At 61.5% G+C, this 49,446-nt stretch carries 46 protein-coding genes and 4 pseudogenes; 29 read left to right on the plus strand and 21 right to left on the minus strand.

From position 1 onward, the window contains the following. From E4Q08_RS19680 to E4Q08_RS19700, 5 genes are all read right to left on the minus strand, one after another. A partial coding sequence (locus E4Q08_RS19680) for an IS1634 family transposase N-terminal domain-related protein (protein WP_505438044.1) occupies positions 1–227 on the minus strand: 227 nt, incomplete at its 3' end. Between the two features lie 242 nt (positions 228–469). Beyond that, positions 470–664 (minus strand): helix-turn-helix transcriptional regulator, encoded by a 195-nt coding sequence (locus tag E4Q08_RS19685; RefSeq protein ID WP_169071616.1) that lies wholly within the window; start codon positions 662–664, stop codon positions 470–472. 136 nt (positions 665–800) lie between these two features. Beyond that, complete coding sequence (locus tag E4Q08_RS19690) at positions 801–1,520, minus strand: hypothetical protein (protein WP_169071617.1); 720 nt, start codon at positions 1,518–1,520, stop codon at positions 801–803. Beyond that, on the minus strand, positions 1,517–2,791 hold the full coding sequence (locus tag E4Q08_RS19695) for a tyrosine-type recombinase/integrase (RefSeq protein WP_169071618.1): 1,275 nt from the start codon (positions 2,789–2,791) through the stop codon (positions 1,517–1,519). Before E4Q08_RS19695 ends, E4Q08_RS19690 begins: the two co-directional genes overlap by 4 nt. Positions 2,792–3,138: 347 nt before the next feature. Then, positions 3,139–3,933 (minus strand): lipopolysaccharide kinase InaA family protein, encoded by a 795-nt coding sequence (locus tag E4Q08_RS19700; protein WP_169071619.1) that lies wholly within the window; start codon positions 3,931–3,933, stop codon positions 3,139–3,141. A 281-nt stretch (positions 3,934–4,214) separates the two neighbouring features. Between E4Q08_RS19700 and E4Q08_RS19705 the strand changes: the two genes are divergently transcribed. From E4Q08_RS19705 to E4Q08_RS19715, 3 genes are read left to right on the plus strand one after another with little or no spacing between them, the layout of a single operon-like run. Continuing rightward, positions 4,215–4,367, plus strand: coding sequence for a hypothetical protein (locus E4Q08_RS19705; RefSeq protein WP_169071620.1), 153 nt, complete (start codon positions 4,215–4,217; stop codon positions 4,365–4,367). A 2-nt stretch (positions 4,368–4,369) separates the two neighbouring features. Then, entirely contained in the window at positions 4,370–4,855 is a 486-nt protein-coding gene (locus E4Q08_RS19710) for a class I SAM-dependent methyltransferase (RefSeq protein WP_308240183.1), read from the plus strand. 60 nt (positions 4,856–4,915) lie between these two features. Continuing rightward, complete coding sequence (locus E4Q08_RS19715) at positions 4,916–5,701, plus strand: lipopolysaccharide kinase InaA family protein (protein ID WP_169071622.1); 786 nt, start codon at positions 4,916–4,918, stop codon at positions 5,699–5,701. A 167-nt stretch (positions 5,702–5,868) separates the two neighbouring features. Here the strand turns inward: E4Q08_RS19715 and E4Q08_RS19720 are convergent, their stop codons facing one another. The 3 genes from E4Q08_RS19720 to E4Q08_RS19730 all read right to left on the minus strand — a co-directional run bounded on the left by E4Q08_RS19720 (position 5,869) and on the right by E4Q08_RS19730 (position 9,343). Then, complete coding sequence (locus tag E4Q08_RS19720) at positions 5,869–6,672, minus strand: SDR family NAD(P)-dependent oxidoreductase (RefSeq protein ID WP_169071623.1); 804 nt, start codon at positions 6,670–6,672, stop codon at positions 5,869–5,871. After that, positions 6,669–8,210 (minus strand): AMP-binding protein, encoded by a 1,542-nt coding sequence (locus E4Q08_RS19725; RefSeq protein WP_169071624.1) that lies wholly within the window; start codon positions 8,208–8,210, stop codon positions 6,669–6,671. The genes E4Q08_RS19720 and E4Q08_RS19725 overlap by 4 nt, the downstream gene beginning before the upstream one ends. Positions 8,211–8,407: 197 nt before the next feature. Then, positions 8,408–9,343: an alpha/beta fold hydrolase gene (locus tag E4Q08_RS19730; RefSeq protein ID WP_211203502.1), complete on the minus strand. Its 936-nt coding sequence runs from the start codon at positions 9,341–9,343 to the stop codon at positions 8,408–8,410. Between the two features lie 629 nt (positions 9,344–9,972). Here E4Q08_RS19730 and E4Q08_RS19735 point away from each other — a divergent pair. The 10 genes and pseudogenes from E4Q08_RS19735 (at position 9,973) to E4Q08_RS19780 (ending at position 20,503) form a co-directional block, all read left to right on the plus strand. Next, entirely contained in the window at positions 9,973–11,094 is a 1,122-nt protein-coding gene (locus E4Q08_RS19735) for a c-type cytochrome (RefSeq protein WP_169071625.1), read from the plus strand. Positions 11,095–11,258: 164 nt separating this feature from the next. After that, the gene (phoU, locus tag E4Q08_RS19740) at positions 11,259–11,951 is read left to right on the plus strand and encodes a phosphate signaling complex protein PhoU (protein ID WP_169071626.1); all 693 of its coding nucleotides are present in this window, start codon (positions 11,259–11,261) and stop codon (positions 11,949–11,951) included. 112 nt (positions 11,952–12,063) lie between these two features. Then, entirely contained in the window at positions 12,064–13,080 is a 1,017-nt protein-coding gene (gene pstS, locus E4Q08_RS19745) for a phosphate ABC transporter substrate-binding protein PstS (protein WP_034911038.1), read from the plus strand. Between the two features lie 80 nt (positions 13,081–13,160). Further along, positions 13,161–14,147, plus strand: a complete 987-nt coding sequence (gene pstC, locus E4Q08_RS19750) for a phosphate ABC transporter permease subunit PstC (RefSeq protein ID WP_169071627.1) — start codon at positions 13,161–13,163, stop codon at positions 14,145–14,147. A 22-nt stretch (positions 14,148–14,169) separates the two neighbouring features. Then, positions 14,170–15,012, plus strand: coding sequence for a phosphate ABC transporter permease PstA (pstA, locus tag E4Q08_RS19755; protein ID WP_034917702.1), 843 nt, complete (start codon positions 14,170–14,172; stop codon positions 15,010–15,012). Between the two features lie 18 nt (positions 15,013–15,030). Then, positions 15,031–15,813 (plus strand): phosphate ABC transporter ATP-binding protein PstB, encoded by a 783-nt coding sequence (gene pstB, locus E4Q08_RS19760; protein ID WP_034917701.1) that lies wholly within the window; start codon positions 15,031–15,033, stop codon positions 15,811–15,813. A 91-nt stretch (positions 15,814–15,904) separates the two neighbouring features. Continuing rightward, positions 15,905–16,603, plus strand: a complete 699-nt coding sequence (gene phoU, locus E4Q08_RS19765) for a phosphate signaling complex protein PhoU (protein WP_034917698.1) — start codon at positions 15,905–15,907, stop codon at positions 16,601–16,603. Beyond that, positions 16,600–17,325 (plus strand): phosphate regulon transcriptional regulator PhoB, encoded by a 726-nt coding sequence (phoB, locus tag E4Q08_RS19770; protein ID WP_211203503.1) that lies wholly within the window; start codon positions 16,600–16,602, stop codon positions 17,323–17,325. The genes phoU (E4Q08_RS19765) and phoB overlap by 4 nt, the downstream gene beginning before the upstream one ends. Then, positions 17,322–18,632 (plus strand): phosphate regulon sensor histidine kinase PhoR, encoded by a 1,311-nt coding sequence (phoR, locus tag E4Q08_RS19775; protein WP_169071628.1) that lies wholly within the window; start codon positions 17,322–17,324, stop codon positions 18,630–18,632. Before phoB ends, phoR begins: the two co-directional genes overlap by 4 nt. 231 nt (positions 18,633–18,863) lie before the next feature. Further along, positions 18,864–20,503: pseudogene (locus E4Q08_RS19780) on the plus strand (electron transfer flavoprotein-ubiquinone oxidoreductase). Positions 20,504–20,541: 38 nt separating this feature from the next. Here the strand turns inward: E4Q08_RS19780 and queG are convergent. Continuing rightward, positions 20,542–21,684: a tRNA epoxyqueuosine(34) reductase QueG gene (queG, locus tag E4Q08_RS19785; RefSeq protein WP_169071629.1), complete on the minus strand. Its 1,143-nt coding sequence runs from the start codon at positions 21,682–21,684 to the stop codon at positions 20,542–20,544. Here queG and tsaE point away from each other — a divergent pair. Beyond that, positions 21,679–22,182: a tRNA (adenosine(37)-N6)-threonylcarbamoyltransferase complex ATPase subunit type 1 TsaE gene (tsaE, locus tag E4Q08_RS19790; protein WP_169071630.1), complete on the plus strand. Its 504-nt coding sequence runs from the start codon at positions 21,679–21,681 to the stop codon at positions 22,180–22,182. The genes queG and tsaE overlap by 6 nt on opposite strands. Continuing rightward, a complete protein-coding gene (locus E4Q08_RS19795) occupies positions 22,137–23,546 on the plus strand; it encodes an N-acetylmuramoyl-L-alanine amidase (RefSeq protein ID WP_169071631.1) in 1,410 nt (469 codons plus the stop codon). Before tsaE ends, E4Q08_RS19795 begins: the two co-directional genes overlap by 46 nt. Positions 23,547–23,672: 126 nt before the next feature. On the opposite strand, the gene malQ is transcribed toward E4Q08_RS19795, so the two are convergent. From malQ to E4Q08_RS19835, 8 genes are all read right to left on the minus strand, one after another. Further along, positions 23,673–25,202: a 4-alpha-glucanotransferase gene (malQ, locus tag E4Q08_RS19800; RefSeq protein ID WP_169071632.1), complete on the minus strand. Its 1,530-nt coding sequence runs from the start codon at positions 25,200–25,202 to the stop codon at positions 23,673–23,675. 74 nt (positions 25,203–25,276) lie between these two features. Beyond that, positions 25,277–26,461, minus strand: coding sequence for an acetate/propionate family kinase (locus tag E4Q08_RS19805; RefSeq protein ID WP_034909002.1), 1,185 nt, complete (start codon positions 26,459–26,461; stop codon positions 25,277–25,279). 1 nt (position 26,462) lies between these two features. After that, entirely contained in the window at positions 26,463–27,875 is a 1,413-nt protein-coding gene (locus E4Q08_RS19810) for a bifunctional enoyl-CoA hydratase/phosphate acetyltransferase (RefSeq protein WP_169071633.1), read from the minus strand. A 47-nt stretch (positions 27,876–27,922) separates the two neighbouring features. Next, positions 27,923–28,753: an enoyl-ACP reductase FabI gene (gene fabI, locus E4Q08_RS19815; RefSeq protein ID WP_169071634.1), complete on the minus strand. Its 831-nt coding sequence runs from the start codon at positions 28,751–28,753 to the stop codon at positions 27,923–27,925. 74 nt (positions 28,754–28,827) lie between these two features. After that, positions 28,828–29,670, minus strand: a complete 843-nt coding sequence (ppk2, locus tag E4Q08_RS19820; RefSeq protein WP_169071646.1) for a polyphosphate kinase 2 — start codon at positions 29,668–29,670, stop codon at positions 28,828–28,830. Between the two features lie 211 nt (positions 29,671–29,881). Continuing rightward, entirely contained in the window at positions 29,882–31,291 is a 1,410-nt protein-coding gene (locus E4Q08_RS19825) for an efflux transporter outer membrane subunit (protein ID WP_169071635.1), read from the minus strand. Beyond that, a complete protein-coding gene (locus tag E4Q08_RS19830) occupies positions 31,284–34,496 on the minus strand; it encodes an efflux RND transporter permease subunit (RefSeq protein ID WP_169071636.1) in 3,213 nt (1,070 codons plus the stop codon). The genes E4Q08_RS19825 and E4Q08_RS19830 overlap by 8 nt, the downstream gene beginning before the upstream one ends. A gap of 6 nt (positions 34,497–34,502) precedes the next feature. Continuing rightward, complete coding sequence (locus E4Q08_RS19835; protein WP_169071637.1) at positions 34,503–35,729, minus strand: efflux RND transporter periplasmic adaptor subunit; 1,227 nt, start codon at positions 35,727–35,729, stop codon at positions 34,503–34,505. 396 nt (positions 35,730–36,125) lie between these two features. Here E4Q08_RS19835 and E4Q08_RS19840 point away from each other — a divergent pair, with 396 nt between their 5' ends. Further along, entirely contained in the window at positions 36,126–36,476 is a 351-nt protein-coding gene (locus tag E4Q08_RS19840) for a hypothetical protein (protein WP_169071638.1), read from the plus strand. Here E4Q08_RS19840 and E4Q08_RS19845 read toward each other — a convergent pair. Beyond that, positions 36,453–36,788 (minus strand): PEP-CTERM sorting domain-containing protein, encoded by a 336-nt coding sequence (locus E4Q08_RS19845; RefSeq protein WP_248595026.1) that lies wholly within the window; start codon positions 36,786–36,788, stop codon positions 36,453–36,455. The two genes, E4Q08_RS19840 and E4Q08_RS19845, sit on opposite strands and share 24 nt — an antisense overlap. A 229-nt stretch (positions 36,789–37,017) precedes the next feature. Here E4Q08_RS19845 and E4Q08_RS19850 point away from each other — a divergent pair, with 229 nt between their 5' ends. Beyond that, the gene (locus E4Q08_RS19850) at positions 37,018–38,601 is read left to right on the plus strand and encodes an HPr family phosphocarrier protein (RefSeq protein WP_169071639.1); all 1,584 of its coding nucleotides are present in this window, start codon (positions 37,018–37,020) and stop codon (positions 38,599–38,601) included. A gap of 75 nt (positions 38,602–38,676) precedes the next feature. Here the strand turns inward: E4Q08_RS19850 and E4Q08_RS26260 are convergent. Further along, positions 38,677–38,760 (minus strand): annotated as a pseudogene (locus E4Q08_RS26260) (PEP-CTERM sorting domain-containing protein); the annotation flags it as partial. 363 nt (positions 38,761–39,123) lie between these two features. Next, a complete protein-coding gene (locus E4Q08_RS19860; protein ID WP_169071640.1) occupies positions 39,124–39,933 on the minus strand; it encodes an inositol monophosphatase family protein in 810 nt (269 codons plus the stop codon). 70 nt (positions 39,934–40,003) lie between these two features. Here E4Q08_RS19860 and E4Q08_RS19865 point away from each other — a divergent pair, with 70 nt between their 5' ends. From E4Q08_RS19865 to E4Q08_RS19920, 12 genes and pseudogenes are all read left to right on the plus strand, one after another. Further along, positions 40,004–40,819: an RNA methyltransferase gene (locus tag E4Q08_RS19865; protein ID WP_169071641.1), complete on the plus strand. Its 816-nt coding sequence runs from the start codon at positions 40,004–40,006 to the stop codon at positions 40,817–40,819. Positions 40,820–40,884: 65 nt separating this feature from the next. After that, positions 40,885–41,637: a serine O-acetyltransferase gene (gene cysE, locus E4Q08_RS19870; RefSeq protein WP_034911739.1), complete on the plus strand. Its 753-nt coding sequence runs from the start codon at positions 40,885–40,887 to the stop codon at positions 41,635–41,637. A 60-nt stretch (positions 41,638–41,697) separates the two neighbouring features. Then, the gene (gene iscR, locus E4Q08_RS19875; RefSeq protein WP_034911736.1) at positions 41,698–42,189 is read left to right on the plus strand and encodes a Fe-S cluster assembly transcriptional regulator IscR; all 492 of its coding nucleotides are present in this window, start codon (positions 41,698–41,700) and stop codon (positions 42,187–42,189) included. 12 nt (positions 42,190–42,201) lie between these two features. After that, positions 42,202–43,359 (plus strand): cysteine desulfurase family protein, encoded by a 1,158-nt coding sequence (locus E4Q08_RS19880; protein WP_169071649.1) that lies wholly within the window; start codon positions 42,202–42,204, stop codon positions 43,357–43,359. 58 nt (positions 43,360–43,417) lie between these two features. Next, positions 43,418–44,630: pseudogene (locus tag E4Q08_RS19885) on the plus strand (IscS subfamily cysteine desulfurase). Positions 44,631–44,654: 24 nt separating this feature from the next. Next, on the plus strand, positions 44,655–45,050 hold the full coding sequence (iscU, locus tag E4Q08_RS19890) for a Fe-S cluster assembly scaffold IscU (RefSeq protein WP_034910408.1): 396 nt from the start codon (positions 44,655–44,657) through the stop codon (positions 45,048–45,050). 29 nt (positions 45,051–45,079) lie between these two features. Then, a complete protein-coding gene (gene iscA, locus E4Q08_RS19895; protein WP_034910409.1) occupies positions 45,080–45,403 on the plus strand; it encodes an iron-sulfur cluster assembly protein IscA in 324 nt (107 codons plus the stop codon). A gap of 70 nt (positions 45,404–45,473) precedes the next feature. Then, entirely contained in the window at positions 45,474–46,001 is a 528-nt protein-coding gene (gene hscB, locus E4Q08_RS19900; RefSeq protein WP_034910414.1) for a Fe-S protein assembly co-chaperone HscB, read from the plus strand. Positions 46,002–46,056: 55 nt separating this feature from the next. Further along, positions 46,057–47,959 (plus strand): annotated as a pseudogene (hscA, locus tag E4Q08_RS19905) (Fe-S protein assembly chaperone HscA). Next, entirely contained in the window at positions 47,956–48,297 is a 342-nt protein-coding gene (gene fdx, locus E4Q08_RS19910) for an ISC system 2Fe-2S type ferredoxin (RefSeq protein WP_169071642.1), read from the plus strand. The pseudogene hscA and the gene fdx overlap by 4 nt, the downstream one beginning before the upstream one ends. Beyond that, positions 48,294–48,488: a Fe-S cluster assembly protein IscX gene (gene iscX / locus E4Q08_RS19915; protein WP_169071643.1), complete on the plus strand. Its 195-nt coding sequence runs from the start codon at positions 48,294–48,296 to the stop codon at positions 48,486–48,488. The genes fdx and iscX overlap by 4 nt, the downstream gene beginning before the upstream one ends. Continuing rightward, the gene (locus E4Q08_RS19920; protein WP_034910419.1) at positions 48,485–48,874 is read left to right on the plus strand and encodes a DUF2237 family protein; all 390 of its coding nucleotides are present in this window, start codon (positions 48,485–48,487) and stop codon (positions 48,872–48,874) included. The genes iscX and E4Q08_RS19920 overlap by 4 nt, the downstream gene beginning before the upstream one ends. Positions 48,875–49,097: 223 nt before the next feature. Here the strand turns inward: E4Q08_RS19920 and E4Q08_RS19925 are convergent. Next, positions 49,098–49,446: ISAzo13-like element transposase-related protein (locus E4Q08_RS19925; RefSeq protein ID WP_443984458.1), on the minus strand; the 349-nt coding region annotated here is incomplete at its 5' end.

Raw genomic sequence — 49,446 nt, forward strand, 5'->3', positions numbered from 1 at the left:
AACTGCTTGAGGGCAAACAGCACCCCAAAAATCTCGCCGCTGGTCATCTCTCCCGACCAGTCGTCGAATTCGCCCTTCACCAGACGTTCCATGGCGACGATTCGTTCCGGTGCCCAGTTCGTCAGATTGGCGATGGTTCGTGTGCAGACTTTGCCTCCCTCGCGATAGGACTCGCGAAGCAGGATGGCCGGCCTGGACTTTCGGTTGGGGACGCGGGCGATGTACATGCCGACAATAATAGCCAATAGCACATTGTTTGTAAATAGCTATTATTATATTTACATGCCTACATTTTTGCCGATTTTCTGGTTTCTTGCCATGAATCAACGACTTACCTCAAGGGCTCCGGGAAGGTCCGTCTGGAAATCGCTGACGCGCCAGGCGAGGTGGCGGTTAATGCGGCAGGCGCGGTGCACGGGAGTGTTGACATGCGCTTGAGCGGCATAGCGCCGTGTGGGGTTCAATGGGCTCATGACCGCCTCCCACACACAGGCTCCCTGGAAACCACCCAGGCTTCGACCTCGGAGCGGAGCCAGCCTACCGCGTTTGCGGAAAGTTGGCGTCGGCGGGGGAACTTGCCCTGGCTTTCAAGCCGCCAACGGGTCGATCGAGAAAGTTTGGTAGCGTCTCGGACTTGACGCTCGCGCCAGTATTCGTGGGTCATCACTGTTCTCCAAGAGATTGAACAGTAGGAATACTATTGACACGCGCCGCGCTGGTCAGGGAAAAACCTGTCTTACTCAGCGCAGATTTTTCCCTCTCAGATTGCTGTTTTCTTGACTCGCTCCTCCTCGATATCTTTATCGTTTATGGCGCTGAGCATGCTTGCAATCAGCGCGTTGTTGTCGCCACCGAAGAGGTCTCTGTACAATCTTTTTTATCCGCTTGACTTGGTAGCGAACTGGGGCATCTCTACCGCCGTCCAGGCCATTGATGCGTCTTGGCCAAAAAGAAAGTTCATCTCTCACATCCTCGGAAAACGTAACCAGAAGGTCGGTTAGCAGAACCTGGCTGCCGTCTGTCGGGAATAACGCGGGTGCTCCAAGGCCCATTCGCTTCCTAACAAAGCCAGTTGCTTGCTCCATTGAGAAGCGCTTTAGCAAGTACCGAATGTTCAGCGCTGGCCCTAGAAAATCCTTGAAGCTCTCGATCATTTCTGCGATGTGGTCGACATCTTGGGCCAAGCGCGTCAACTTCTCTCTCTGTCTGCTCGGGCTTTCGACAACACGTCGCTTGGATACCCAGTGGAAGTGCAAGGTTTCCTCTAGAAGCTCAATAACGCGGCTCTGGTATTTGCTATCGTCAGCCGATTTACCGCGGTCCAACTTCTCCAAACCAAGGGCTACTGCGGGGTTGCTTAGGAGTCGCCAAAGGTTTCCGATGTCATCCTCCATCAGTTTGGGGAAATCATCGTTCTCCGGTTTCTCACCGTCCCGGCACTGTCTTGCCCAATTCTTTATCCATGTTGGCAGGCTGCTTGGAAAGCGATCTGTTGACAACGAATCTGTTGGTGTCGTCATTTCTGTTCCCTCACCAGAGTTTGGGTGAGTTCTATCAATTGCCCACCCCACTGCTCAAAAGCAGCCTTCCGTTCCTGCATGTATTCCTGGCGTTGATATACGCCAACAATGCCTTGCTGAACATGGTTCAAGCAGCGCTCGATGACGTGAGGCTCGACACCAAGATCGCCCATGCGGGATGCCATGGTCCTGCGGAGGTCGTGTGGCGACCATTCACCCCCTGCGAGCAACAAGCTTGCAGTCCTCGGCTTTCGATTCTTGAGCGAGTCAGCGCCGATCCGGTCGCGGATCGCCCTTGAGATGGTCTTGTCCGACAGGGGATTCTCGGTATTTCGGCCGGTCAGGAGGTAGGGACCGGCGCTGACCTTCTTGAGAGTGTTGAGTTGCTCCGTCGCGAATTGAGACAGGTGAATGGTGTGGCTGATGCCGTTCTTCGAGTTCTCCTTGGGTATGACCCAGAGCCCTTGCGTCTCGTTTATATCCGTCCAGCGGGCCTTGTGCAATTCTCCGACGCGAGCCCCGGTGGCCAGGAGTAGCCAGACCGCCGCTTGCATGCGCGGGTGCAGGTCAGACTCTTGGAGTTTGTGCGCCAGTTCCTGGATCTCGCCTGGAGACAGGTTCCGATCAGAAGGCGTTTCCTTGCCGCCGGCCTGCTTCTTGGAAAGGGCGAGCGTGGGGTCCGTGGTGACAATGCCGCGGCCCATGCCATGCCGGAACATCTGGCGCATCAGGGACAAGGCCACATTGGCCGTGCGCCGAGCGCCGCGCGCAAGAATCCGGTCAATGACCTGAACGATGTGGGGAAGGTGGACATCCTTGGCCCGCATGTTTCCGATGACCGGTAGCACATCGCGGCGGATGGCGGCTTCGACCGCACGGCCACCGTCCTTTCGGTGAGCGCAGAGGTACACTCGCTTCCAGTCTTCGAAGAGCGCTGTGATGGTCTTTTCCATGCTTTCCATCGCCTGTGTTGCTGAGCGCGCGGAGCGCTCATGCTCCTCCTTGACGACGGGGTCGAGGCCGGACCTCACCAGGTTGCGGGCTGCGTTCCGGTTTTCCCTGGCTTTGGCCAGGCTGGTGGCCGGGTAGGTGCCGCAGTTGTAGCGCCGTTCCTTGCCGTTGAACAGGAAGCGATAGTAGAAATTGATGGCGCCACCCTTCGAGTGGGGAAGAACGCGAATCCAGAGGCCGCCACCGTCGCCGAACAGTTGCTCGGTGTCTCCAGGCTTTACGACCCTCAGATGTTTGTCGGTGAGCTTGTTTTCAACCATGGTGATACTCCTGTCAAATTTGGACTCCTTGGCTGCTTGGTCGCGGTACGGTTCCAGGATCAGCGGTACGGTTTGCGGTACGGTTTCCCACCGGCAAGCGGTGAAACCATGCGAAACACGGTGCGCACAAGTCTAACGCTTGTAGGTTGATTTGAATAGATAATCTAGGTTATGTGCGAACGTACAGAAACCGGAAGAAACGGGAAACGTGTTTTATGGGGTGCAAGGGGTCCCGAGTTCGAATCCCGGCGCCCCGACCAATCGAATCAAACACATAGGCCGCTCTTCGGAGTGGCCTTTTTGCGTTCGCCGTGACCGTTGGTGCGGCTGGCTCGATCGTTGTTTGATCAGCGATCTGCGGAGCCGGCCGGCCAGCGGAATTGCTCCCGGCCATCGAAAAACTGGACGATTCGCTGGATTCGCTTGCGATCCTGATCGGTCAAGCGCGGCTTCTGCGTATAGGCCAGATAGAAACGCAAGCGCTGGGTGCGCGACAATCGCTGCCTGGCCGGCCTGTCCAGGCAGGCCAGATCCTTGATGATCCGGTAGTCAAGAACAACGCCGCGGTAGTAGCCACCGCTCGGACAGTCGATCAGATAGACCGTCGATCTGCCATCCACCAGAAGGTTGCGCCACTTGAGATCATTGTGTGCGAAGCGCGCTGCGTGCAGCGTTCGCGCGATGTCAGCGATCTGCCTGGAGACCTCTGCAACCCAGCGTCGGTCAGACAGGCGAGGATCGTTCCGATAGTTCATCTGTGCCAGATCCATGGTGTCGGGAATTTCCTCGGTCACCACCGCGCCGCGTGTAAAAGCACCGCAGCGACGCTCCAGCCCATAGGCCACCACCGTTGCCGTGGGGATTCCCCAGGCCCGAAAGGTCAGCAGGTTCTGCCATTCGGCACGTACGCGCGGTGGGCCCAGCCAACGACGCAGGCCGAACCAGCGGCGTGTGCGGTTTTTGCCGGAGCCGGTGTAGCGCTTGACGTAGTAGCGCTTCCCATCAATCGAGACGCGCAGCACGCGGCTCAACGAATCGTGGGTAATCAGCTCGCCGTCGAGCGCAAAGACGCGATCGATGTCGCTGAACGGGCAGACGGCTTCGCCTGTCGCGTAGTCGGGATTCAGAGTCCAGTCAATCATGTCATCTCATCGGCGGCGGACTATTCCGAAAGCACGATGCGGAGTATCACCGCCATGCACAGCAGCAGAATCGATTTCGCAGGCGCCTTGGCAAGGTGTGGGTTGTCGGGTTCATGAAGCAGAATTGCCGGAGGCACGATTATAGCCGTCCTTGCCAGGTCAGGGTTCGCCGCGGCCCAGCGGCCAAATCCTGGATTGACCGCAGTTGATGAGGGAAGCTATACTCCGCGGGTGCTGCGGGGTGTCCTATGCCAGCGCGACGAATTGTTGCTGGAAATTCCATGACCGAATCCGACGTTGCCTACGGCGCCAAGTCCAAGTACACCGAAGTCAAGGCCCGTGCCTACGCCAACCGGGACGCGCGGCGCAATATCCCCGAATTAAGACTCGTCGCTCGCGCCTTCCAGCTGATTCCGAAACCCGCCAGGTACTAGACGTGCCCTGTGGCGGTGGACGCGTGACGGTGTTGCTCGGCCAGCTCGGTTACGAAATGAGCGCGGGGGATTACTCCGATCCGATGCGCCAGATCACCCGCGAAACCACGGCTGCCAACGGATTGAAGGTCGAGATCTTCAAGGAGGATATCGAACAACTCTCGCAGCGGGATCAAAGTTTCGACGCCATCGTCTGCTTCCGTTTCTTTCATCACCTGCCCAACGCGGAACTGCGCCGTAAGGTCGTCGGCGAACTGTGTCGGGTCGCACGCCGGCATGTGGCGATGTCGTATTTCAATCCCAGGACCTTGCGCGCCTTGGAGCAAGAAATCCGCAAGTTGCGCGGAAGGAAACTGACGGTCTTCAACACGTCGCTCGCCGAGGTGTCCGCCTACTTTGCGGAATATGGTTTCCGGCTGGTGAAAAATTTCCGGCTCGACCTCATCAACAACCTGCATCTGGCCGTCTTCGAGCGCGCGCCGCGCTGAAGCCAGCGCGCCATGCTTCGCACCCAACGCACCTACCTCGCACCCGGGTGGGAGGAAGCATTGCGCGCCGCCGACTTATACTCGGTGGAGGCGATATTTGCCCTGACCGCCGGCACGATCGTCCGCACGAGCGGCAGCAGCGAAGTGCGGCGAATAAAGGCCCCCAGCTCCTCCGGCCCGGAATTCTTGTTCCTCAAGAAATATTGGGTCACTCGCTGGGCGCAGCTTCGCAGCCGGGTTTTCCGCGGGATGCTGTTTGGCGAGTCCATGGTCGAGCGCGAATTCCGCAACCTGTCCCGCTTGTGCGAATGGGGCTTGAGCCGGGCCTACCCTGTCGCTTTCGGCGAAGAGCGCCGCTGGGGATGGCTGTGGCGCTCGTTTCTTATCACGGCAGGCATTCCTGAACCGACCGGGCTCGACACTTTTATCCGTGATCAACTGCCTCTCTTGCCAATCGCCGAAAAGCACCGCGCTACACGCGATCTATTGATGGAGACCGCCCGGCTGGTAGGCGCGATGCACGCACGAAATTTTCTCCACCGTGATCTGTTCTGGCGCAACCTCGTCATCGCGAACAATGCTCTCGCCCAGCTTTCAGTCATTGACGCCCCACGTGGCCGCCTGCTAGTCCGTCCGCTGAGCGTGGCCGAACGCGCCGCTGACCTCGCGTGTCTGGATGCGGCAGCGCCGTATTATTTTTCCCGCCCGCAACGACTGCGCTTTTTCCTGGCCTACCGGCAGCAGAGCCGCTTGGATGCGGCGGGCAAAGAGTTGTTGCAAAAGGCGCTGGCCGCCGCTGCGCCGCAGCGCAGCCGTCAGCTCGATCATGTTCATGTCGCGCAGTAGCGCGCGCCTGCAATCACATCGGGAGAATGGGGCGGCCCGGCTCTGAACTGGCGACCTGGAACTGGCTGGTGTGGCACAGTGCCTTGGGCGAATTGCTCGACGTCGACCTCGCCGCGATGTCGCATAGGTGCCTGTACCGCTCCTCGGACGTCCTGATGAAGCATCGGCTAAGCGAATCTCGCCGACAGACCGCCATCGACGACGAGTTCGGTGGCGGTGATATACTTGGCTTCGTCGGAGGCCAGGAACAACGTCGCATGCGCGGTATCCCAGGCGTCGCCCATGTGGCCGAGCGGACACTGGGCGTCGCGCGTGCGGATCAGGTTGGCGATGTCGCCTTCCTCGCCATAGACGCGGGTGAGCGCGGCATGTACCAGCGGCGTGTTCATCAGTCCGGGCAGGACGCAGTTGGCGCGGATGCCATCGGGTGCGTGCCGGATGGCCATGGTCCGCGTCATCGCCACCATCGCCCCCTTGCTGGCTGCGTAGAAGCCGTAGTTGACGCCGGCCCAGCCGAGAACGGCCACCGAGGCATTGTTGACGATCGCGCCGGCGTGCTGGCGGATCATCACCGGCAGCACGTGGTGACAGGTCAGGTAGGCACTCTTGAGGTTGATGCTCATCAGCCGGTCCCAGGTCGCCTCGTCGAGTTCCGCCGGACCGCCGACGACGGCAATACCGACGTTGTTGACCAGGATGTCGATGCGCCCGTAGGTGTCGAGTGCCGTCGCCACCAGGCGCTCGACATCGGCGGCGCGAGCCACATCGGCGACGACGCAAATGCCGGTTCCCCCTTCATCGTCGATGATTTGCTGCGTCGCTGCGCCCGCTTCGGCATCGATGTCTGCGCCGACGACCCTGGCGCCCTCGCGCGCGAACAATACCGACATTGCCTTGCCGTTGCCCCATCCCGGCCCGATCGAGCCGCTGCCGGTGACGATGGCCACCTTGTCCTGCAGGCGTCCGCTCATGATCCGTTTCCTCCTTGCTGAGTCCAGTGGCGCCGCAATGCGGTCTTCAGCACCTTGCCGTAGTTGTTCCTGGGTAGCGCTGCGACAAATATGTAGTCTTTTGGCCGTTTGAAGCGGGCAATCGAATCCAGGCACAGGCGATCGAGTTCGGCGATCGGTGCCGAGACGCCCGGCTGGCAAACGATGAAGGCGACCACTTCCTCGCCCCACTCGGCGTTGGGCCGGCCGACCACCGAGACCTCGGCCACTGCTGCGTGCCGCAGCAGTACTTCCTCGACTTCGCGCGGATAAATGTTGGCGCCGCCGCTGATGATTACGTCCTTGGAGCGGTCCTTCAGCGTCAGGAAGCCGTCGGCATCGAGGCTGCCGATGTCGCCGGTATGCAGCCAGCCATTGCGCAGCGTCGCTGCCGTCGCTTCCGGGTTGCGCCAGTAGCCCTGCATCACGGTTTCGCCGCGTACGAGTACCTCGCCGGTGGTGCCGGCAGGCAAGGGCTGGTCGTCGGTATCGGCGATGACGACCTCGACGACGCTATGCGCGACACCGACCGAAGCGATGCGTTCGCGATGGCGCGGGTGAGCGCGATCTGCCAGGTGCCGGCGCGACAGCGCGGTGATCGTCATCGGGCTTTCGCCCTGTCCGTAGATCTGCACCAGACGGTCGCCAAGAACATCGAGCGCACGCCGGATGTCCTCGAGATACATCGGTCCGCCACCATAGACGATGGTCTTGATGCCGCTGCAGTCGGCGTCCTGGTCGGCGACATGGTCGACCAGGCGGCGGACCATCGTTGGTGCGGCAAACAGCGACACCTGGCCGAAGTGACGCGACAGCGACAGGATCTCTTGCGCGTCGAAGCCGCCCGATTCGGGGACAACATGGCGCGCGCCGACCAGCACATGCGCGAAGTTATACATGCCGGCGCCGTGCGACATCGGCGCGGCGTAGAGGATGCTGTTGGATGGCGTGGCCTGGTCTACGTCCGGGAAGTAGGTCAGGGTCATTGCCAGCAGGTTGCGCTGCGAGAGCATCACGCCCTTCGGCTGGCCAGTGGTTCCCGAGGTATAGAAAAGCCAGGCCAGATCGTCGGGTGCGCGCGCTACGATGGCGATCGGGTCGGTGCTGGTCAGTCGCCGATAGGCGGCGTCGTCAACCGAAACGATGCGCAGGTCCGGATTTTTCTCGCGCCAAATGCGCTCCTCTTCGCCCAGATCGCCAGCAACGAACAGCAACGCAGCCGCCGAATCGTCGACGATGAAGGCGACTTCACGCGCGTGCAACTTGTGGTTGATCGGCACGGCCACCAGGCCGGCATGCCAGATGCCGTAGAGCAGTTCGAGGTACTGCGGGCAATTGGCCATGAACAGCGCGACCCGATCGCCAGTCTGCAAACCCGGCAAAGCGCGCAGACCGCCGGCGATCGTCGCTGCACGGCGAAACCATTCGCCGTACGAGTACAGTTCGCTCTTGCCGAGCGCGACCGCCGGCTGCTCCGGGAAGACCCGGGCGGTGCGGGCGAGCAGATGCGCGAGATTCATGGCGGGAAGACCACAGGGAACAAGCGCGCCACCATACCCAAACGGTCATGGCTTGGTGAGACACCCCGGATGATGAAAGCCTGACCGTTTCCCTCTCCCCCGACCCCTCTCCTGCGAGTGGAGAGGGGAGATTCGTGAGTCGCTGACGCGACTTTCATGGGAAGTAGGTGGCGCCCTGTATACGGCAAGGTCTGCGCTCAGCCCGGATCGGCGAGCAGGAAGTTCTGGACGATGCGCACCTGTGATTCCTCGAGGAACATCGGCGCATGCCCGACCGCCGGCACTTCGACGAGCTGGGCCTGCGGCCCGCGGGTCGTCATCTCGGCGGCGGTATCGTGCAGCAGGATGTCCGATTGCGCGCCGCGCAACACCAGCGTTGGGCAGCGGATCGCGTCGTACATCGGCCAGAGGTTGATTTCCTTGGCTTCGAGGAAGGCCTTCTGATAGGGCTGGGCGATAGCGCGGTCATAGTTCATCTCGAAGCCACCGTCAGGTTTCGCACGTGTGCCGACGACGGTCATGAAGCGCCACTGCGCGTCGGTGAGGGCGCCAAACGGCGCACAAACAGTGCGCACGTAGGCTTCGGCTGTGGCCAGATCGGCGAAATCCGGGGCCTTGCCGAGATATTCGCCAATGCGCTGCAGGGCGTCGATACCGATCGTCGGTCCGACGTCGTTGAGCACCAGTCGGCTGATTGGCGAACCCGGCAGGCTCGAAAGAAACATGCCGATCAGGCCGCCCATCGAAGTTCCCAACCAGTGCACCGAGTCGACAGCAAGGCGGGCGATCAGCGTCATCATGTCGTTGGCGTAGATGGGCAGGCCGTAGTCGTCGGCGACGAACAGGCGATCGCTGCGCCCACGCCCGACGACATCCGGGCAGACGACCCGGTAATCGTTGGCCAGGGCGTTGGCCAGTACGTCAAAATCGCGGCCGTTGCGGGTCAGGCCGTGTACGCAGATCAACACGCGTGGATTCGCCGGGTCGCCCCACTCGACGTACGCCATGCGGTGCAGGCCATGTGGTCCCAGGCAGCACACCGAAGCCTCACGCATCTCGTGCAGACGACCGCCGGCCGCCTGGCCGGGCCGTGAGGTCACCACCAGTTCTTCGAATTCCTTGAGTATTGCCATGATTGAGCCCCGATGTCGTTCAGTGATTTGGATCGAAACTTGTAACTCCCTGATCCCATGCCAGATGGGCAGCATGTCGGCCGGAGGGCCGTGGCCGATACTGCCCTGCGGCAGGATCCGGAAATTCAATGATGCCATTGAGAGTATCCTCGCATCGGGCAAGCGAAGTCAATCGCCGCCTGCCGGCATGCCGCATCTTCACCAGAGATTCCGCCCGCACCAGGACCATTCAGGCCAGAACCTCGTGACCCGGCGCCATGCGCGGCAAGGTCAAGGTGAAATTTCCGTCCGGTGTAATCCAGACAGAAACTGTCCTATGCTTGTCCGGTTCGTGAGGCTGATCCGCCGGAAGCGCGATTATAGCGGTCCCGGCTGCTCGCGACCCTTCCTTGATTCGCATCCCCGATGCGGTTGGATTTTCCGTCTTCCCTTGGCTATACTTTTGAAATTGGCGTTGTTATTCTTGGCGGTCATGACTTTTCCAGGCACCCCGATCATGAAAGTCATGGCCGTTTTCCCCTCCCCCGTGAGGGGGAGGGGAGCCCTTCGACAAAGCTCAGGGCAGGATTTGTGAGTCGCTGACACGACTTTCAGATTAATTTTTCGTCCTCCGGATCGCAGTGCGGCCGGTGGGCATCGTCAAGAAAAGGGGAATGCTCATGACGCACAGGACTCACGCGGTAATTGATCGCACGCTCGACTCGGTACTGAAGCGATTTGCGATACCCACCATCTTCGCGTTGACTACGAGCATCGCGCCCGTCACGGCTGCGGCGCAGGGCGTCGAGCGCAGTGGCAAGGATGTGGTGGAGGAATCCTGCTTCGCCTGCCACGGCAGTGGCGCGAATGGCGCGCCGAAGATCGGTGACAAGCAGGCTTGGGCAAAACGTGCATCCCAGGGCCTGACCGGGCTCACAAAAAATGCGCTCAATGGCATCCGGCAGATGCCGCCGCATGGCGGAAATACCAATCTCACGGATACCGAAATCGAGCGCGCGATTACCTACATGGTGAATCAATCGGGCGGCAACTGGACGGAGCCAGTCAGCAGAACGGCCCGGGTACCCGAGCGTACCGGCGAGCAGATCGTGCAGGCACGGTGTGTCAAATGCCACCAGACGGGCGAGGGCGGCGCTCCAAGGATCGGCGATCGGGAAGCCTGGATACCACGCGTCAAAGAGGGGCTCGATGTCGTCGTGCGGTCGGCGATCCAGGGGCATGGCGGCATGCCTGCCCGCGGCGGCCAGGCCGACCTTACCGACGCCGAAATACGCAGCGCGATCGTCTACATGTTCAACAAGGGCACCGTGCAAACAGGGAGCACTGCGGCGGCTGTGGCGGCTGCGCCGGCGATGAGAGCCGATGGCATGCACAAGGTCATCGCGGGGACCGAAATCGATCTGGGCATTGTGTCCGCGGAATCGATACGCGCACGGCATCCGACTCCGGACTACGAGAGTTCGATGCATGGGGGTATCCCCAGCGGCAAGGCCTATTACCACTTGAACATTTCGTTGCGTAACAGCGATAACAAAGCCGCCATCAAGGATGCCGAAGTCGAGGCGCGCGTCGCCAATCCGGTAACCGGGGTCGAAACGAAGAAACTCGAACTCATGGAGATCGGCAGTGCCATAAGTTACGGCAACTATTTCCGGATGCCAGAGAAAACTCCCTACACGATCATGGTGCAGGTTCGCAAGCCAGGCAGTTCGCAGGCGATCGAGGCCAAATTCGACTTCAAGCACGACTGACACTTACGCGTGCCGCCATGGCACGCCGGTGCTCGACGCGGCAAGACATGAGCTAGGGCTCACGCCAGCGTTCTGCTGCTCCCTCGGGCGGCTGTCATCTTTTCGTAACATGACAGACCTATTCTCTGGCCGTTCACCCCGCCCACGAACACGAGCCCAGACCCATGAGTGATCACCTCAGCAAACAGTTCGACCTCGAACTTGAAAACATTGGTAGCCGCATCCTGCAGATGGGGAGCCTGGTCGAAAGACAGGTGCTGACGGCGATCGAGGCCTTCAGCAGCGGAAATCTCGAGGCCCTGCAGCAGGTGATTGACGATGAGCGCCAGGTGAACGCCGATGAAGTCGGTATCGACGAGGACTGCACACTGCTGATCGCCCGCCGGCAACCCGCGGCGGGCGATTTACGCCTGATTCTGGCCATTTTACGGATCGTGACCGACCTCGAGCGGATCGGCGACAAGGCCTGCGAGATTGCCACCATGTCGCGGGCGCTGCGTCTGGCCGGTGATCGACGCATCCCGCGACTGTCCGACCTGGACCATTGCGGACGGCTCGCCACTGACATGCTGCGGGCAGCGCTCGACTCCTTGGCTCGGCGGGACGTCGATGCTGCTCGCCAGGTCATCGGCATGGACGTGGCGGTCGATACCTCTTTCGACGCCATCCTGCGGCAACTGCTGACCTATATGCTCGAAGAGCCGCGCACGATTGCTGAAGCGCTCGACGTCATCTGGATCGCCAAGGCCATCGAACGGGTTGGCGATCACGCAACCAACATCGCCGAGGATGTCGTCTATATCGTCAGCGGCATCGACATTCGGCACACGACTCCCAGGCAAGCGGACGAGGCATGACACCGGCTGGTTTCGGGTTTGCCGCTGATCGCCGTCGTCACAATCCCGCAATGATCGACCGATAGACTGCCGCAATACCCAACTGACGACCTTACTGTCTGGAGATTGAAAAATGAAATCCCATCGCACCCTGTGCAAGCTGTCTACCCTGGCCGCAGCTCTGTCTCTGAGCTTTTCCGCGCTGGCTGCCGACATTACCGGCGCCGGCGCCACCTTCCCTTATGCCGTGTACACCAAGTGGGCCGAGGCCTATCAGACTGCCACCAAAAACCGGGTGAACTATCAGGGCATCGGTTCTTCCGGCGGCGTCAAGCAGATCAAGGCCAGGACCGTGGACTTCGGCGGCACCGACGCCCCGCTGAGCGAGCCTGATCTTGACGCTGCCGGTCTGGTACAGGTCCCGACCGTGATGGGCGGCGTGACCATCGTGATCCATGTTCCCGGTATAGAGTCTGGCAAACTGAAACTCGATGGTCCCTTGGCCGCCGAGATCTTCCGCGGTGCCATCAGGAAATGGAACGATCCGGCCATTGCCAGTCAGAACCCTGGTCTCAAACTGCCTGATCTGGCCATTACCGTGGCTTTCCGTTCCGACGGCTCCGGCACCACCTACGTTTTTTCCAATTACCTGGCCAGGCAGTCAGCGTCGTTCAAGAGCGAGGTCGGTGCCGGCAATACGGTGAACTGGCCTGCCAACGGCGTCGGCGGCAAGGGCAACCCCGGTGTCGCTGCCAACGTGCAGAAGATTGCCGGTGCCATTGGCTATGTCGACATCGCCGATGCCACCAAGAACAAGATGAACTTCGTGGCCCTGAAGAACAAGTCCGGCCACTACATCGTCCCAACCCAGGACGCCATCGAGGCGGCTGCCGCCGGCGCCAACTTCAAGGTCAAGGGCATGGCTCCCGACCTGCTTGACCAGGCTCACAAGGACGCCTGGCCGATCACCAGCGCCACCTACATTCTTGCCTACGAGAAGGGTGCCGATGCTGCCAAGCAAAAAGGCGTGGTCGACTTCTTTGGCTGGGCACTGAACAACGGCCAGAAGATGGCCGAGGATCTGGGTTTCGTGCCGCTACCTGCGAGCGTGGTAAAGATGGTCGAAACCGAGATGAAGAACATCAAATAAGGTTGTCGGGCGAAACCTGCCCGCAAACTGTTGCGGCGGCGACCTTTGGAAACCGCCTCTCCACGTGAGGAATGATCGCCATGAGCGCCGTGATGATGACCAGCCAGCCAGTAAGCCTTGATCTTCAGGCCCGACAGGTCAGGAAGTTCAAGCTGCAGGACACGATCTTCCATCAGGTGACGCTGCTGTTCGCAATGATTGTGTTGGCCGCACTCGCAGGCATATTGATCGCCCTGGCTCTCGAAGCGCTACCGGCGTTCAGGGAATTCGGCGCAGCTTTCCTGTGGACCAATGTCTGGAACGTGCCGGAAGAGCAGTTCGGCGCGCTCAGCGCCATTTACGGCACCGTGGTGAGCTCGGTCATTGCGCTGTTCATCGCCGTGCCGGTGAGTTTCGGCATTGCCCTGTTCCTCACCGAAACCTGCCCGGTTTGGCTGCGCCGTCCGCTCGGCACGGCCATCGAACTGCTGGCCGGGGTGCCTTCGATCATCTATGGCATCTGGGGGCTGTTCGTTTTTGCGCCGCTGTTCGCCAGACATGTGCAACCGTATCTGCAAACGCTCTTCGGCGACCTGCCGGTGATCGGCGGCTGGTTTGCCGGTCCGCCGATCGGCGTCGGTATTCTCACCGCCGGCATCGTACTGTCGCTGATGGTGATTCCGTTCGTGGCCTCGGTGATGCGTGACGTCTTTGAAACCGTGCCGGCACAACTCAAGGAATCGGCGTACGGCATCGGTTGCACCACCTGGGAAGTCGTCACCGGTGTGGTCTTGCCCTACACCCGCGTCGGCGTCATTGGCGGCATCATGCTGGGCCTGGGCCGGGCACTCGGAGAAACGATGGCCGTCACCTTCGTGATCGGCAACGCCAACCGCATCGTCGGCAGCCTGTTCGCACCGGGAACCTCGATCGCCTCGACGCTGGCTAATGAATTCGGAGAAGCCAACCCTGGCCTGCATATTTCCGCCTTGTTCGCCCTTGGTCTGGTCCTTTTCGTCATCACCTTTGTCGTGCTGGCAATCTCCCGCTGGTTGGTTCGGCGCGGCATTGCCAGGCAAGGGATATGAGAAGGTAGCAAGGAGCCCTGCCATGAATCGCTATTCCCGTCGCATCCTGACCAACCGCATCGGCATTGGCCTGTCGATGGCGGCGATGACCTTCGGCCTGCTCGCTCTGCTGTGGATCCTGTGGACCCTGTTCTATAACGGCTTCGCGGCGCTGAGCTGGGATTTGTTCACCCAGGACACTCCGGCACCCGGCAGTGAAGGCGGCGGTTTGCGTAATGCCATCGTCGGCAGCCTGCTGATCGTTGGCGTCACCACCCTGGTCTCCACACCGATCGGTATTCTCGCCGGCATTTACCTGGCCGAATTCGGCAGTAGATCCCGATTCGCCGCCACCACCCGTTTCGTGACCGACATCATGCTGTCGGCGCCTTCGATCGTCGTCGGACTGTTCGTCTATGCCTTGGCGGTGGCGACCCTGGGCGGCTTCTCCGGCTGGGCGGGGTCGCTGGCCTTGTCGCTGATCGCCATTCCGGTGGTGGTGCGAACGACCGAGAACATGCTGCTGCTGGTCCCCGGCAGCCTGCGCGAGGCGGCGTTCGCGGTCGGCGCGCCGCACTGGCAGGTGTCCTTGAAAGTCACCCTGCCCGCGGTCAAGGCGGGTGTGCTGACCGGTATCCTGCTGGCCATCGCCCGTGTCACCGGAGAAACCGCGCCGCTCTTGTTTACCGCGCTGAACAACCAGTTCTACAGTACCGACATGTCACAACCGATGGGCAATCTGCCGGTGGTGATCTTCCAGTTCGCGATGAGCCCCTACGACAACTGGGTGAACCTGGCTTGGGGCGGTGCGCTGCTGATTGCCCTGATGGTGCTCGCGATCAACATCGTCGCACGCGTCCTGTTCCGCAAGAAATCCTCAGACTAGACCCGGAGTTTCCAATCAATGTCCGCCCTTCAACAAGCTGTCGACGGCGAAGCCATTCTGGCCGTCCGTGACCTGAGTTTCTATTACGGCGACTTCCGTGGTCTGAACCAGGTTTCCCTGGATATTCTGAAAAACAAAGTCACGGCGTTCATCGGTCCTTCCGGTTGCGGCAAGTCCACCCTGTTGCGGACCTTCAACCGCATGTACGATCTCTATCCGGGCCAGCGCGCGGAAGGGCAGATCATCTTCCATGGCAGTAACCTGCTGGACAGGAAGCAGGATGTGAATCTGCTGCGTGCCAGGATTGGCATGGTGTTCCAGAAGCCGACGCCGTTCCCGATGACCATCTACGAAAACATCGCTTTCGGTGTGCGGCTTTACGAACCTCTGGCAAAATCCGACATGGACGAGCGCGTCGAATGGGCCTTACGCAAAGCGGCGCTGTGGGAAGAAACCAGGAACAAGTTGCAACAGAGCGGCCTGTCGCTGTCGGGTGGCCAGCAGCAGCGCTTGTGTATCGCTCGCACCATTGCGGTCAAACCCGATGTCGTGCTGCTGGACGAACCGACCTCCGCACTGGATCCGCTGTCCACTGCCAAGATCGAGGAGTTGATCAACGAACTCAAGTCCGAATACTCGATCGCGATCGTCACCCACAACATGCAGCAGGCGGCGCGCATCTCCGATTACACGGCATTCATGTATATCGGTGAATTGATCGAGTTTGGCAATACCCGGGAGTTGTTCGTCAAGCCAAAACAGCAGCACACCGAGGATTACATTACCGGGCGCTTTGGTTGATGCCGCCAGGCCGGACCTGCCTTCCTGCAGCCACATGCTTTTCGTATCCCGCATGCGTGACTCCACTTTTTCAAAATATGAGGCCAGTTCCATGAGCAGTCATCTCAGCAAGCAGTTCGATCTCGAACTGGAAAGCATCCGTACCCGCATCCTGCAGATGGGTGGTCTGGTCGAGAGGCAGTTGATGGCAGCGATCGATGCCTTCAACACCGGCAATATCGAGGCGATGCAGGAGATCATCCGCACCGATAGTGAGGTGGATGCTTTTGAAGTCGACATCGACGAGGACTGCACGCTGCTGATCGCACGCCGGCAACCCACCGCTCGCGATCTGCGGCTGGTGATGGCCATCTCGCGAATCGTGACCGACCTCGAACGTAGTGGTGACAAGGCGGCCAAAATCGCCAACAAGTCGCGCAAGCTGCATCGCGCCGGCAGCCAGCGCATCCCGCGACTGACCGACCTGCATCATTGCGGGGGTCTGGTCACCACGATGCTCCAGGGTGCGCTCGACTCGCTGGCCCGCATGGATGTCGATGCTGCCCGCCAGGTGATCCAGGCGGACAAGGAAATCGACGCCGTCTTCAACTCGATCCTGCGGCAACTGGTCACCTACATGATGGAAGACCCGCGCACGATCGGCGAAGCGCTCGACATCATCTGGATCGCCAAGGCCATCGAACGGGTTGGCGATCACGCGACCAATATCGCCGAAAACGTCATCTACACCGTCAGCGGCATCGACGTTCGGCACACCGGCAGCGCCGCCAGGAAAGCGGAGAAGGCATGAACACCTCGGTTTCCAGCCTGCCAATGGTGCTCGTCGTCGAGGACGACAAAGGCATTCAGGAGCTTCTGCGCTTCACGCTCGTCTGCGGCAGCTACCAGCCGGTCTGTGCCGACACCGCCGAAGAGGCCGAAACGGTGTTGCGTGAAACATTGCCCGACATTGCGCTGATCGACTGGATGTTGCCCGGTAAGTCCGGGCTGGCGCTGATTGGCAAGCTCCGCAACGAACGACGAACGCGCAGCATGCCGATCATCCTGTTGACCGCACGTGGCGAGGAAGCAGATCGTGTTGCCGGGCTGGAAGGCGGCGCCGACGATTACATCGTCAAGCCCTTCAGCCCGAAGGAACTGCTGGCGCGCGTGCAGGCGGTACTGCGCCGCTGCGCCCCAGAGTTTGTCAAGGGCACGCTGAGTGCTGGTCCGATCGAGCTGGACACGGTCAGCCACGAAGCGCGCGTTACGGGCCGGCGGATCACCCTGACCCCGACCGAATTCCGGCTGCTGCGTTTCCTGATGGCCAATGCCGGACGCGTCTACACGCGCCAGCAACTGCTCGACAACGTCTGGGGCGATCACGTCTATATCGAAGACCGCACGGTCGACATCCACATCCGGCGGCTACGTGTCGCCCTCGGGCCAGCCGCCGAGCAGATGGTCGAGACCGTGCGCGGTACCGGTTACAAGCTCAGCACCTCGCCCGCATCCCAGCCACAGGTGCCGTGAGAGCTGCCGGATCGGGTTTCTCGAAGATCCTGCTGACCGGTGTTCTGCCGATCGTTGGCCTGGCGCTGCTGCTCGGGGTGATCAATGGTGCAACCTGGGGCTGGGCGACAGCGGCGCTCGGCCTGCTGCTGATCGTTCTGATGCAGACCCGGCGGCTGACGATACTGGCGGCGTGGCTCGATGCCCCGGAGCACGCCAATGTGCCAGACGCCGGTGGTGCCTGGGGCGAGGTCTTCGTCAAGCTGTCGCACAGGTTGCACCAGGACGCCTGCCGGGTCGAGGAGGTCGAGGCCGGACTGCGATCGTTCCAGGAGGCCATGGACGCCGTTCCTGATGGCCTGGTGATCCTCAACGCCAGTCACCAGATCCAGTGGAGCAATCGTACCGCCGGCGAACATCTGGGGGTTCAGCTGCCGCGCGATGGCGGCGCGATCATCGAGCAACTGGTGCGCACACCAGGCTTCGCCGATTACCTCGATAGCCCCGACGGCCATTCTCCCTTCATCCTCCAGTCGCCGGCGGTGCGCAGCCGCGTCTATGCCATCCGGGCCGTACCCCTGGGGGAGCACAGCCATCTGCTGATCAGCCTCGATGTGACCGATGCTCGCCGCGTCGAAGCGATGCGCAGCACCTTCGTCGCCAATGTGTCGCACGAACTGCGGACGCCCCTGACCGTGGTCAGTGGTTTTCTGGAACACTTCACCGACGATGGCGCGATGAGTGCCGAGCAGCGGCTGCACTTCGCGCGCATCATGAGTGACCAGACAAAACGCATGCTGAGTCTGGTCGATGATCTGCTGACTTTGTCCAGGCTCGAAGCGGAGGATGCACCAGCAAGTGAAGAGAATGTCGACATGCACGAACTGCTGGCCCAGTTGCTGTCCGAAGCGCAGAGCCTCAGCGAAGGCCGGCATGGCCTCGAAGTTCGTTGCGACGGTCCGGCCTTGCGGGGAAACCGCAAGGAATTGCACAGCGCTTTCGGCAATCTGGTTTCCAACGCCATTCGCTACACGCCGGCCGGCGGCAAGATTCGCATCGAATGGGGAACCCGCGATCGGGTCGGCGTCTTTTCCGTGCATGACTCCGGCGTCGGCATTCCCGCCGAACATCTGCCTCGCCTGACCGAACGCTTCTACCGCGTCGACCGGGGTCGCTCGCGCGATACCGGCGGCACCGGTCTCGGTCTGGCCATCGTCAAACACATCCTGCTACGTCATCAGGCAGCCCTGCAGATCGAGTCGAGGGTCGGCGAGGGCAGCACTTTCCGCGCCGAGTTTCCGGCCTGGCGGTTGCCGCCGTTGGCCTGACGGTGATGACTTTTCCAGGCTCCCCGATCATGAAAGTCATGACCGTTTCCCGCTTCCCCAGGCCGATTCCTTTCCTTGCACTGCCCAGACGTTGACCACATACCCGGACTGGGGTATACGATACAAGGGGGTGTGCGCCGGCTGATGAGAGTGCATCGGACCAGCGACCAAGCCGGTATCGGGGGGCCTTCGGTCAGGCCCGGAGCGATTGAGAAACCTGGAGGAGTGGTGATGGAACGTGAAGCAATGGACTATGATGTAGTGATTGTCGGCGCGGGTCCGGCGGGTTTGAGCGCAGCGATTCGCCTCAAACAGCTGAATCCAGACCTGGCGGTGATGGTGCTGGAGAAGGGGTCGGAGGTCGGTGCCCACATCCTTTCGGGCGCCCTCTTCGAGAGCCGGCCGCTCGATGAACTGCTGCCCGACTGGCAGGACAGAGGAGCCCCGCTGAAGACCCCGGTCAGCGAGGATCAGGTCTATCTCTATCGCAGCGAGACCTCGGCAGTGAAGCTGCCCAATTTTGCCGTCCCGGCACCGATGCACAACAACGGCAACTGGATCATCAGTCTCGGCAGTCTCTGTCGCTGGCTCGCCGGGCAGGCCGAGGCGCTGGGGGTCGAGATTTTCCCAGGTTTTGCCGCGGCCGAGATTCTCTACCACGACGACGGTTCGGTCAAAGGCGTGGCTACCGGCGACATGGGCCGTGACAAGCACGGCGCAGAGAAGGACAGTTTCCAGCCTGGCCTCGAGTTGCACGCCAAATACACGCTGTTTGCCGAGGGGGCACGCGGCCAGCTCGGCAAGGAGCTGCTCGCCCGCTACGATCTTGCCGCCAACGCAACCGCCCAGCACTATGGTCTGGGGATCAAGGAACTCTGGCAGATCGATCCCGCGAAACACCAGCCGGGCTGGTGGTCCATGGCGCCGGCTGGCCGCTCAGCGAGCACGGCGCGACCGGGGGTTCATTCCTCTACCACATGGAAGATCATCAGGTCGTGGTGGGCCTGATCGTTGATCTCAATTACGCCAACCCCTATCTCTCACCCTTCGAGGAATTTCAACGCTTCAAGTCGCAGGCCAAGATCAGACCGTATCTCGAAGGGGGAAAGCGCCTTTGCTACGGAGCGCGGGCGATTACCAAGGGCGGGCTGAACAGCCTGCCGAAACAGACTTTCCCTGGCGGGTTGCTGCTCGGCTGTGATGCTGGTACGCTGAATTTCGCCAAGATCAAGGGGGTGCACACCGCAATGAAGTCGGGAATGCTGGCCGCCGAGACGGTCCATGCGGCGCTGCAGACCGGAGACCAGGGGCGCAGCGATCTCGTGGCTTACGAGCAGGCCTTCAAGGACAGCTGGCTGTATGCCGAACTCTACCGGGCACGCAATTTCGGTCCGGCCCTGCACAAGTTCGGCACTTTCATGGGCGGCGCATTCAACTGGATTCAGCAGAATCTTTTCGGTGGCCGCATGTTCTTTACACTCAAGGACAAGACCAGCGACCATGAGCAACTCGCCCCGGCTGCCCGCTATCAGCCCATCCCGTACGCCAAACCGGACGGCCAGCTGACTTTCGACCGGCTGTCATCGGTCTTCGTCTCCAACACGGCGCACGAGGAAGAACAGCCCATACATTTGCAGTTGCTCGACAGTACCAAGGCCATCTCGATCAATTACAAGGAATATGCTTCACCGGAGCAGCGTTACTGCCCGGCGGGCGTGTATGAGATCGTCGAGGAGGCCGGGGGCGCGCGCCTGCAGATCAACGCGTCCAATTGCCTGCACTGCAAGACCTGTGACATCAAGGACCCGACGCAGAACATCCGTTGGGTAGCTCCTGAAGGCGGCGGCGGGCCCAACTATCCCAATATGTGAGTGCTGGGATGGGTCGGTGAGGACGCTGCCTGTGCGAATCAGCCGTGACCGTGAACGTCGTCGAGCGGCTCACGATGCCGACCGGCCTGCTCGGCCAGTGCCCAGGCGACATGCTCGCGCAGCAGCGGTGATGGGTCGTTCTGGCGCGCTGCCAGAGCCGCGACGATCGCCGGCGAGCTGCGGGCGTTGCCGAGCGCGACGGCGATATTGCGCAGCCAGCGCTGGTGTCCGATCCTGCGAATCGCGCTGCCCGCCAGGCGCGTGTTGAATTCGTCTTCGCTCCAGGCGAAGAGGGTGGTCAGTGGCGTCGCATCGAGACCATTGCGAACTGCAAAATCGGCATCGCCAATCCGGGCGAAGCGGTTCCACGGGCAACATAACTGGCAGTCGTCGCAGCCGTAGATACGGTTGCCGATCAAGGGACGCAGCGCTACCGGGATGGCTCCCGGCAATTCGATCGTCAGGTAGGAAATGCACAAGCGCGCGTCGACTTCGTAGGGTGCGACGATCGCCGCGGTGGGGCAGGCATCGAGGCAACGCCGGCAGTCACCGCAGTGATCATGGATCGCCTGGTCGGGTGGCAGCGGCAGGGTGGTGTAGATCTCGCCGAGAAAATGCCAAGATCCCTCGCGCGTCAACGACAGCGTATGCTTGCCGCGCCAGGCGATGCCCGCCTGCACTGCGAACTCGGTCTCCATGACCGGGGCCGAATCGGAAAACGCACGGCAGGCAAAAGGCGCGGCCAGTCCCAGCGACGCGGCTTCGTGACGGAGGCGGTCGATGAGCTTCTGTAGTCGGCTGCGAACCGTTCTGTGATAGTCGCGCCCCAGCGCATAGCGCGAGACGTAGGCGAGTTCGCCGTCGGCGAGTTGCACCTGCGCATCGGCGGCTGCAGGCCAGTAGGGCAGGCGGACCGAAATGACCGATAGCACCTCCGGCAACAAGAGCTCTGGCGCGGCGCGCAAGGCGGCGTGTTTGGCCATATAATCCATCTCGCCGTGGCGGCCGAGTGCCAGCCAGCGCATCAGCCACGGCGTGGCCGTGGCAACCTGAGCGCGGGCAATGCCGATCGAGGCAAAGCCGAGTTCCTGTGCGCATTGCCTGATCCGTCTGACGACCTGGGCATAATCGGTCTGGCCTTCTGCCAGACTCGCGCCTGTTTGGGAGTTCCCTGCGTGCATGATCCGGATGATAAGCAATCTACGCTGACCCTGCACCTGCCAGATGAGGTGGCGACCGCTGCCTTTGGCCGCCAACTGGCACCGCTGCTCCATCCTGGCATGGTGGTCTGGCTCGATGGCGACCTCGGCGCCGGCAAGACGACGCTGGTGCGCGCACTGTTGCGTGCACGCCATCATGCAGGGCCGGTCAGAAGTCCGACCTATACATTGGTTGAAATTTATGTGATTTCGAGGATATACTGGTATCACTTTGATTTCTATCGTTTCAACTTTCCAGAAGAGTTTTTGGATGCAGGGCTTGCCGAGTACTTCCGCGACGATGCCATATGCTTGGTCGAGTGGCCTGAAAAGGCTGCTGGCTACGTACCGCTCCCCGATCTGGTCGTTCGCTTCCAGTTTGCCGAGCGTGGGCGGCTGCTCGGTGTCTTTGCGTCTAGCGTGGAGGGAAAAGAATGTCTGAAAGCGCTGCAGAGCGGCTGGCCGGACGCCGCAAGCTGATCAAGTTTACCGGTGCGTCCTTACTGCTGACGGTCAGTCCGCTGTCGACCGCCGCTGCCAACCGCAACCCGGGCGTTCTGGCGGTACGCATCTGGCCGGCACCAGACTATACGCGGGTGGCGATCGAACACGGATCCCCCCTGAAATATACCCATTTCATCGTCAAGGACCCGGAGCGCCTGGTCGTCGACCTCGAAGGCATCGAGTTGAACAATGTGCTCGAAAGCCTGGGAAACAAGGTCGCTGCCAACGATCCCAACATCAAGCTGTTGCGGGCCGGGCGTTACAAGCCCGGCGTCGTCCGCCTGGTCATGGAACTCAAAGGCGAGGTCAATCCGCAGGTTTTCGTCCTGCCGCCGGTGGGGGGGTACGGGCATCGACTGGTTGTCGACGTGTATCCCCTGAACCCGCCCGATCCGCTGCTTTCGCTGCTTGACAACAAGGAGCCTCGACCCGCAGCGCTCGAAAGTCGGCCCACCAGCAAACCGGATACCCGTCCGGAGCTACCTGCAGAAGCCAGGGCGGAAACGAAATCCGAGTTGAAATCCGAGTTGAAATCCGAGTTGAAACCAGAGTTGAAATCCGAGCCACAGCCAGTTGCCGAGCAGAAAGCTGCGTCCAGGCGTCATGGCCGGCCGGTGGTCGATCGCCTGGTAACCATCACCCTGGATCCGGGACATGGCGGCGAGGATCCGGGAGCCGTCGGGAGCGGCGGCAGCCTGGAAAAGAACGTCACACTGGCGGTGGCCAAGCGCTTGCGGGCCAAGATCGAGTCCGAACCCAACATGCGCGCGGTGCTCACGCGCGACTCGGATTTCTTCGTTCCATTGCATGCACGGGTGCAGAAAGCCAGGCGAATTCAGTCCGACCTGTTCGTTTCGATTCATGCCGACGCTTTCGTCCGCCCGGATGCCAACGGCTCGTCGGTCTTCGTTCTCTCGGAGAGTGGCGCTTCGAGTTCCGCTGCACGCTATCTGGCGCAGAAGGAAAACGCTGCCGATCTGATCGGCGGCGTGAATATCGACGTCAAGGATCCCGTCCTGGCCCGTACGCTGCTCGACCTCTCGCAAACCGCAACGATCAACGACAGCCTCAAGCTGGGCAAGGCCGTTCTTGGCGAGATCGGCGGCATCAACCGGCTGCACAAGGCCAGCGTCGAGCAGGCCGGCTTCGCCGTTCTCAAGGCCCCCGACATTCCCTCGATCCTCGTCGAGACCGCTTTCATCTCGAATCCCGAAGAAGAGAAGCGGCTGAACGATGACTCCTACCAGGACAAGATGGCCGAAGCGATTTTCTCGGGGATCAAGAAATATTTCGCCAAGAATCCCCCTCTGGCCAAGTCGACGCTGGCGAGACTGGACTAACATTCCCCATCTCGTTGTGAGCACGAGCTGACTTCTCAAAAAGTCCGGGGGACGCGGCTTTCCGGCGGATGATATCGGCAAGCGTTTCGATGCGGCCGGCATGAAAAGAAGGTCGTTGAGGAGCACTCAAGCTCGCCGTCGCCCGTATAGCCGCGCCAGTTCAGCAAGGCGTCTGGAGTGCGTATCATCGACCTGCTGCCAGCTGAAGCGCCACTCCCAGGATCCCTCGCCGAGGCCCGGCGCGTTCATGCGGTGTGTCGAATCGAGGCCGAGCACGTCCTGCATGGGAATGACGCACAGCGAGGCGACCGAGGAACAGGCGAGGCGGATCAGTTGCCAGTGTATTTCTTCGCTGCTTTCGTCGCCGACACCCAGGTAGGAGCGCACATAATCCTGCTCCGGGTGGCTGAGCGACTCCCACCAGCCGCGGCTGGTGTCGTTGTCATGGGTGCCTGTATAGACCACCGTGTTGGCTTCGTAGTTGTGCGGTAGGTAGGGGTTTTTGGCGTCGCCGTCGAAAGCAAACTGCAGGATGCGCATGCCGGGCAGACCGATGGCCAGGCGCAGGGCATTGACTGCGGGGGTGATGATGCCGAGATCCTCGGCGATGATGCGCAGCCGACCTTGCGCGTCGCTCAGCTCGCGGCGCATGGCGTTGAACACGGCTTCGCCCGGGCCGGGCCGCCAGATCCCGTTGACGGCTGTCTTGGCCGCGGCAGGAATTTCCCAGAATGACTCGAAACCGCGAAAATGATCGATGCGCACGACGTCGCAAAGCCTCATCGTTTGCCGCATCCGCTCGACCCACCAGCGATAATCTTCAGCCGCGTGTGCCGACCAGCGGTACAGCGGGTTGCCCCAGCGCTGCCCGGTGGCGCTGAAGTAATCCGGGGGCACGCCAGCCACCACGCGTGGATGTCCTTTCTTGTCGAGGTCGAATAGCTGTGGATTCGCCCACACATCGGCGCTGTGCGCGGCGACGAAGATCGGCAGGTCGCCGACGAGTTCGATGTGGCGAGCATTGGCGTAGTGCTTGAGCGCCGACCATTGCTCGAAGAAGCGCCACTGGCAGAACTTCCAGAAGTCGATTTCTTCGGCATGCTGGCGCCGGGCTTCAATGAGCGCTGCCGGCTGGCGTTGAGCCAGCGGCGCAGGCCAATCCTGCCACATCCGGTCATCACCGCCGTGGGCGATGTCGAGTGCCATGAACAGCGCATAGTCGTCAAGCCAGCCACGCGCAGCGGCACAGAAGCCTTCGAAGGCCAGGCGCTGACCAACGCTCTGGTGGCTGAAGAAGTGTTTGGCGGCACGTCGCAGGTGGGCAATCCGGAAGTGCCGTACCGCGTCGTAATCGACCCGCCCTGTAGAAAAAGCGGGGAGCGACCTGAGATCGGCCTCGCTGATCCAGCCGGCGTCGCGCAACTGGCACAGATCGATCAGCAGTTCATTGCCAGCAAAAGCTGAAGGGCTGATGTACGGCGAGTTGCCTGGCCCGACACTGCCGAGTGGCAGTACCTGCCATACCGACTGGCCGGCGCCAACCAGCCAGTCGACGAAATGATACGCCGCCGGGCCGAGGTCGCCAGAGCCATGCGGTCCGGGCAGCGAGGTGGGATGCAAGAGAATACCGTTATGTCGGGGAAGTGAGGTGGTCATGCGAGTCCTTTGTCTCGACTGAGTGCGTGGGGGTCAAAAATGACGTTACTTCGTGCTTGCCTGGCGAAGGTGGATCACAGTTCGAGGAGCTTGCGGGTATGGCGCGCGATCATCAGTTCCTCGTTGGTTGGTACCACCCATGCCGATACCCTGCTGCCGGCGCTGCTGATACGTGCGCTTCCCCGTTCATTGGCTGCCGGGTCGAGGTCGATTCCCAGCCATTGCGCCTGCTCACAGACGAGTTGCCGGATGCGGGCGCTGTTCTCGCCGATGCCGGCGGTAAACACCAGGGCGTCGAGGCCGCCGAGCACCGCTGCAAGCGCGCCGAGTTCGCGCTTGATGCGGTAGATGAAGTGGTCGATCGCCAATCTGGCGCGCGGTTCCTCACTGGCCAGCAGAACGCGCATGTCATTACCGATGCCGGACAGGCCGAGCAGGCCGGAGCGCTTGTAGAGCAGGTCTTCGATCTGTCTGGCGGAGAGACCCTCCTGCTGTAGAAGGTAGAGGACGATTCCGGGGTCCATGTTGCCCGGTCGAGTACCCATCATCAGGCCGTCGAGCGCGGTGAAGCCCATCGAACTGCCGACGCTGCGACCGTTGAGCAGCGCGCACATGCTCGCACCGCTGCCGAGATGCGCCACCACGACCCGCCCGCTGGCGATTTCAGGCGCGATCGTCGGCAGGGTTGCCGCAATGTATTCGTAGGACAAACCATGAAAGCCGTAACGCCGGATACCCCGCTCGTAGTATTCGTAGGGCAGACCATACAACTGTCCGACCATATCCTGTGTGCGGTGAAAGGCGGTATCGAAGCAGGCCACCTGTGGCAACTCCGGCTGCACGGCCTGCACCGCGCGGATCGCGGCGAGATTGTGCGGCTGGTGCAAGGGCGCGAGCGGCACGAAAGCCGCGAGCGCGTCCATCGCCTGTGGCGTGATCAGGAGCGGTGCCGAATAATCCGGCCCACCATGCACCACGCGGTGGCCGACACCGGCCAGAACCTGTCCCGCGAAGCGTGAACGCAGGAGCGTGGCGATTTCCTGCAGAGCCTCTTCATGGTTCGTGATTTCGCTGTTTGGCCAGCGCACATCGGCGATGCTCCGGCCACTGCCATCTTTCGCTTTCAGGCGCGGGGCCGTGCCGAGACCTTCTACCTGGCCGACCGCCCTGACGCGCATCTCACCCGTGTCCGGCAGCTCGAAAACCGAGAACTTCAGGCTTGACGAGCCGGCGTTGATGACCAGAATCACCTGTTCCATTTCAGCCTCCGCCCTTCGTCAAGCCATCCACCATCGGCACGCTGGCCATCAGGCAGGCAACCGCGCAGGAAGCCAGCTTGGTCCGCTTGTTGTCGGCACGGCTGGTCAGGATGATCGGCACACGCGCGCCGAGAACGATGCCGGCGCCGTCGGCATGACTCATGAAGGTCAGTTGCTTGGCGAGGATGTTGCCGGCCGCGAGATCAGGGACGACCAGGATATCCGGATCGCCAGCAACCGGGGAATCGATTTTCTTCATCCGTGCAGCTTCCTTGCTGATTGCGTTGTCGAGTGCCAGCGGCCCATCGAGAATGGCACCGGAGATCTGGCCGCGGTCGGCCATCTTGCACAGCGAGGCGGCGTCGGTGGTGCACGCCATCCGGGAATTGATCGTTTCGACCGCGCAGATGATCGCCACCTTGGGGCGGGCGATGCCGAGGACATGCGCCAGATCGATCGCGTTCTGGCAGATGTCGCGCTTGGTGTCGAGATCGGGAGAAATGTTGATCGCCGCATCGGTGACGATCAATGGCTTGTGGTAGGTCGGCACGTCCATCAGGAAGGCGTGCGTGATGCGCCGTTCGGTACGCAGGCCGGTTTCCCTGCTGACCACTTCGGCCATCAGTTCGTCGGTATGCAGGCTGCCTTTCATCAACGCTGCAGCCTGTCCGAGGCGGACCAGTTCAACGGCACGGAAGGCCGCGGCATGGCTGTGCGGCACGTCTTCGAGGCGGATGCCGGTGAGGTCGAAACCCTGTTGTTCGGCAAGCGTACGGATGCGCGCCAGCGGACCCACCAGGATGGCCTCGATCAGGCCCTCGCGGCTGGCTTCGAGGGCGGCGCCAAGAGAAGATTCGTCACAGGGATGTGCCACCGCGACGGCTACCGGCGGCAGTTGCCGGCAGCGCCCGACAAAATTCTCCAGGTTGTCGTGGCTCTGGATCGATACCTGTGCAGCGTCCGGGCGTTCCATGGTGATTTTCACCTTGGGCGCGATGACGCGGGCAGAGCCGGTCATCACCGTCTCGCCGCGGGCATTGACGCAGCGGCAGTCAAAAGTGACGCGACGGGTTTCGGCATGCTTCTCACGCACCGTGATGCTCAGCGTGATCTGTTCGCCGATGGTGACTGGCGCGTGGAACTCGAGATCCTGCCCGGCGTACACTGTGCCCGGGCCGGGAAGCTGATTACCGAGCAGTCCGGAAACCTGGGCGCCCAGCCACATGCTGTGCGCGCTCAGATCGCCGGGGCCGAGCTGTTTGTCCAGTTCGGAGTCGAGGTGGGTCGGACTGATCTCGCCTGAAACCGCAGCGAAAAGCTGCACGTCCTGCAAGGTCAGCGTATGGCTGATACTCGCCGTATCGCCGATGTGAATTTCGTCGAAGCAGCGGTTCTGGAGGGTTTCCGGGCTCATCTGTGTGCTCTTTGCGCTGGAGGGTGGAGGCGGGAGGGGCGAAACGACTAACCCATGATGTTGTAACCGCCGTCCATATAGAGAACCTCGCCGGTGACGATCGAGGCGAAGTCGCACGCCAGAGCGGCCGTCGCAAGGCCAACCTGATCGGGGGTAACCAGTTTTCCGGTCGGCGCCTTTTCTTTGGTCTTGGCCAGGAGTTCGTCGAAGCGATCGATTCCTGATGCCGCCCGGGTCATCACCGGTCCCGGCGAGATGACGTTGACGCGGATGCCTTTCGGTCCCAACTCTGCAGCCAGGTACCGTGCAGCCGACTCCAGCGCTGCCTTCGCCGGCCCCATGATCCCGTAGTGCGGGACGACCTTCTCGCCACCGAAGTAACTCATCGTGAAAATGCTGCCACCTTCCTTCTCCATCAGCGGCTCGGCCAGATGCGCAACGCGCAGCAGCGAGTGCACCGAGACGTCCATCGCCATCAGGAAACCGTCACGCGAGCAGTCGACGACCCGGCCATGCAGGTCTTCCATGGGTGCAAAGGCGATTGAATGCAAAACGACGTGCAGCTTGCCCCATTTCCGCTCAATGGTCTCGAAAACTGCCTCGAGCTGGCCCGGCTGACGCACGTCGCACGGCAAGTAAAGCGCGTCGTCAACGCCCAGTGCCTGAGCGAGTTCGCCGGTGTAGCGCTTCGTTTTGTCGTTGAGGTAGGTAATCGACAGATCCGCCCCGCAGGCGCGGAAGGCGCGTGCGCAGCCATAGGCGATTGAGTCCTTGTTGGCGATGCCGATGACAAGCGCTTTCCTGCCGGCGAGCGGCTGTTGAGGAATCCCGATCGGCTGTAGCGCCGGGCCATCGGGATCGTTGAGTGGTTCGGTCATGGCTATCTCCTGTCGATACTGGGGATGGATGAGTTCCTTCGATGTTTGTCCTTCTCTGACCCCTCAGGCCGGCGTCAGTAAACCTCCGGGACATACTTGAGCGGCAGCTTGACTTCCTGGTAATCGCCCGGTTTCTGCCGTTTGGGCAGGGTGATCTTCGGCTGCTTGACCACTTCGTAGGGAATGCTGCTCAGGATGTGCTTGATGATGTTCAGGCGCACACGCTTCTTGTCGTTGGAGCGTGCAACGAACCACGGTGCCCACTCCGTATCGGTCGCCCTGAACATCTCGTCACGGGCGCGCGAGTAGTCGTACCAGTGGCTGTAGGACTTGAGGTCCATCGGCGAGAGCTTCCATTGCTTGCGCGGATCGGTGATACGCGCTTCGAGGCGGCGTGTTTGCTCGTCCATATCGACTTCCAGCCAGTACTTGAGCAGGAGGATATTGTTGAGCCCCGAAGCCATCAGCTTTTCGAACAGTGGTGCCCCCTTGAGGAAAGCCTCCACCTGTTCTTCGCTGGCGAAGCCCATGACGCGCTCGACACCGGCGCGGTTGTACCAGCTGCGGTCGAAGATCACGACCTCGCCGGCGGCCGGCAGGTGCGGCAGGTAGCGCTGCACGTACATCTGACTCTTTTCGCGCTCGGTCGGCGCCGGCAGGGCGACAACCCGGAAGACGCGCGGGCTGACGCGGCCGGTGATGGCCTTGATCGTGCCACCCTTGCCGGCGCCGTCACGGCCTTCGAAGACGATCACCACCTTGAGGCCTTGCTTGATCACCCACGACTGGAGATGGGCCAGTTCGGCCTCGAGCTTTTCGAGTTCCTTGAGGTAAATCTTGTTGGACATCCTCTTCACCGGTTTTTCCGGGGTCTCGGTCGTTTCTGGCGTTTCTTCCGCCACCGTCCCGGACGGCATGTCCGGATTGACGACCCGCTCGGTCCTGCTTTTCTTTGCCGACTTGCCTTTTTTGCCCATTTCGCATTCCTTTCGAGATATCTGCTTTCACTGCGCCGGAGAATCCCCAAACGTTCGGTCGAGCCCTGCAATACCGTTCACGGTTCCGCAAGATGCCAATCACGAGGCAATCGGCCTGCTGCTCGGTGAACACTTACCCCGGGGTGCCGTTTCATTGTGCCTTGCCCACGCTGGCCATCCTGTCCGCCTCGACCACCCAGCCGCCGCCCATGGCCTTGTAGAGGTTGATCATTGCCTGCAAACGGGTCTGCTGCGTCTGCGTGTATTGTAGCTGGGCATTGAACAGGCTGCGTTCGGCGTCGAGAACCTCGATGTAGCTGGTGTAGCCATTCTCGTAGCGCAGCCGGGCCGTTCCCGCATACTCTTGCAGCGCGCCTACCTGGCGTTTCTGCGCCTGTAACTGCACACCGGTCCGGTCCTGATCAACGAGCGCGTCATTGACCTCGCGAAACGCTTGCTGAATGGCTTTCTGATACGCAAACAGTGCTTGCTGCTGTTGCGCTTCCGCGGCCTGCACCTGACCGGCAATGGCCCCGGCGGTGAAGATCGGCATGCTGATCGGCGCGGCGTACTGCCAGACCTTCGACTCGCTGTCGAACAGCTTGCCAAGACTGCTGCTGGCATAACCGAACAGGCCGGTCAGCGAGATCGTCGGAAAATAGGCCGCTTTGGCGGCGCCAATCAGGGCATTGGCGGCAATCAGGTTCTGTTCGGCCTGCTGCAGGTCAGGGCGGCGCTCGAGCAGATCGGATGGCAGACCGGCCGGGATGGCAGGCACGCTCAGTTGATCGATGTTCCTGCCGCGGGCGATCGGTCCAGGGTTGCGACCCAGCAGCACGCAGAGGCCGTTTTCCTGCTGGGCGATCGACTTTTCGATGCTCGGGATGGTGGCCAGGGCTTCCTCGTACTGGGACTGGTTCTGGCTCAGTTCGAGCAGCGAGATGACGCCTCCGGCGTAGCGCTGCTTGAAGATGTCGTAGGAATCGCCGCGACTTTTCGCGGTCGCCCTGGCGATTTCCAGTTGGCGATCGAGGTCGCGCAGGTTGACGTAGGCGCCGGCCACGCTGCCGACCAGCGAAAGGATGACGGCACGCCGTGCGTCCTCGCTGGCCAGGAGCTGTGCCCGCGCGGCTTCGCTCTGGCGGCGGATACGGCCCCAGATGTCGATTTCCCAACTGGCAGTGAATACCGCCTGGTAGCTGTTGTAGGTGCTGCTGCCGGCGTCCAGGGCCGAGATCGAACTCCGCTGCCGACTGGCTTCGAAGCTGGCGCCGACCTGCGGGAACAGCGGCGCACGAACGATGCCGTAGCGACCGACGAACTCGTCGATGCGCGCGCTGGCGATCAGCAGGTCCTTGTTTTCACGCAGGCTCGTGCCGACCAGATCATTGAGCACCGGATCGCCGAACTGTTCCCACCAGGCGGTATTGGCCAGATCAAGAGCCGTCTGATCGCTCAGGCGCCAGGCGGTGGGGGTGTCTACGGCCGGGCGCAGGTAATCGGGTCCGACCATGCAGCCACTGGCAGACAGCGCCAGCAGGGCAATCACGATGTTACGCATGGTCCTTACCCTCCTTGCCGGTGCTGGCTGGCTGTTCTTCTGTGGCCGCGTGCGGGGCAGTGGCTTCTCCACTCTCGGCGTGAGAGACATTGGTTTCCCCCTTGTGGCCGAGTTTCTCGACGACGTAGAAGGTCACCGGGACCAGGAAGATCGCGATGCCGGTCGCTGCCAGCATGCCGCCGATCACCGCGCCGCCCATCACTTGCCGCGAAATGGCGCCGGCACCGCTGGCAATCGCCAATGGCACACAGCCGAGGATGAAGGCGAAAGAAGTCATCAGAATTGGTCGCAAGCGCAACTGCGCACCCTTGAGCGTCGCATCGGCCAGTGACAGCTCACCTTTCTCGTACTCCATCTTGGCAAACTCGACGATCAGGATGGCGTTCTTGGCGGCAAGGCCGATCAGCATTACCAGGCCAATCTGCGCATAGACGTTGAGCTCCTGGCCACGCAAGAGCAGCGCGGCGAAAGCGCCGGCGATGGCGATCGGGGTGCCCAGCAGGACCGAGAACGGCAGCGACCAGCTCTCGTACTGCGCCGCCAGGATCAGGAAGACGCAGAGCAGCGAGAAAGCGAAGATGACGACCGGCGAAATGCCTTTCTGCGCCTTCTGCTCCTGGAACGACATACCCATGTAGTCGTAGCCCATTTCACTCGGCATGGTTTCGGCGAAGACCTCCTCAAGTGCGCGCATCACCTGCACCGAACTGTAACCGGGCGCCGCCGAGGCGTTGATCTGGGCGCTCCGATAGAGATTGTAGCGCATCGTGAACTCGGGTCCGGCAATGCTGCGCACCGAGGTCAGCGCCGATAGCGGGACCGGCTGGCCGTCCTTGTTGCGCACGTAAAACTGACCGATATTCTCGATGTTGGTACGGTATTCGCCTTCAGCCTGGACGTAGACCTGCCACTGGCGTCCAAAGCGGTTGAAGTAATTGATGAAGCCGCTGCCCAGGAAGCTTTGCAGCGTCTTGTACACGTCGCTGATGTTGACCCCTTGTTTGAGGACTTTGTCGCGGTCGACTTCGATGAATAGCTGTGGCACGACCGGGCGGAAGGTGGTCGTTGCGCCAGCAAGTTCGGGGCGCTTACGCGCGGCTTCCAGGAACTTGGTCGTGTTCTCGGCGAGGAAAGCAAGATCCTTGCCGGCACGATCCTGAAGGACGAAGGTCGCACCACCGGAGACGCCGACGCCCGGGATCGCCGGCGGCGGGAAGGCAAAGCCGATCGCGCCGCTGATGCCCGACAGTCGTTTCGTCAGTTCGGCCTTGATCGCCGCGTACTGTTCCTCGGGCTTCTTGCGCAGCGCCCAATCCTCGAAGGTGATGAAGAAGAAGGCACTATAGGTGTTCTGCACCTGACTCAGCATACTGTAGCCGACGACCGTCGTCACGTACTTGACCCCGGGTACGCCCATGATCATCTCCTCGGCCTGACGGGCGATCTCGGACGTGCGCTGCAGCGAGCTGGCGTCGGGCAACTGGACGCCAGCGAAGACATAGCCCTGGTCCTCGTCGGGCAGGAAGCCGGTCGGCAGGGTCTTCCCGAACAGTCCGGCGACTGCGGCGACGCCGACCAGGAAAATCAGGCTGACCAGGCTCTTGCGTATCGCGATCCGGCAGGTCCCCACGTAGCCGTTAGTGATTCGTCCGAAGACGCGGTTGAACCCGTCGTAGAATTTCTGTAACGGACCGCTGCCCTTGACTTTCGGCCTGAGCAGCAGCGCGCACAGGGCGGGACTCAAGGTCAGTGCGTTGAACGCCGAGATGATCACCGAAATGGCGATGGTCACCGCGAACTGCTGGTAGAGCTGGCCGGTGATACCGGGAATGAAGGCGGTCGGCACGAAAACCGCGGCGAGGATGACGGCGATGGCGATCACCGGCCCGGTGACTTCGTCCATTGCCTTGAGCGTCGCGTCCTTGGCTGAAAGGCCGTGCTCGATGTGGTGCTCGACCGCCTCGACGACGACGATGGCGTCATCGACGACGAGGCCGATCGCCAGCACCAGACCGAATAGTGACAGCGTGTTGATCGAGAAGCCGAACATCGGGAAGAGCATGAAGGTACCGACCAGCGAGACCGGCACGGCGAGCAGCGGGATCAGCGTCGCACGCCAGCCCTGGAGGAAGATGAAGACGACGATGATGACCAGGACCAGCGCCTCGAACAGCGTGTGCTCGATTTCCTTGATGCCTTCCGTGACGGCGAGCGTCGTGTCGAGAGCGATAACGTAGTCCAGGTCGGGTGGGAAGCCCTGCTTGATCTTCTCCATCAGAGCCTTGGCGCCGTTCGCCGCGTCGAGCGCGTTGGCGCCCGGTATCTGGTACAGCGCCACCAGGGCGGCCGGCTTGCCGTTGAGGCGGCCCTGCATATTGTAGGTCTGCGCGCCGAGCTCGATACGCGCGACATCGGCGACGCGAACGATCGAGCCGTCGGGGTTGGCGCGCAGCACGACCTTGCCGAAGTCCTCTTCGCTGACCAGGCGTCCTTGCGCACGCACCGCGTAGGTGAACTCCTGACCTGCCGGTACCGGCTCGGCACCGACCTGGCCTGCCGGATTGACGGTGTTCTGGGCGTTGATGGCGTTGACGATCTCGGGAATCGTGATGTTCAGCTTGGCGAGGACATCGGGCCGCACCCACAGGCGCATCGCGTACTGGCCGGCGCCGAAGACCGTGACGCTGGCGATCCCCTTGACGCGCGTCATCTGGTCGTTGATGTTGATGTACGAATAGTTGGCCAGGAAAACGTTGTCGTAGGTGCCGTTCGGCGAATAGAGCGCGAACATGATCAGCGGCGACGAGGTCGACTTCTGTACCGTGACGCCGTAGTTGCGCACGTCGGATGGCAGTTGTGACTCGGCCTGGCCCTCCCGCATCTGGGCCAGGAGCTGGTCGGTATTGGCGTCGGTCGCCACGTCGAAGGTGACATACAGGGTCGATTGGCCGTTGTTGGCGTTGATCGAGTACATGAAGTCCATGTTGTCGACGCCCGACATCTGCTGCTCGATCGGCGTGGCGACCGCCTGCTCGACGGTCAGCGCGTCGGCGCCGGTGTAGGTGCTGTTGACCTGGATCGTCGGTGGAACGATGTTCGGGAACTGCGCGATCGGCAGGCCCGCCATGGCGACCAGGCCGATGATGGTCATCAGGATCGAAATGACCATGGCGACGATCGGCCGGTTGATGAAGAACTTGGACATGGTCGCTTAATCCTTGGCGGCTGGCGCAGGGGCTGCCGGTTTCTCGGTGGGCTTGGCCGGGTCTGCTGCGGCCGTTGGCGCTGCCGGGACAAAGGGCTTCGGATTCACGGTCATCCCCGGCCTGACTTTCTGGGTACCTTCGGCGATCACCTTGTCGCCTGGCTGCAGGCCCTTGCTGATGATCCACTCCGAAGCAATCCGTTCACCGACCGTCACCGGCCGGACATCGGCCTTGTTGTCGGCGCCGACGACCGCCACCAGGTACTTGCCCTGCATTTCGGTGACGGCCCGCTGGGGAACCAGCAGCGCGCCCTTGTCCACCGACATCGTGGCGCGGACCTTGCCGTACTGGCCAGGACGAAGCAGGTTGTCCGGATTGGCAAACAGGGCTGCGACCTTGAAGGTGCCCGTCGTCGGATCGACCTGCCGGTTGAGCACCGCGACCTTGCCCTGATGCGGGTAGATCGATCCATCCACAAGGATGAGCTGCAAGGGGACATGCTCCGTCTTCTTGCCGGAAGCGGCTGCGGCGGCGGCGACCTTGAGGTATTCGCGTTCGCTGATGTTGAAGTAGACCTTGATCGGATCGACGGTCGACACCGTCGTCAGCTCCGTCGTCATGCTCGGGCTCAGGAGGTCGCCGATCTGGGCCTTGGCGATGCCGGCGATGCCGGTGACTGGCGAAGTGATTCGGGTGAAACCGAGGTTCAGCCTGGCCGTCTTGAGCGATGCCTCGGCGGCTTCAAGCGAGGCTTTGGCCGAGAGGTCGGCGCCGGTGGCGTCATCGAGATCCTTCTGGCTGACGGCGTTCATCGCCGCCAGGGGCTTGATGCGGGCCAGGTTCGCCCGCGTCGTTTCATAACGCGCCGCCTGCTGGGCACGCAGTCCCTTCGCCTCTTCGACGGCAGCCTCGAAAGTGCGCGGGTCGATCTCGAAGAGCGGCTGTCCCTGCTTCACCAGCTCTCCTTCGCGGTAGTTCTGCCTGATCAGGTAGCCGGTGACCTGCGGACGGATGACGGCATTGACGTTGCCGTCGAGTGAGCCGATCCATTCCAGGTAGATCGGTACGTCCCTTTGCGAGACGGTGACGATCTCTACGGCCGGCGCCGCTGGCGGCGCCGCCTTTTCCTTCTCGCATGCCGTGCTGACCAGAAGCAGCGCTCCGGCCAGCCCGGCGAGTGTGTACCTGAAAGCCCGATCTGCAGAGGTGAAGGGGGATGGGGTAGGCCTCATGGCGGCTCCTGCTGGACGAAAATGGGTGTGGCTGGTGTTGATGAATGGGAGAGTCGCGCCATCGTGGTGCAAACAAATGATCAACCGTGGAGAGCCATTGCCTGCCGATTCTGTCGGGCGACGACCCGCAATGAATTCATTATGGATTATGTGCCGCGCGTAATCCAGCGTCAATTATCAGGCTATCGAGTGTCGCGTTGCGATTCTGTGGGCCGGCCGTACGGGTTCACGGGGCAATATTTCTTTCTTGGCGTTGCGCTGACGTCTTTCCATCGAACGTCGCGTCCTTCTTCGGTGTTCGACGTCCCTTTGCGGTTGAAGGTGTTCTTGGCCGCTTCAAGGTTCACGATGGCATTGCCGAGCGCGTAGCTATGTCCCTTCGGCAGAAAAACGAGGATGATCGGGTTCTCGGCACCCTTGGCCCTGGCATCGGCGACGACAGTGGGCGAAGAGTACAGGGCTGCCGGCTGGCTGGCGCCGTCCGGGCGCGTGACGAGCCTGCCGTGCAGCGCCAGAGAAGACCTGGCACACCAGACAGCGCTGACGAACCTGCTCTTCCGGGTACGTCCGGTCTATGAGGCGCGCACGCCGACTGCAGTGGCGTCGCTGCTCGAAGTTGCCGGAGGCAGCGTAAGGTGGCTGCCTGACTGCTTTGCGTGCAGAGTCAGTTCCCGGCACAGAAAAACCCCGGCACAAGACCGGGGCGAAATGGGCGAAAACAGCTCAAGCGGCCTTGCGCTTGCGTGAACCGGCGATCCCGACCAGGGCCAAGCCCAGAAGGGCCAACGATCCTGGCTCCGGAACGCTGAACTTCAGATCGTCGATGGCGAATAACCATCCATCGAAGGGGTTGGTAATCTCGATCGACGAAATGCCGGATGCCGAGAACGAAACGAGATCGTTCCCGTATCCATTGTCCGGCGATGCAATCGTTTCCAGAAGCGTGTGGCTGCTGTCAAAGGCACTCGCGAACCCTGTTACGCCGGAGTCTCCATAGTTGTCGTAGATGTACGAGACGTCAAACACAGGCGACGCAAAGCTGATGATCAGCGGACTCAAACGGTTGTTCCCGCCATCCGAGGAATTGACCAGGGACTGCGACGGCGTGCCGCAGCAATGCCTGGAAAAGTGATGAGCCTTCCTGTGAAAGTCGCGTCAGCGGTAGTTGAATTTTCCCTTCCTCTCGCTGACACACCCAAGGCGCTGAAGCGACTTGCCCATTGGCGCGAAACCCGGAAAATGCCGAACATTCGCGCGTACTCCCGCGCCAGCAGAGGGAAAGCTCATCATGAACGATGCAAGCGGTCGCGACTTCTCCGCCGCGGAGACGGGAGAGCGGCTGATCGACGACCAGCAGTTTTGCGAGCTGATCCGCGCACGCGGCCGGACACTGCTCGAACTCGCCCGCGGCCTGACTGCCAGGGGTGTCGGCGAGGTCGCCCTGACGCGGCTGCTGAGTGGTCGGCTGCTGCTCGAATCGGGCCAGATGGAAGAGCTGCTCGACGAGTACGGTGCTTCCCAGAACCTCCGTTGGAGCCGCTTGCGGGCCATCGTCGCGGCGCTGCGCAACTTCGCGCGCATCGGCCGGGTATTGGCCCACGTGCAGCGTCGCCTGCCGACCTACAGCTTGCTGACGGTGGACGCCGATTTCCACGCGGCGACTGGCGAACGCTTGCGCCTGGTCGGTGGCGTCGTCATTGCGGTCGCTGCCGGTCTGCTGGAGGAAGCGCGGCTGCTCGGCGTCGACATCGCCGACATCGCTCCGACGCCAGAGGATTTTGCCGAACAGTTGCCTTCTGGTCGCCTGGCCCGCAACCGCGACGACCGCATCACCGCCGACGTGAGCATCACCGTCACCTACCTGGCAACGGAGTTCCTCAATCTGGCGGCGGAAAGCGAGCTGTTGCGCACTTCGGCCCGCGTGCCGCCGCAGGACTATGCGCACTGTTTTCCGGATCCGGTCAGCGAGGAACGTCTGCGCCAGCTCGGCTTCCGTTTCCACAATCTGCAGTCACTGTACGATACCCACGTTTCCAGAACCTGGGTCGAGACCTTGGACCCGGATCTGTCGTTCCTGCGCGGCCACGCCAGCGTCATCTATCATCTGCTCAAGATCGCCACTGACCTGGCCCACTACTACGAACGGCACGTCAGCCCGCAGACCGGCGACGGTCTGCTGTGCGAACGGCCGGTGGTCGATACCGACGCCATCATGGCCACCCTGTTCGCCTACGCCATGGCTTTCTCGAGCGATTTTCTCGACGGCGGCCAGCGCCTCAGCCAGAACATCCTGCGCCGCTACGCCGAGCCGGGGCGGCTGGAGGTTCCGGTGCCCAGCTACCGGGGCTTCCACGTGCGGCCATCGAATCTGGTGGCGCGCATCGTCGCGCATTACGGCAGCGAGGTGCAGATGGATCTGGACGGCAAATTGTTTGACGCCGGCTCGCCGCTCGACCTTTTCCGCGCCAACGAAACCATCAATGCGCGCAAGCGGCGCTGGCTGGCGGCGGAAATCGCCCGCGTCCCTCCCGACCAGGACGGCGCTCTGGAACCTTCGGCCATCGCTGCCGCCGTGCTGGCCATCGTGCATCGGCTGGCCGGGGAGGGCAAGGTGATTCTCTACCGCCAGCCGCTTGAGATCTCCGAAGAGATCGGTCGCCGTGAGGGCGGCGTCCTCGAAAACACCGTCGCCGAGATCGCACGCCTGCAGGCCACGGGACAACTCGACATCCGCACCGACCTGACCGTCACCTTCATCGGCGACAAGCGCGTCCTGGCCGATGTGGACGCCCTGGCCAGGGTTGGCTACGGCGAGGATGGCTTCGGCAACAACGTGGTGCTGCCGAAGGCGCTGTCGTATCTGCGGCGTTGAAGGGTCGGGCGCAGGCCACCGGGCTCACAAAAGACAAACCCCGCCGAAGCGGGGTTTGCTCAGCGTGTTGCGGCCTTACGCCTTCTTGCGGCGGCTGCAGCCGAGGCCAGCGAGGCCGAGGCCAAAGAGAGCCAGAGATGCTGGTTCGGGCACTTGCGTAAGCTGCAAGAGTTCGTTCGCCAGCAGGCGCTCGCCATCGGCAGTGGGAAGGTAGGTGTCGTTCAATGGCCCATTGAGGTAAGTATTCCCACAGTTACCCCGGATCACTGCGCAACCTCCGCTGCTCAGGCCCCCCAAGCAACTCGCGCCGCCGGTCGGATTCCATCCTTGCGAGAAAATCCCCCAGCCGGGGTTTGAAAGCGAAATCGTTGCTCCGAGGCCGGCAAAAATCGGATCGGCCGAGGTCGTGATCGGGGGTGCCTGGAAAAGTCGAGGGTACGAATGATCAGTGGCAGACCGTTGAGGGCGCGCGACATCGACGAACCTGGCGAAGTCGTCTGCTATATCGGGTAATATCGTGCATCACGCCGCCAGACCCGCCGTCCGATGGCTGTCGATCACCTGTAGCAACTGCGCGAAGACCTTTGGCGTGCCGGCGATGATGTTGCCGGTTTGCAGGTAGTTTTCATTACCGGCGAGATCGCTGATCAAACCGCCAGCTTCGGAAATCAACAGCGCACCACCGGCCATGTCCCAGGGCGAGAGGCCGAATTCCCAGAAACCGTCGAATCGACCACAGGCCACATAGGCCAGATCGAGGGAAGCAGCGCCGGGGCGGCGCATGCCGGCGGTTTTGCGTGCCAGTTCCTTGAAGATCGCCAGGTAGGCGTCGATGTGATCGTAGATACGGTAGGGGAAACCGGTGCCAATCAGCGCGTCTTCGAGTCTCAGGCACTTGCTGACGCGGATGCGGCGTTCGTTGAGGAAGGCGCCGCCGCCTCTGCTGGCGGTGAACATCTCGTTCCTGGCCGTGTCATACACCACCGACTGGGTGATCTGGCCGCGGTGTGCGAGCGCAATCGAAACCGCATATTGCGGAAGACCGTGGATGAAGTTGGTGGTGCCGTCAAGCGGATCGATGATCCACTGATACTCGCTGCCAGCGGCGATGCCGGCGGTCTGGCCGGACTCTTCTGCTAGAATGCCGTATTCCGGATACGCCTCGCGCAGCACTTCGATGATCGCCGCTTCGGCTTTCTTGTCCACTTCGGTGACGAAATCGCTCTGGCGCTTGGTGGTGATCTGCAGGTGCTCAAGGTCCATTGATGCCTGATTGATGATTTTGCTGGCACGGCGCGCCGCCTTGATGAGGATGTTGAGAACTGGATGCATGGATGGCTTTTGAAGAACCTGACGGGTGGCTGCTGCGGCCCGATTGGTGTGGAGGAGTCCCGATTCTAATATGAACCGGCCTGCCAGGTCTCAATCTTCGGTCTCGCCACTCGATCGGGTCCGCGTCGTCCTGTCGCACACCAGCCATCCCGGCAATATCGGTGCCGCCGCACGAGCAATGAAAACGATGGGCCTCTCGCGTCTGCTGCTGGTCAATCCGAAGCGCTTTCCGGACGACCAGGCAGTGGCCCGCGCCGCTGGCGCCGAAGACATTCTCGTGTCTGCCGAGGTGTGTACAGGCATCGACGCAGCACTGGCCGATTGCGTGTTTGCCTGTGCGATCTCGGCGCGGCATCGCAACCTCGGGCCACCGCCTTTGCCGGCGCGCCTGGCCGGGGCAGAGATTTTTGCCAGGGCCGCCGAGGGCGAAGTGGCACTGTTGTTCGGCAATGAAACCGCCGGGCTGTCCAACGCCGAGGTGCAACGCTGTCAGCGTACGGTGTTCATCCCGGCGAACCCGGAGTACACCTCACTCAACCTGGCTTCGGCGGTGCAACTGCTGTGTTACGAGCTGCGCCTGGCGGCTTTCGACGGCTGTCCACCGGTGCTCAGCAAAGCGGTTCCTTTTGCCTCGCCACCGGCAAGCCATCAGGAAGTCGAACGCTTTTATGAGCATCTCCAGCGGGTAATGGTGAGCAGCGGTTTTCTCGACCCCTTGCGACCACGACGGCTGCTGCCCAAGTTGCGGCGCCTGTTCGGACGCGCCGAGCTTGAACGCGACGAGATCAACATCCTGCGCGGACTGCTCGATGCAATCGAACGACAGGTCGCCGAGGAGCGCAGGACGGCCGGCAGTACCAGCGGCTGCGCGCATAATAGTAGATAAAATCAGTAGGGTATTGTATGATTACATCTTGCCCTCAAGGATTTTCGCTCAAGGACTTCCCTCTCATGTTCAGCCGCCTGCGCGAAGACATTCAATCGGTATTCGACCGTGACCCTGCTGCCCGTACCTCCTGGGAAGTGCTGACCTGTTATCCGGGTGTGCATGCGATGGTCGCGCATCGTCTGGCCAACTGGTTATGGGTGCACCGCTTGCGCTGGCTGGGTCGCGCGGTTTCGCACCTCGGGCGTTTTTTTACCGGTATCGAAATCCATCCCGGAGCAACGGTCGGGCGGCGTCTGTTCATCGATCACGGCATGGGTGTGGTGATCGGCGAAACCGCCGTCATCGGCGACGATGTCACCCTCTACCACGGCGTCACCCTGGGTGGCACTTCATGGAACAAGGGCCGGCGGCATCCGACGCTGGAGAACGGCGTGGTGATCGGCGCCGGCGCCAAGGTGCTCGGACCAATCATCATCGGTGCGTCGGCCAAGGTCGGCTCGAATGCCGTGGTTGTCAAGAACGTGCCGGCAGGAGCCACCGCGGTGGGCAATCCGGCGCGTATCATCGACAGCGTGCAGGCACAGAAGCGCGAGCAGATGGCCGGGCAACTCGGTTTCTCGGCTTATGCCCTGGCTGGCGATCAGGATGACCCGCTGGCCAAGGCGATTCATGGACTTCTCGACCATGCGGTCGAGCTTGACCGGCGTTTTGAGCTGTTGCTCAGGAAACTCGATGAGGCCGGCATCGAGGTCAAGGGCGAATTGGTCACGACAGACCAGTTTGACCCCCAATACTTGAGTAAAATAGTTGACTAATTTTCGAATGGTCTCTATAGTGTACAAACTTGATCAACTACTAATACCCGTGGAGGAGCCATGCGACTAACCACCAAAGGACGTTTCGCAGTGACTGCGATGATCGACCTGGCATTGCGCTGCAGTGAAGGGCCGGTGTCTCTGGCCGGAATCAGCGATCGTCAGAAAATTTCCCTTTCCTATCTGGAGCAGTTGTTCGGCAAGCTGCGCCGCTACGGCCTCGTCGAAAGCGTGCGTGGCCCCGGTGGCGGCTACTGTCTGGCGCGGCCAACCAGTGAAATGACGGTCACCGACATCATTCGTGCCGTCGATGAGCCACTCGATGCAACGCAATGCGGTGGCCGCGAGAACTGCCGCGACGACGAGCGCTGCATGACCCACGAGTTGTGGTCGACGCTGAACGACAAGATGTACGAGTTTCTCAGTTCGGTGACGCTGGCCGAGCTGGTCAATCAGCAACTCCAGAAAACCGGCGGCCAGGTCGCTGTGGTCCATGATGCGCGCCGCAACAGGCCGCGGGCACGTGCCAAGGCCGTGGCCCTCGAAAGTTGAGTGTCGACCGCCATGTTCGCGCCCGTGTATTTCGACCACAATGCCAGTACCCCGACTGATCCGGCGGTGCTCGAGGCGATGCTGCCCTATCTTTCGGCGCAGTTCGGCAATGCCTCGAGCCGGCACGAGTATGGTCGGGCGGCGCGGCGGGCGATCGACGAGGCGCGCAGTCAGGTCGCTGCGGCGGTCGGTGCGCATGCCAGTGAAGTGGTGTTTACCAGTGGCGGTTCGGAAGCCAACAATCTGCTGATCAAGGGCGCCGCCGCTTGTCTGAAGCCTGGCTTGTTGGCCGTCAGCGCGATTGAGCACCCGTGTGTGATCAAGCCCGCCGAGCAATTGTGCAAACGCGGCTGGATGCTTGAGAAACTGGCGGTCGACGCCGACGGCCGAGTCGATGTCGGCCACTTCGCGGAGGTGATGGCCCGAAAACCGAAGATCGTTTCGGTGATCCTGGCCAACAACGAAACCGGCGTGTTGCAGGATGTCGAATCGCTCGCCGATTGCGCGCGCATGGCCGGCGCCTGGTTTCATACCGATGCGGTGCAGGCGGTCGGCAAGCTGGCTGTCGATTTTCGTCGTCTCAATGCTGCCGGAGTGCATGCGCTGACCTTGTCGGCGCACAAGATCGGCGGCCCCAAGGGTGCGGCGGCCCTGGTGCTCGACAAGCGTGTCGAACTGGAGCCACTGATTGCCGGCGGTGGCCACGAGCGCGGATTACGTTCGGGAACCGAGAACGTCGCGTCAATCGTCGGTTTCGGCGTCGCCTGTACTCTCGCCACAGAGCGCCGGGTAAGGCTGGCACAGCGTCTGCTCGAATTGCGCGGGCAGCTCGAAGCCGGCCTCCTCGGCCTCGGTGCGACGCTCTTCGGCCAGGCTGCCGAACGCCTGCCGAACACCGTTTATTTCTCGTTCCCTGAACTCGATGGTGAAACTCTGGTCGGACATCTGGACCGTGCCGGCTACGCGGTAGCCAGCGGTGCAGCCTGTTCGAGTGCCAACCCCGAGCCCTCGCATGTGCTGCGGGCGATGGGGGTCGATCCCGAACTGGCGCGTGGCGCAGTGCGTGTCAGCCTCGGTCGCGGCAACAGCAAGGAACAGGTCGCCGGCTTTCTGAATACGCTGCAGGCCACCATCGCGGGCTTGCAGCGGCTGAGTGCGATGAGCGCCTGAGAGCGCCCGAAGACCAACTGATGATCTGCAAGAACATGGACAACCCGGAGCAAGAGCAATGCTGAAACTGCCCATCTATCTCGATTATTCGGCCACGACGCCGGTCGATCCGCGCGTGGCGGAGAAGATGATTCCTTATCTGGTCGAGAAATTCGGCAACCCTGCCTCACGCTCGCACTCCTTCGGCTGGGAGGCCGAAGCTGCGGTCGAGGAAGCACGAGAAGAAGTGGCCAGGCTGGTCAATGCCGACACCAAGGAGATCGTCTGGACCTCGGGCGCGACCGAGTCGAACAACCTGGCGCTGAAGGGCGCGGCACAGTTCTACGCCGGCAAGGGCAAGCATCTGGTGACGGTCAAGACCGAGCACAAGGCGGTTCTCGATACTTGCCGCGAACTCGAGCGGCAGGGCTTTGAAGTCAGCTACCTCGACGTCAGGGACGACGGCCTGCTCGACCTGGATATGTTCCAGGCGGCACTGCGCCCGGATACGATCGTCGTCTCGGTGATGTTGGTCAATAACGAGATCGGGGTCATCCAGCCGATCGCCGAGATCGGCGAGATCTGCCGTGCCAGGGGAATCCTCTTTCATGTCGATGCGGCGCAGGCGACCGGCAAGGTGGCGATCGATCTCGCGGCACTCAAGGTCGATCTGATGAGTTTCTCGGCGCACAAGACTTACGGCCCGAAAGGGATCGGCGCGCTGTACGTGCGGCGGAAACCGCGCGTTCGCCTGAATGCGCAGATGCATGGCGGTGGCCACGAACGTGGCTTCCGTTCCGGCACGCTGCCGACGCATCAGATCGTCGGCATGGGTGAGGCTTTCCGCTTGGCACGCCTGGAGATGGGCGCCGAGAACGAGCGGATCCGCATGCTGCGCGATCGCCTGCTCAAAGGGCTGTCGGACATCGAGCATGTCTATGTCAATGGCGACATGGAACGGCGGGTGCCGCACAACCTGAATATCAGTTTCGCCTACGTCGAAGGCGAATCGTTGCTGATGGCGATCAAGGATCTCGCGGTATCGTCGGGATCGGCTTGTACATCAGCCTCGCTCGAACCGTCGTACGTCCTGCGTGCGCTTGGCCGTGAGGATGAACTCGCGCACAGCTCGATCCGGTTTACCCTCGGCCGTTTCACCAGCGTCGGAGGACATCGACTATGCGATCAAGCTCCTGCACGACAAGATTGGCCGCTTGCGCGAACTCTCGCCGCTGTGGGAAATGGTGCAGGACGGTGTTGACCTGAGTTCGGTTCAGTGGGCCGCTCATTGATGAATGTATTGAAGGAGAAACAACATGTCGTACAGTGTCAAGGTTCTGGATCACTACGAAAATCCACGTAATGTCGGATCGTTCGGCAAGGAAGAGGAGGGCGTGGCCACCGGCATGGTCGGCGCACCCGCCTGCGGCGACGTGATGAAGCTGCAGATCAAGGTCGGCAAGGGCGGCGTCATCGAAGACGCCAAGTTCAAGACCTACGGTTGCGGCTCGGCGATCGCTTCGTCTTCGCTGGTGACCGAGTGGGTCAAGGGCAAGACCATCGATCAGGCGCTGGACATCAAGAACACCCAGATCGCCGACGAGCTGGCTTTGCCGCCGGTCAAGATCCACTGCTCGATTCTTGCCGAGGATGCGATCAAGGCGGCAGTCGCCGATTACAAGAAAAAGCACAGCGAACAGGTTTCGGCTTGACAGACCACAGTACAGCAGGAGGTTTTTGCATGGCAGTGACGCTTTCTGAACGGGCAGCGAGCCACGTTGCGAATTTCATGCTCAAGCGCGGCAAGGGGATCGGGCTGCGTGTCGGCGTGCGTACCAGTGGCTGCTCGGGAATGGCTTACAAACTCGAGTTTGCCGATGTCGCGCACCCGGACGACATCGAGTTCGAGTCGCATGGTGTAAAGGTTCTGATTGATCCGAAAAGTCTGCCCTACCTCGACGGTACCGAACTCGACTTTGCACGTGAGGGGCTGAACGAGGGGTTCCGCTTCAACAACCCGAATGTCAAGGACGCCTGCGGCTGCGGCGAAAGTTTCAACGTCTGAGCTTGGGCAAGCCGGGCATGCGACAGGCTTGACGGCCAGCTACCTGTGCGAAGACGCGCCGCCGAAAATAATGGACTTCAACGCCGACCACTTTTCCTTGTTCGAGTTGCCGCCTGCCTTCCGGCTGGATGCGGCACTGCTCGACCGCCGTTATATCGAGATGCAGACGAGAGTGCATCCGGATCGCTTTGCAAGTGCCGGTGACGCCGAGCGACGGCTGTCGCTGCAATGGGCGACGCGCGTCAATGAAGCCTACCAGACGCTCAAGAAGCCCTTGCCGCGGGCCAGATACCTGTTGCATCTGGCGGCGCATGATCTCGGCAGCGAGAACAATGCCCTGATGCCCGCCGATTTCCTGGTCGAACAGATGGAATGGCGCGAGGCGGTTGCCGAAGCGCGCAGCGCTGGCGAACACCATGAACTCGAGCATCTGCACCATCGTCTGCAGCGGGATCTGCTTGAACGTTACGAGGAAGTCGCCCGGCTACTGGACGATCAGCATGATCTGGAGCAGGCCGCCGACCGCGTGCGGCGACTGATGTTCCTGGAGAAGCTGCTCGGCGAGATCGACGACGCGATGGCGGCTTGCGAGGAGTAGTTCGTCATCCAGACTGCTGCGCCAAATCACCAGCAACACGTACCAGGACTTTTTCATGGCTTTATTACAGATTGCGGAACCAGGCGAATCCACAGTGCCGCACCAGCACCGGCTGGCTGTCGGCATCGACCTGGGGACGACCAACTCCCTGGTTGCGACGGTGCGCAGCGGCCTGGCCATCGTCCTCAGCGACGAACTCGGGCGTCCCCTGCTGCCTTCGGTGGTGCACTATCGGCCGGACGGCAGCAGTGAAGTCGGTTACGAAGCCGCGGCCAGGCAGGCCGTCGATCCGCGCAACACCATCGTCTCGGTCAAGCGCTTCATGGGTCGCGGGCTGGCGGACGTCGCTCATCACAAGAGCATGCCCTATGTTTTCGACGACACACCGGGCATGCTGCGCCTGCACACCGCTGCCGGGTTGAAGAGTCCGGTCGAAGTTTCGGCCGAGATCCTGCACACCTTGCGTCTGCGCGCCGAGGCCTCACTGGGCGGATCTATCGTTGGCGCGGTAATCACCGTTCCCGCCTACTTCGACGATGCGCAGCGCCAGGCCACCAAGGACGCCGCCAGACTCGCCGGACTGCCGGTACTGCGCCTGCTCAACGAGCCGACCGCGGCAGCGATTGCCTATGGGCTGGACAACGCTGCCGAAGGCGTCTATGCGGTCTATGACCTCGGCGGTGGCACTTTCGACATCTCGATCCTCAGACTGTCGCGCGGCATTTTCGAGGTGCTGGCGACGGGCGGCGACTCGGCGCTCGGCGGTGACGATTTCGACCATCGCATCTTCTGCTGGATCCTCGAAGAAGCCAGACTCAAACCCCTGTCGGTCGAGGATGCCCGGATGCTCCTGACACGCGCTCGTGAAGCCAAGGAATACCTGACCTTTCACGGCCTTGCCCAGATCAACGCGCGCTTAAACAGTGGCGAGCAGGTCGATCTGACGCTCACCACCGAAATCTTTGCCGAGATCACCCAGACCCTGGTCGCCAAGACCATGCAGCCGGTCAAAAAAAGCGCTGCGTGACGCTGGTCTGTCGGTTACCGAGGTCAAGGGCGTGGTGATGGTCGGCGGCGCCACGCGCATGCCGCAGGTGCAGCGCGCCGTTGGTGACTTCTTCCGCCAGGATCCGCTGAACAATCTCGATCCCGACAAGGTCGTCGCCATCGGAGCGGCCAAACAGGCCAATCTGTTGGCCGGCAACGGCCTGGCCGGCGAAGACTGGCTGCTGCTCGACGTGATACCGCTATCGTTGGGTCTCGAAACCATGGGCGGTCTGGTCGAAAAGATCATTCCCCGCAATTCGACGATTCCGACGGCGCGCGCGCAGGAGTTCACCACCTTCCGCGACGGCCAGACGGCGCTCGCCGTGCATGTCGTGCAGGGAGAACGCGAACTGGTCAGCGATTGCCGTTCGCTGGCGCGCTTTGAACTGCGCGGTATTCCGCCACTGGTCGCGGGCGCCGCCCGCATTCGCGTCACTTTTCAGGTCGACGCCGACGGCCTGCTGGGAGTGACTGCTCGCGAACAGACTTCCGGCGTCGAAGCCAGTATCGTCGTCAAGCCTTCCTACGGACTGACCGATGACGAGATCGCCGGCATGCTCAAGGACTCGCTGCTGCACGTCAAGGACGACGCGCTGCAGCGCGCGCTCAAGGAAATGCAGGTCGATGCCGAACGGCTGATCGAAGCGGTACGTTCCGCCTTGACCAACGACCGGGAATTGCTCAGTGCCGACGAACTGGCACGCATCGACAGCGACATCGTCAAGCTGCAAGCAGCCGCACGCGGCGACAAGCGCCGCCAGATCATGCTGGCGATCGACGACCTCGAAGCCGACACCAAGGATTTCGCGGCACGGCGCATGGACAAATCGATCCGGCGTGCTTTCGCCGGTCGCAACATCAGCGAGCTGGACAGCGAAGCAGTCGTGGCGAAGACGGAAGAGACCGTATGACCCAGGTCGTCGTTCTGCCGCATATCGAACTCTGTCCTGATGGCGCGGTGATCGACGCGCGACCCGGTGAATCGCTGTGTCAGAACCTGCTCGAGAACGGCATCGCCATCGAACATGCCTGCGAGATGTCCTGCGCCTGTACCACCTGTCACGTCATCGTCCGTGAAGGCTTTGCCGCGCTTGAACCTTCCGACGAGGTCGAGGACGACCTGCTCGACAAGGCCTGGGGTCTCGAACCGAATTCACGCCTGTCGTGTCAGGCGATCGTCAACGCAACGCCGCTGCTGATCGAGATCCCGCGTTACTCGATCAACATGACCAAGGAGGGCCATCGATGAAATGGACCGACATCAACGAAATAGCCATCGAACTCGCCGAAGCGCATCCAGAGCTCGACCCGCTGAAGATCAACTTTGTCGACCTGATGAATTGGGTGCTGGCCTTGCCCGGCTTTGACGATGATTTCAGACATTGTGGCGAGAAAATCCTTGAGGCCATCCAGCAAGCCTGGATCGACGAACTGGCATGAAGCCCGACGACATGGGCGGCGGCCAGCGCAACGTTCTCGGCGGGCCTCTGGGATCCTGCAGCGAGAAGCCGGTGACCGGATTTTTTCGGGACGGTTGCTGCAATACCAGCGACGAAGACTTCGGCAGCCATACCATTTGCGTGCTGCTGACCGCCGACTTCCTCGAATTCTCGAAGGCGCGTGGCAACGACCTGTCGACGCCGCGGCCAGAATTCGGCTTTCCCGGCTTGCACCCCGGCGACCGCTGGTGCCTCTGTGCCGCCCGTTGGCGCGAAGCCCTGCACGCCGGCAAGGCGCCGCGCGTCGTTCTCAACGCCACCAACGAAGCCGCACTCCTGATCGTCGGCCTCGATGACCTCAAGCGTTATGCGATCGATCTGAACTGAATCTCTGCTTAAGAAAACCCGCAGTCTGCCGTTCTAGGGAGTACCCCCCAATCTACTCAGGCAGCCACCATGAAAATCGCCAGTTCCGAGATGCAAATGCTCTCTTCGCATGTGGCAGCGCAACAAACGGAAGTCCGTGAATCGACGCGCATGTGGATCGGGGCTCAACGGCCGGACTTCGAGGGAGGTGATAAGTATCTGTCCAGAAATAAGTTGTACAAGTTCAAACCGATGGCCGGATGGTGTAGTTCCATTCACCATGAAACTCGGAGCGTTCTATGTGAACTTTATCGAGTTCATCATCAGTCACGTGTATGCCTTTCGCGTAGGTGTTGGTATCCATCTCCGCCTCAATTTTTAGGCCTGCTTGTGTGGTGGTGGCAGCAATCAAATTGACGATGACCTCATGGCTGACCAGAGGCTTTCCTCGCCAATTCATACTGATGTAGCTGAACATCCGATGTTCGATCTTATTCCATTTGCTAGTTCCCGGTGGAAAATGGCAGATCGAGATGCATAGGCCGGTTTGGTCGGCCAGACGCTGTAAAGCGACCTTCCATAACCGTACTCTC

It is taken from the genome of Candidatus Accumulibacter contiguus (assembly GCF_012940005.1).
GTDB lineage: Bacteria > Pseudomonadota > Gammaproteobacteria > Burkholderiales > Rhodocyclaceae > Accumulibacter > Accumulibacter contiguus.

Excerpts from the sequence above, each read along its gene's own strand:
- E4Q08_RS19685 (WP_169071616.1), bottom strand. The coding sequence starts at position 664 with ATGACCCACGAATACTGGCGCGAGCGTCAAGTCCGAGACGCTACCAAA.
- E4Q08_RS19690 (WP_169071617.1), bottom strand. The coding sequence starts at position 1,520 with ATGACGACACCAACAGATTCGTTGTCAACAGATCGCTTTCCAAGCAGC.
- E4Q08_RS19695 (WP_169071618.1), bottom strand. The coding sequence starts at position 2,791 with ATGGTTGAAAACAAGCTCACCGACAAACATCTGAGGGTCGTAAAGCCT.
- E4Q08_RS19700 (WP_169071619.1), bottom strand. The coding sequence starts at position 3,933 with ATGATTGACTGGACTCTGAATCCCGACTACGCGACAGGCGAAGCCGTC.
- E4Q08_RS19705 (WP_169071620.1), top strand. The coding sequence starts at position 4,215 with ATGACCGAATCCGACGTTGCCTACGGCGCCAAGTCCAAGTACACCGAA.
- E4Q08_RS19720 (WP_169071623.1), bottom strand. The coding sequence starts at position 6,672 with ATGAGCGGACGCCTGCAGGACAAGGTGGCCATCGTCACCGGCAGCGGC.
- E4Q08_RS19725 (WP_169071624.1), bottom strand. The coding sequence starts at position 8,210 with ATGAATCTCGCGCATCTGCTCGCCCGCACCGCCCGGGTCTTCCCGGAG.
- E4Q08_RS19730 (WP_211203502.1), bottom strand. The coding sequence starts at position 9,343 with ATGGCAATACTCAAGGAATTCGAAGAACTGGTGGTGACCTCACGGCCC.
- phoU (WP_169071626.1), top strand. The coding sequence starts at position 11,259 with ATGAGTGATCACCTCAGCAAACAGTTCGACCTCGAACTTGAAAACATT.
- pstS (WP_034911038.1), top strand. The coding sequence starts at position 12,064 with ATGAAATCCCATCGCACCCTGTGCAAGCTGTCTACCCTGGCCGCAGCT.
- pstC (WP_169071627.1), top strand. The coding sequence starts at position 13,161 with ATGAGCGCCGTGATGATGACCAGCCAGCCAGTAAGCCTTGATCTTCAG.
- pstA (WP_034917702.1), top strand. The coding sequence starts at position 14,170 with ATGAATCGCTATTCCCGTCGCATCCTGACCAACCGCATCGGCATTGGC.
- pstB (WP_034917701.1), top strand. The coding sequence starts at position 15,031 with ATGTCCGCCCTTCAACAAGCTGTCGACGGCGAAGCCATTCTGGCCGTC.
- phoU (WP_034917698.1), top strand. The coding sequence starts at position 15,905 with ATGAGCAGTCATCTCAGCAAGCAGTTCGATCTCGAACTGGAAAGCATC.
- phoB (WP_211203503.1), top strand. The coding sequence starts at position 16,600 with ATGAACACCTCGGTTTCCAGCCTGCCAATGGTGCTCGTCGTCGAGGAC.
- queG (WP_169071629.1), bottom strand. The coding sequence starts at position 21,684 with ATGCACGCAGGGAACTCCCAAACAGGCGCGAGTCTGGCAGAAGGCCAG.
- E4Q08_RS19795 (WP_169071631.1), top strand. The coding sequence starts at position 22,137 with ATGTCTGAAAGCGCTGCAGAGCGGCTGGCCGGACGCCGCAAGCTGATC.
- malQ (WP_169071632.1), bottom strand. The coding sequence starts at position 25,202 with ATGACCACCTCACTTCCCCGACATAACGGTATTCTCTTGCATCCCACC.
- E4Q08_RS19805 (WP_034909002.1), bottom strand. The coding sequence starts at position 26,461 with ATGGAACAGGTGATTCTGGTCATCAACGCCGGCTCGTCAAGCCTGAAG.
- E4Q08_RS19810 (WP_169071633.1), bottom strand. The coding sequence starts at position 27,875 with ATGAGCCCGGAAACCCTCCAGAACCGCTGCTTCGACGAAATTCACATC.
- fabI (WP_169071634.1), bottom strand. The coding sequence starts at position 28,753 with ATGACCGAACCACTCAACGATCCCGATGGCCCGGCGCTACAGCCGATC.
- ppk2 (WP_169071646.1), bottom strand. The coding sequence starts at position 29,670 with ATGCCGTCCGGGACGGTGGCGGAAGAAACGCCAGAAACGACCGAGACC.
- E4Q08_RS19825 (WP_169071635.1), bottom strand. The coding sequence starts at position 31,291 with ATGCGTAACATCGTGATTGCCCTGCTGGCGCTGTCTGCCAGTGGCTGC.
- E4Q08_RS19830 (WP_169071636.1), bottom strand. The coding sequence starts at position 34,496 with ATGTCCAAGTTCTTCATCAACCGGCCGATCGTCGCCATGGTCATTTCG.
- E4Q08_RS19835 (WP_169071637.1), bottom strand. The coding sequence starts at position 35,729 with ATGAGGCCTACCCCATCCCCCTTCACCTCTGCAGATCGGGCTTTCAGG.
- E4Q08_RS19840 (WP_169071638.1), top strand. The coding sequence starts at position 36,126 with ATGATCGGGTTCTCGGCACCCTTGGCCCTGGCATCGGCGACGACAGTG.
- E4Q08_RS19850 (WP_169071639.1), top strand. The coding sequence starts at position 37,018 with ATGAACGATGCAAGCGGTCGCGACTTCTCCGCCGCGGAGACGGGAGAG.
- E4Q08_RS19860 (WP_169071640.1), bottom strand. The coding sequence starts at position 39,933 with ATGCATCCAGTTCTCAACATCCTCATCAAGGCGGCGCGCCGTGCCAGC.
- E4Q08_RS19865 (WP_169071641.1), top strand. The coding sequence starts at position 40,004 with ATGAACCGGCCTGCCAGGTCTCAATCTTCGGTCTCGCCACTCGATCGG.
- cysE (WP_034911739.1), top strand. The coding sequence starts at position 40,885 with ATGTTCAGCCGCCTGCGCGAAGACATTCAATCGGTATTCGACCGTGAC.
- iscR (WP_034911736.1), top strand. The coding sequence starts at position 41,698 with ATGCGACTAACCACCAAAGGACGTTTCGCAGTGACTGCGATGATCGAC.
- E4Q08_RS19880 (WP_169071649.1), top strand. The coding sequence starts at position 42,202 with ATGTTCGCGCCCGTGTATTTCGACCACAATGCCAGTACCCCGACTGAT.
- iscU (WP_034910408.1), top strand. The coding sequence starts at position 44,655 with ATGTCGTACAGTGTCAAGGTTCTGGATCACTACGAAAATCCACGTAAT.
- iscA (WP_034910409.1), top strand. The coding sequence starts at position 45,080 with ATGGCAGTGACGCTTTCTGAACGGGCAGCGAGCCACGTTGCGAATTTC.
- hscB (WP_034910414.1), top strand. The coding sequence starts at position 45,474 with ATGGACTTCAACGCCGACCACTTTTCCTTGTTCGAGTTGCCGCCTGCC.
- fdx (WP_169071642.1), top strand. The coding sequence starts at position 47,956 with ATGACCCAGGTCGTCGTTCTGCCGCATATCGAACTCTGTCCTGATGGC.
- iscX (WP_169071643.1), top strand. The coding sequence starts at position 48,294 with ATGAAATGGACCGACATCAACGAAATAGCCATCGAACTCGCCGAAGCG.
- E4Q08_RS19920 (WP_034910419.1), top strand. The coding sequence starts at position 48,485 with ATGAAGCCCGACGACATGGGCGGCGGCCAGCGCAACGTTCTCGGCGGG.